This window comes from Streptomyces sp. NPDC005483 (genome assembly GCF_040606035.1).
GTDB lineage: Bacteria > Actinomycetota > Actinomycetes > Streptomycetales > Streptomycetaceae > Streptomyces.
Map to the genome: position 1 here is coordinate 1 of NZ_JBEXEA010000009.1, position 54,559 is coordinate 54,559.

62 protein-coding genes and 1 tRNA gene (1 of these 63 cut by a window edge) are annotated in these 54,559 nt (G+C 67.2%); 59 read left to right on the top strand and 4 right to left on the bottom strand.

The genetic code is table 11. From position 1 onward, the window contains the following. The first annotated feature begins 598 nt into the window (after window positions 1-598). Window positions 599-1,654: a UDP-N-acetylmuramate dehydrogenase gene (locus tag ABZT06_RS18495; protein ID WP_355741492.1), complete on the top strand. Its 1,056-nt coding sequence runs from the start codon at window positions 599-601 to the stop codon at window positions 1,652-1,654. Window positions 1,655-1,660: 6 nt separating this feature from the next. Here the strand turns inward: ABZT06_RS18495 and ABZT06_RS18500 are convergent, their stop codons facing one another. Then, window positions 1,661-2,701 carry an adenosine deaminase gene (locus ABZT06_RS18500; RefSeq protein ID WP_355741494.1) on the bottom strand — a complete coding sequence of 347 codons (1,041 nt, stop codon included), beginning with the start codon at window positions 2,699-2,701 and terminating at the stop codon, window positions 1,661-1,663. Window positions 2,702-2,819: 118 nt separating this feature from the next. Continuing rightward, on the bottom strand, window positions 2,820-4,046 hold the full coding sequence (locus ABZT06_RS18505) for a pyridoxal phosphate-dependent aminotransferase (protein ID WP_355741496.1): 1,227 nt from the start codon (window positions 4,044-4,046) through the stop codon (window positions 2,820-2,822). A gap of 248 nt (window positions 4,047-4,294) precedes the next feature. On the opposite strand from ABZT06_RS18505, the gene ABZT06_RS18510 reads away from it, so the two are divergent. From ABZT06_RS18510 to tuf, 18 genes are all read left to right on the top strand, one after another. Continuing rightward, window positions 4,295-4,367: transfer RNA gene (locus tag ABZT06_RS18510), tRNA-Trp, on the top strand. A 108-nt stretch (window positions 4,368-4,475) separates the two neighbouring features. Then, complete coding sequence (gene secE, locus ABZT06_RS18515; protein ID WP_057607929.1) at window positions 4,476-4,760, top strand: preprotein translocase subunit SecE; 285 nt, start codon at window positions 4,476-4,478, stop codon at window positions 4,758-4,760. Between the two features lie 80 nt (window positions 4,761-4,840). Continuing rightward, window positions 4,841-5,698, top strand: coding sequence for a transcription termination/antitermination protein NusG (nusG, locus tag ABZT06_RS18520; RefSeq protein WP_355741499.1), 858 nt, complete (start codon window positions 4,841-4,843; stop codon window positions 5,696-5,698). 166 nt (window positions 5,699-5,864) lie between these two features. Then, entirely contained in the window at window positions 5,865-6,299 is a 435-nt protein-coding gene (gene rplK, locus ABZT06_RS18525) for a 50S ribosomal protein L11 (RefSeq protein WP_355741501.1), read from the top strand. Between the two features lie 86 nt (window positions 6,300-6,385). Next, a complete protein-coding gene (rplA, locus tag ABZT06_RS18530; protein ID WP_007384045.1) occupies window positions 6,386-7,111 on the top strand; it encodes a 50S ribosomal protein L1 in 726 nt (241 codons plus the stop codon). 113 nt (window positions 7,112-7,224) lie between these two features. Next, a complete protein-coding gene (locus tag ABZT06_RS18535; RefSeq protein WP_355741503.1) occupies window positions 7,225-8,067 on the top strand; it encodes a hypothetical protein in 843 nt (280 codons plus the stop codon). 90 nt (window positions 8,068-8,157) lie between these two features. Then, window positions 8,158-9,009, top strand: a complete 852-nt coding sequence (locus ABZT06_RS18540) for an LppX_LprAFG lipoprotein (protein ID WP_355741505.1) — start codon at window positions 8,158-8,160, stop codon at window positions 9,007-9,009. A gap of 277 nt (window positions 9,010-9,286) precedes the next feature. Further along, on the top strand, window positions 9,287-9,817 hold the full coding sequence (rplJ, locus tag ABZT06_RS18545) for a 50S ribosomal protein L10 (protein ID WP_007384048.1): 531 nt from the start codon (window positions 9,287-9,289) through the stop codon (window positions 9,815-9,817). 126 nt (window positions 9,818-9,943) lie between these two features. Next, window positions 9,944-10,327, top strand: a complete 384-nt coding sequence (rplL, locus tag ABZT06_RS18550) for a 50S ribosomal protein L7/L12 (RefSeq protein WP_007384049.1) — start codon at window positions 9,944-9,946, stop codon at window positions 10,325-10,327. 559 nt (window positions 10,328-10,886) lie between these two features. After that, on the top strand, window positions 10,887-14,372 hold the full coding sequence (gene rpoB / locus ABZT06_RS18555) for a DNA-directed RNA polymerase subunit beta (protein WP_355741508.1): 3,486 nt from the start codon (window positions 10,887-10,889) through the stop codon (window positions 14,370-14,372). 100 nt (window positions 14,373-14,472) lie between these two features. After that, window positions 14,473-18,372, top strand: a complete 3,900-nt coding sequence (locus tag ABZT06_RS18560; RefSeq protein ID WP_355741510.1) for a DNA-directed RNA polymerase subunit beta' — start codon at window positions 14,473-14,475, stop codon at window positions 18,370-18,372. A gap of 288 nt (window positions 18,373-18,660) precedes the next feature. After that, on the top strand, window positions 18,661-19,260 hold the full coding sequence (locus ABZT06_RS18565) for a hypothetical protein (protein WP_355741513.1): 600 nt from the start codon (window positions 18,661-18,663) through the stop codon (window positions 19,258-19,260). An 8-nt stretch (window positions 19,261-19,268) separates the two neighbouring features. Further along, on the top strand, window positions 19,269-19,691 hold the full coding sequence (locus ABZT06_RS18570; protein ID WP_355741515.1) for a hypothetical protein: 423 nt from the start codon (window positions 19,269-19,271) through the stop codon (window positions 19,689-19,691). 299 nt (window positions 19,692-19,990) lie between these two features. Further along, window positions 19,991-20,455 carry a DUF1707 and DUF4190 domain-containing protein gene (locus ABZT06_RS18575; RefSeq protein ID WP_355742210.1) on the top strand — a complete coding sequence of 155 codons (465 nt, stop codon included), beginning with the start codon at window positions 19,991-19,993 and terminating at the stop codon, window positions 20,453-20,455. Window positions 20,456-20,800: 345 nt separating this feature from the next. Beyond that, complete coding sequence (gene rpsL / locus ABZT06_RS18580; RefSeq protein ID WP_003948652.1) at window positions 20,801-21,172, top strand: 30S ribosomal protein S12; 372 nt, start codon at window positions 20,801-20,803, stop codon at window positions 21,170-21,172. A 3-nt stretch (window positions 21,173-21,175) separates the two neighbouring features. Further along, complete coding sequence (gene rpsG / locus ABZT06_RS18585; protein WP_007384059.1) at window positions 21,176-21,646, top strand: 30S ribosomal protein S7; 471 nt, start codon at window positions 21,176-21,178, stop codon at window positions 21,644-21,646. A 39-nt stretch (window positions 21,647-21,685) separates the two neighbouring features. Further along, window positions 21,686-23,812: an elongation factor G gene (fusA, locus tag ABZT06_RS18590; protein ID WP_355741517.1), complete on the top strand. Its 2,127-nt coding sequence runs from the start codon at window positions 21,686-21,688 to the stop codon at window positions 23,810-23,812. Between the two features lie 154 nt (window positions 23,813-23,966). Further along, complete coding sequence (gene tuf, locus ABZT06_RS18595; RefSeq protein ID WP_355741519.1) at window positions 23,967-25,160, top strand: elongation factor Tu; 1,194 nt, start codon at window positions 23,967-23,969, stop codon at window positions 25,158-25,160. Here tuf and ABZT06_RS18600 read toward each other — a convergent pair. Beyond that, window positions 25,150-25,374 carry a hypothetical protein gene (locus tag ABZT06_RS18600; protein WP_355741521.1) on the bottom strand — a complete coding sequence of 75 codons (225 nt, stop codon included), beginning with the start codon at window positions 25,372-25,374 and terminating at the stop codon, window positions 25,150-25,152. The two genes, tuf and ABZT06_RS18600, sit on opposite strands and share 11 nt — an antisense overlap. A gap of 4 nt (window positions 25,375-25,378) precedes the next feature. Next, window positions 25,379-25,759 (bottom strand): hypothetical protein, encoded by a 381-nt coding sequence (locus tag ABZT06_RS18605; protein WP_355741523.1) that lies wholly within the window; start codon window positions 25,757-25,759, stop codon window positions 25,379-25,381. A 228-nt stretch (window positions 25,760-25,987) separates the two neighbouring features. Between ABZT06_RS18605 and ABZT06_RS18610 the strand changes: the two genes are divergently transcribed. From ABZT06_RS18610 to ABZT06_RS18805, 40 genes are all read left to right on the top strand, one after another. Continuing rightward, a complete protein-coding gene (locus ABZT06_RS18610) occupies window positions 25,988-27,190 on the top strand; it encodes an acyltransferase (protein WP_355742213.1) in 1,203 nt (400 codons plus the stop codon). Window positions 27,191-27,273: 83 nt separating this feature from the next. After that, window positions 27,274-27,627 carry a hypothetical protein gene (locus tag ABZT06_RS18615; RefSeq protein ID WP_355741525.1) on the top strand — a complete coding sequence of 118 codons (354 nt, stop codon included), beginning with the start codon at window positions 27,274-27,276 and terminating at the stop codon, window positions 27,625-27,627. 72 nt (window positions 27,628-27,699) lie between these two features. Next, window positions 27,700-28,530, top strand: coding sequence for a hypothetical protein (locus tag ABZT06_RS18620; protein ID WP_355741527.1), 831 nt, complete (start codon window positions 27,700-27,702; stop codon window positions 28,528-28,530). A gap of 508 nt (window positions 28,531-29,038) precedes the next feature. Then, window positions 29,039-29,347, top strand: coding sequence for a 30S ribosomal protein S10 (gene rpsJ, locus ABZT06_RS18625; RefSeq protein WP_003948644.1), 309 nt, complete (start codon window positions 29,039-29,041; stop codon window positions 29,345-29,347). A 17-nt stretch (window positions 29,348-29,364) separates the two neighbouring features. Next, window positions 29,365-30,009 carry a 50S ribosomal protein L3 gene (rplC, locus tag ABZT06_RS18630; protein WP_020118531.1) on the top strand — a complete coding sequence of 215 codons (645 nt, stop codon included), beginning with the start codon at window positions 29,365-29,367 and terminating at the stop codon, window positions 30,007-30,009. Window positions 30,010-30,014: 5 nt separating this feature from the next. Continuing rightward, window positions 30,015-30,671 (top strand): 50S ribosomal protein L4, encoded by a 657-nt coding sequence (gene rplD, locus ABZT06_RS18635; protein WP_057607914.1) that lies wholly within the window; start codon window positions 30,015-30,017, stop codon window positions 30,669-30,671. Beyond that, the gene (gene rplW, locus ABZT06_RS18640; RefSeq protein WP_007384067.1) at window positions 30,671-31,090 is read left to right on the top strand and encodes a 50S ribosomal protein L23; all 420 of its coding nucleotides are present in this window, start codon (window positions 30,671-30,673) and stop codon (window positions 31,088-31,090) included. Before rplD ends, rplW begins: the two co-directional genes overlap by 1 nt. 38 nt (window positions 31,091-31,128) lie before the next feature. After that, window positions 31,129-31,965, top strand: coding sequence for a 50S ribosomal protein L2 (rplB, locus tag ABZT06_RS18645; protein ID WP_007384068.1), 837 nt, complete (start codon window positions 31,129-31,131; stop codon window positions 31,963-31,965). Between the two features lie 12 nt (window positions 31,966-31,977). Continuing rightward, complete coding sequence (rpsS, locus tag ABZT06_RS18650; protein ID WP_007384069.1) at window positions 31,978-32,259, top strand: 30S ribosomal protein S19; 282 nt, start codon at window positions 31,978-31,980, stop codon at window positions 32,257-32,259. Window positions 32,260-32,303: 44 nt separating this feature from the next. After that, entirely contained in the window at window positions 32,304-32,651 is a 348-nt protein-coding gene (rplV, locus tag ABZT06_RS18655) for a 50S ribosomal protein L22 (protein ID WP_006604878.1), read from the top strand. Then, a complete protein-coding gene (rpsC, locus tag ABZT06_RS18660) occupies window positions 32,651-33,484 on the top strand; it encodes a 30S ribosomal protein S3 (protein ID WP_352389237.1) in 834 nt (277 codons plus the stop codon). The genes rplV and rpsC overlap by 1 nt, the downstream gene beginning before the upstream one ends. A gap of 5 nt (window positions 33,485-33,489) precedes the next feature. After that, complete coding sequence (gene rplP / locus ABZT06_RS18665; protein ID WP_004927269.1) at window positions 33,490-33,909, top strand: 50S ribosomal protein L16; 420 nt, start codon at window positions 33,490-33,492, stop codon at window positions 33,907-33,909. Next, complete coding sequence (gene rpmC / locus ABZT06_RS18670) at window positions 33,909-34,133, top strand: 50S ribosomal protein L29 (RefSeq protein ID WP_005481220.1); 225 nt, start codon at window positions 33,909-33,911, stop codon at window positions 34,131-34,133. Before rplP ends, rpmC begins: the two co-directional genes overlap by 1 nt. Beyond that, entirely contained in the window at window positions 34,133-34,420 is a 288-nt protein-coding gene (rpsQ, locus tag ABZT06_RS18675; protein WP_007384073.1) for a 30S ribosomal protein S17, read from the top strand. Before rpmC ends, rpsQ begins: the two co-directional genes overlap by 1 nt. A gap of 98 nt (window positions 34,421-34,518) precedes the next feature. Further along, window positions 34,519-34,887, top strand: coding sequence for a 50S ribosomal protein L14 (rplN, locus tag ABZT06_RS18680; RefSeq protein WP_003998823.1), 369 nt, complete (start codon window positions 34,519-34,521; stop codon window positions 34,885-34,887). Between the two features lie 2 nt (window positions 34,888-34,889). Continuing rightward, window positions 34,890-35,213 carry a 50S ribosomal protein L24 gene (gene rplX, locus ABZT06_RS18685; protein ID WP_052839850.1) on the top strand — a complete coding sequence of 108 codons (324 nt, stop codon included), beginning with the start codon at window positions 34,890-34,892 and terminating at the stop codon, window positions 35,211-35,213. Further along, a complete protein-coding gene (gene rplE, locus ABZT06_RS18690) occupies window positions 35,213-35,770 on the top strand; it encodes a 50S ribosomal protein L5 (RefSeq protein ID WP_007384074.1) in 558 nt (185 codons plus the stop codon). The genes rplX and rplE overlap by 1 nt, the downstream gene beginning before the upstream one ends. A gap of 5 nt (window positions 35,771-35,775) precedes the next feature. Beyond that, complete coding sequence (locus ABZT06_RS18695; RefSeq protein WP_003948630.1) at window positions 35,776-35,961, top strand: type Z 30S ribosomal protein S14; 186 nt, start codon at window positions 35,776-35,778, stop codon at window positions 35,959-35,961. Between the two features lie 210 nt (window positions 35,962-36,171). Next, on the top strand, window positions 36,172-36,570 hold the full coding sequence (gene rpsH / locus ABZT06_RS18700) for a 30S ribosomal protein S8 (RefSeq protein ID WP_007384075.1): 399 nt from the start codon (window positions 36,172-36,174) through the stop codon (window positions 36,568-36,570). A 24-nt stretch (window positions 36,571-36,594) separates the two neighbouring features. Continuing rightward, window positions 36,595-37,134, top strand: coding sequence for a 50S ribosomal protein L6 (gene rplF, locus ABZT06_RS18705; protein ID WP_020118535.1), 540 nt, complete (start codon window positions 36,595-36,597; stop codon window positions 37,132-37,134). 3 nt (window positions 37,135-37,137) lie between these two features. After that, window positions 37,138-37,521 (top strand): 50S ribosomal protein L18, encoded by a 384-nt coding sequence (gene rplR, locus ABZT06_RS18710; RefSeq protein ID WP_352389235.1) that lies wholly within the window; start codon window positions 37,138-37,140, stop codon window positions 37,519-37,521. A 39-nt stretch (window positions 37,522-37,560) separates the two neighbouring features. After that, on the top strand, window positions 37,561-38,169 hold the full coding sequence (gene rpsE / locus ABZT06_RS18715) for a 30S ribosomal protein S5 (RefSeq protein ID WP_013001409.1): 609 nt from the start codon (window positions 37,561-37,563) through the stop codon (window positions 38,167-38,169). Beyond that, complete coding sequence (gene rpmD / locus ABZT06_RS18720) at window positions 38,169-38,351, top strand: 50S ribosomal protein L30 (RefSeq protein WP_005481207.1); 183 nt, start codon at window positions 38,169-38,171, stop codon at window positions 38,349-38,351. The genes rpsE and rpmD overlap by 1 nt, the downstream gene beginning before the upstream one ends. Before the next feature lie 2 nt (window positions 38,352-38,353). Continuing rightward, window positions 38,354-38,809, top strand: a complete 456-nt coding sequence (rplO, locus tag ABZT06_RS18725; RefSeq protein ID WP_003974249.1) for a 50S ribosomal protein L15 — start codon at window positions 38,354-38,356, stop codon at window positions 38,807-38,809. A 176-nt stretch (window positions 38,810-38,985) separates the two neighbouring features. After that, entirely contained in the window at window positions 38,986-40,299 is a 1,314-nt protein-coding gene (gene secY, locus ABZT06_RS18730; RefSeq protein ID WP_355741537.1) for a preprotein translocase subunit SecY, read from the top strand. Further along, window positions 40,299-40,961 carry an adenylate kinase gene (locus ABZT06_RS18735; RefSeq protein ID WP_355741539.1) on the top strand — a complete coding sequence of 221 codons (663 nt, stop codon included), beginning with the start codon at window positions 40,299-40,301 and terminating at the stop codon, window positions 40,959-40,961. Before secY ends, ABZT06_RS18735 begins: the two co-directional genes overlap by 1 nt. Window positions 40,962-41,100: 139 nt before the next feature. Next, a complete protein-coding gene (map, locus tag ABZT06_RS18740) occupies window positions 41,101-41,937 on the top strand; it encodes a type I methionyl aminopeptidase (protein ID WP_355741541.1) in 837 nt (278 codons plus the stop codon). A 164-nt stretch (window positions 41,938-42,101) separates the two neighbouring features. Then, a complete protein-coding gene (gene infA / locus ABZT06_RS18745; protein WP_003948620.1) occupies window positions 42,102-42,323 on the top strand; it encodes a translation initiation factor IF-1 in 222 nt (73 codons plus the stop codon). A 59-nt stretch (window positions 42,324-42,382) separates the two neighbouring features. Beyond that, entirely contained in the window at window positions 42,383-42,496 is a 114-nt protein-coding gene (gene rpmJ / locus ABZT06_RS18750; protein ID WP_003998809.1) for a 50S ribosomal protein L36, read from the top strand. Window positions 42,497-42,683: 187 nt separating this feature from the next. Continuing rightward, a complete protein-coding gene (gene rpsM, locus ABZT06_RS18755; protein WP_352389232.1) occupies window positions 42,684-43,064 on the top strand; it encodes a 30S ribosomal protein S13 in 381 nt (126 codons plus the stop codon). 70 nt (window positions 43,065-43,134) lie between these two features. Beyond that, window positions 43,135-43,539, top strand: a complete 405-nt coding sequence (gene rpsK, locus ABZT06_RS18760) for a 30S ribosomal protein S11 (protein WP_003956432.1) — start codon at window positions 43,135-43,137, stop codon at window positions 43,537-43,539. Window positions 43,540-43,682: 143 nt separating this feature from the next. Further along, window positions 43,683-44,705, top strand: a complete 1,023-nt coding sequence (locus ABZT06_RS18765; RefSeq protein WP_003966937.1) for a DNA-directed RNA polymerase subunit alpha — start codon at window positions 43,683-43,685, stop codon at window positions 44,703-44,705. 162 nt (window positions 44,706-44,867) lie between these two features. Then, window positions 44,868-45,377: a 50S ribosomal protein L17 gene (gene rplQ, locus ABZT06_RS18770; RefSeq protein ID WP_355741544.1), complete on the top strand. Its 510-nt coding sequence runs from the start codon at window positions 44,868-44,870 to the stop codon at window positions 45,375-45,377. 143 nt (window positions 45,378-45,520) lie between these two features. Continuing rightward, on the top strand, window positions 45,521-46,378 hold the full coding sequence (truA, locus tag ABZT06_RS18775; protein WP_355741546.1) for a tRNA pseudouridine(38-40) synthase TruA: 858 nt from the start codon (window positions 45,521-45,523) through the stop codon (window positions 46,376-46,378). 274 nt (window positions 46,379-46,652) lie between these two features. Next, window positions 46,653-48,260 (top strand): glycosyltransferase family 2 protein, encoded by a 1,608-nt coding sequence (locus tag ABZT06_RS18780; protein ID WP_355741548.1) that lies wholly within the window; start codon window positions 46,653-46,655, stop codon window positions 48,258-48,260. Next, window positions 48,257-49,264: a glycosyl hydrolase gene (locus ABZT06_RS18785; RefSeq protein WP_355741550.1), complete on the top strand. Its 1,008-nt coding sequence runs from the start codon at window positions 48,257-48,259 to the stop codon at window positions 49,262-49,264. Before ABZT06_RS18780 ends, ABZT06_RS18785 begins: the two co-directional genes overlap by 4 nt. After that, window positions 49,261-50,934 (top strand): hypothetical protein, encoded by a 1,674-nt coding sequence (locus ABZT06_RS18790; protein WP_355741552.1) that lies wholly within the window; start codon window positions 49,261-49,263, stop codon window positions 50,932-50,934. The genes ABZT06_RS18785 and ABZT06_RS18790 overlap by 4 nt, the downstream gene beginning before the upstream one ends. Beyond that, on the top strand, window positions 50,931-52,469 hold the full coding sequence (locus ABZT06_RS18795; protein ID WP_355741554.1) for a glycosyltransferase family 39 protein: 1,539 nt from the start codon (window positions 50,931-50,933) through the stop codon (window positions 52,467-52,469). Before ABZT06_RS18790 ends, ABZT06_RS18795 begins: the two co-directional genes overlap by 4 nt. A 33-nt stretch (window positions 52,470-52,502) precedes the next feature. Then, complete coding sequence (locus ABZT06_RS18800) at window positions 52,503-53,846, top strand: UDP-glucose/GDP-mannose dehydrogenase family protein (RefSeq protein ID WP_355741556.1); 1,344 nt, start codon at window positions 52,503-52,505, stop codon at window positions 53,844-53,846. Continuing rightward, window positions 53,843-54,559 carry the 5' portion of a polyprenol monophosphomannose synthase gene (locus ABZT06_RS18805; protein ID WP_355741558.1) on the top strand. Its footprint extends 45 nt past the window's final position, so 717 of the gene's 762 nt are visible here — the first part of the coding sequence; its start codon is at window positions 53,843-53,845; the stop codon falls past the right edge of the window. Before ABZT06_RS18800 ends, ABZT06_RS18805 begins: the two co-directional genes overlap by 4 nt.

The window sequence follows — 54,559 nt, forward strand, 5'->3', positions numbered from 1 at the left end:
GATCTTCAAGATCCTCGAACGTGCCGAGGGAAGCCAACTCGTCGATGCCGAAGAACTCGCTCAAGCGGCTTGACACGACATAGCAGCCTCGGGGGGTTGCAGTCGCTCTGCGCCAAGACGGGCCCGTTCGCCCCCTCACCCTTCACGGTGGGCCGTTGTCCGGACCGCGCACTACGACGGGCCGTTCGCCATCCCTCGTGCACCGCGGCGGGCCGTTCGCCGCGTACGGCGGGAAGGGGACGGGGTGGGAGGTGTCCGCCCGCAGCGGCCGGCGTCCGTCATCCAGCACTGCTCAGAGGGACCGAGCCGCCGGACCGAGGACGGATACCCCCCACCCCGGCACCGACCAACCCACCGGACGAGCACGCGCTACACAAGCCCCCACCGGGCCCGCAGCTGCGCCGCAGGCACCAGGGGCGCGGGGAACTGCGCGACCAGCCCCCACCGGCCCGCAGACACACCACCACCGAACCCGCCCAGCCCGCCGCAGGCACGCGCAGGCATCAGGGGCGCGGGGAACTGCGCAACAACGCCCGCCCCCAACGAACCCGCACAGACAAACCGCTCAACCGCCGGAGGCCCCCGTAGGGTGTACCGCGTGCAGGTACGACACGACGCCCCCCTCGCCCCCCTGACCACCTTCCGCCTCGGCGGCCCCGCCACCCGGCTCGTCACCGCGACGACCGACGCCGAGGTGATCGAGGTCGTCCGCGAGGCGGATGCCACCGGTACCCCCCTCCTCGTCATCGGCGGTGGGTCCAACCTCGTCATCGGGGACAAGGGGTTCGACGGCACCGCGCTCGTCATCGCCACCCAGGGGTTCGAGCTCACCGGCACCCACCTCACGCTCGCCGCCGGCGAAGTGTGGACCGACGCGGTCGCCCGCACCGTGGACGCCGGACTCGCCGGTGTCGAGTGCCTCGCCGGCATCCCCGGCTCCGCGGGCGCGACCCCCATCCAGAACGTAGGCGCCTACGGCCAGGAGGTGTCCTCCACGATCACCGAGGTCATCGCCTACGACCGCCGCAGCGGCGAGACCGTCACCCTCACCAACGACGACTGCGCCTTCTCCTACCGCCACAGCCGCTTCAAGGAAGACCCGTCCCGCTACGTCGTCCTGCGCGTCCACTTCGACCTGGAGGACGCCGACGGCCTCTCCGCGCCGATCAAGTACGCCGAGACCGCCCGCACCCTGGGCGTGGAACCCGGCGACCGGGTCCCCCTCACCGACGCCCGCGAGACCGTCCTGAAGCTGCGCGCCGGAAAGGGCATGGTCCTGGACCCCGACGACCACGACACCTGGTCGGCAGGCTCCTTCTTCACCAACCCCATCCTCACGGCCGCCCAGTTCGCGGAGTTCCACGCGCGCGTGAAGCACCACCTCGGCGAGGACGCCGTACCCCCCGCCTACCCTGCGGGCGACGGCCACACCAAGACCTCCGCGGCCTGGCTCATCGACAAGGCCGGCTTCGCCAAGGGCTACGGCACCGGCCCCGCCCGCATCTCCACCAAGCACACCCTGGCCCTCACCAACCGGGGCGACGCCACCACGGAGGACCTTCTCGCCCTGGCCCGGGAGGTCGTGGCGGGCGTACGGGAGACCTTCGGGATCACCTTGGTCAACGAGCCGGTGACGGTGGGCGTCAGCCTGTAGCCGACGTCAGGCCCCCGGCCCGCTGAGCCAGTCGTCCACTCCCGACAGCAGCTTGGCCTTCACGTCCTCCGGGGCCGCCGAGGCCCGCACCGACTGCCTGGCCAGCTCCGCCAGTTCCGCGTCCGAGAAGTCGTGCCACCGTCGCGCGAACTCGTACTGCGCGGCCAGCCTGGACCCGAACAACAGCGGGTCGTCCGCGCCCAGCGCCATGGGCACTCCGGCCTCGAAGAGCTTCCGCAGGGGCACGTCCTCCGGCTTCTCGTACACCCCGAGCGCCACGTTCGACGCCGGGCACACCTCGCACGTGACCTGCCGGTCCGCCAGCCGCTTCAGCAGCCGGGGGTCGTCCGCCGCGCGCACCCCGTGCCCGATCCGGTTCGCGTCCAAGTCGTCGAGACAGTCGCGTACCGACGACGGACCGGCCAGCTCGCCGCCGTGCGGCGCCGACAGCAGGCCGCCCTCGCGCGCGATGTGGAACGCGCGGTCGAAGTCCCGCGCCATGCCCCGGCGTTCGTCGTTCGAGAGTCCGAAGCCGACCACGCCCTTGTCCGCGTACCGCACCGCCAGCCGGGCCAGCGTGCGCGCGTCCAGGGGGTGCTTCATCCGGTTCGCGGCGACCAGCACCCGCATCCCGAGCCCGGTCTCGCGCGAGGTCGTCTCCACCGCGTCCAGGATGATCTCCAGCGCCGGGATCAGCCCGCCGAGCAGGGGCGCGTAGGACGTCGGGTCGACCTGGATCTCCAGCCATCCCGAGCCGTCGCGCACGTCCTCCTCGGCGGCCTCCCGCACCAGCCGCCGGATGTCCTCGGGCTCCCTGAGGCACGAGCGCGCCGCGTCGTACAGCCGCTGGAACCGGAACCAGCCCCGCTCGTCCGTCGCCCGTAGTTTCGGCGGCTCCCCGCTGGTCAGTGCGTCGACCAGCGCCTCGGGCAGCCGCACGCCGTACTTGTCGGCCAGTTCCAGAACCGTCCCCGGCCGCATCGAGCCGGTGAAGTGCAGATGCAGATGGGCTTTCGGCAGCTCAGAGACATCACGTACACGCTCCATCCCAGGATCCTGCCGTACGTCATGGGCGCCCCGGTACCACTTTCCCCTTTAGTGGTCTTGCTCGCACAAAAAAGGGACCAGCTACTCACGTGAGTAGCTGGTCCCTTTCACAGCGACCTCAGCCCCGCGCCTCCGCCAGCAGCTTCTGGATCCGCGAGACACCCTCGACGAGATCCTCGTCACCCAGCGCGTACGACAGCCGCAGATAGCCCGGCGTCCCGAAGGCCTCGCCCGGGACGACCGCGACCTCGGCCTCCTCCAGGATCAGCGCGGCCAGCTCGACCGTGTCCTGCGGGCGCTTGCCGCGGATCTCCTTGCCGAGCAGGGCCTTGACCGAGGGGTAGGCGTAGAAGGCGCCCTCGGGCTCCGGGCAGAGCACGCCCTCGATCTCGTTCAGCATGCGGACGATCGTCTTGCGACGGCGGTCGAAGGCCGTGCGCATCTCCGCCACCGCGTCGAGGTTGCCGGAGACCGCGGCGAGGGCGGCGACCTGGGCGACGTTCGACACGTTGGACGTGGCGTGCGACTGGAGGTTGGTCGCGGCCTTGACGACGTCCTTCGGGCCGATGATCCAGCCCACCCGCCAACCCGTCATGGCGTACGTCTTCGCGACGCCGTTGACGACGACGCACTTGTCGCGCAGCTCGGGCAGGAGCGCGGGCAGCGAGGTGAACTTCGCGTCGCCGTAGACGAGGTGCTCGTAGATCTCGTCGGTCAGCACCCACAGGCCGTGCTCCACGGCCCAGCGGCCGATCGCCTCGGCGTCGGCCTGGCTGTAGACCGCGCCGGTCGGGTTGGAGGGGGAGACGAAGAGGACGACCTTCGTCTTCTCGGTGCGGGCCGCCTCCAGCTGCTCGACGGAGACCCGGTAGCCGGTCGTCTCGTCGGCGACCACCTCCACCGGGACACCGCCGGCCAGCCGGATCGACTCCGGGTAGGTCGTCCAGTACGGCGCCGGGACGATGACCTCGTCGCCCGGGTCGAGGATCGCGGCGAAGGCCTCGTAGATCGCCTGCTTGCCGCCGTTGGTCACCAGGATCTGGGACGCGTCGACCTCGTAGCCGGAGTCGCGCAGCGTCTTCGCGGCGATCGCGGCCTTCAGCTCGGGCAGACCGCCGGCCGGGGTGTAGCGGTGGTACTTCGGGTTCGAGCAGGCCTCGATCGCGGCCTGGACGATGTAGTCCGGGGTCGGGAAGTCCGGTTCACCGGCGCCGAAGCCGATCACCGGCCGCCCGGCGGCCTTGAGGGCCTTGGCCTTGGCGTCCACGGCGAGGGTGGCGGACTCGGAGATCGCGCCGACTCGGGCGGAGACCCGGCGCTCGGTGGGAGGGGTTGCAGCGCTCATGGGGCCCATCGTTCCAGACCGGAAACTCCCCCGGCACACGGGTTTCACAGACTGAACAACGGCTGAACAACCGTCCGGATCCGTCACGCACGCTGGGCGATCTTGCGTTCCCAAGGCCCGTACGGGCGCTTTCTGTTCGACGAGGGGCCGCGGACCACGTACACTCTCACCTCGTTGGCCTTCAGCAGCCGCCTGTCCAGGTGCACACCGAGCACCCGGTCGGATGCGGTACGTTGGGGGACGCACAAAGGGTCGTAGCTCAATTGGTAGAGCACCGGTCTCCAAAACCGGCGGTTGGGGGTTCAAGTCCCTCCGGCCCTGCTACACACACCGTCGCCAGGATGTGTGCGCATGTACGTACAGCAATGCACCGCCGTGCGGCTCCAACCGGGCGCGGCACGGCCACGACCCGGGAACAGGTGAGGACGAATGGCGGACGCCGTGGGCTCCATTGATACGCCTGATGCCCAGGATGAGGCGCCGGAGTCCAAGAAGACCCGTAAGGGCGGCAAGCGTGCCAAGAAGGGCCCGCTGAAGCGTCTCGCGCTCTTCTACCGGCAGATCGTCGCAGAGCTCCGCAAGGTCGTCTGGCCGTCGCGGAACCAGCTGACGACGTACACGACCGTGGTGATCGTCTTCGTCCTCGTCATGATCGGTCTGGTGACCGTGATTGACTATGGACTCAACCACGCCGCCAAGTACGTATTCGGCTGAGCACAGAGCGAAGGGCGCCGAGGTTACCGGCGCCCCTTTTCGCATGTTCCACCCCTTGTATCCAGGAAGAAGCAGCCACCGTGTCTGACCAGAACCTGAACGACGCCATCGAGCCCGACGAGTCTGTCGACGACGAGCTCGACATCGTCGAGGGCGCGGACGAGGACCTGGACGAGGTCGAGGCTGCCGACGCCGAGGCGGGCGAGCCCGCCGAGGAAGCCGCGCTCCACGCCGAGGACGAGGCCGAGGACGAGTCCGGCGGCGACGTCGAGGCCGTCGAGGACGAGGAAGAGCTCGTCGAGGAAGAGCCGGCCGAGCCGGTCGACCCCGTCGCCGCCCTGCGCGAGGAACTGCGGACCCTTCCCGGCGAGTGGTACGTCATCCACACGTACGCCGGTTACGAGAACCGCGTGAAGACCAACCTCGAGCAGCGCGCCGTCTCGCTGAACGTCGAGGACTACATCTTCCAGGCCGAGGTGCCGCAGGAAGAGGTCGTCCAGATCAAGAACGGCGACCGCAAGACGATCCGCCAGAACAAGCTCCCCGGCTACGTCCTCGTCCGCATGGACCTGACGAACGAGTCCTGGGGCGTCGTCCGCAATACCCCCGGCGTCACCGGCTTCGTGGGCAACGCCTACGACCCGTACCCGCTGACCCTGGACGAGATCGTCAAGATGCTCGCCCCGGAGGCCGAGGAGAAGGCCGCCCGCGAGGCCGCCGAGGCCGAGGGCAAGCCGGCTCCGGCCCGCAAGGTCGAGGTCCAGGTCCTGGACTTCGAGGTCGGCGACTCGGTCACCGTCACCGACGGTCCCTTCGCCACCCTGCAGGCCACGATCAACGAGATCAACGCCGACTCGAAGAAGGTCAAGGGCCTCGTCGAGATCTTCGGCCGAGAGACCCCGGTCGAGCTGAGCTTCGACCAGATCCAGAAGAACTGACGTCTTCCGGACAGAGCTTCCGACCAGGTCAGGCGGGCTGTCACAGCCCGTCTGACCTGCTCGGTTTTTGGCCGCGCATCTATACCCGTTATCGTTGTGCGGTATGCCTGCGTTCGGGTGGTCCCCGCACGCAGGCAGGACCCGAATCGAAAGGACCCGGAGAGCTATGCCTCCCAAGAAGAAGAAGGTCACGGGGCTCATCAAGCTCCAGATCCAGGCCGGTGCCGCCAACCCGGCTCCGCCGGTCGGCCCCGCGCTGGGTCAGCACGGCGTCAACATCATGGAGTTCTGCAAGGCGTACAACGCCGCGACCGAGTCGCAGCGTGGCTGGGTGATCCCGGTGGAGATCACGGTCTACGAGGACCGTTCCTTCACCTTCATCACCAAGACGCCGCCGGCCGCCAGGATGATCCTCAAGGCCGCGGGCATCGAGAAGGGCTCCGGCGAGCCGCACAAGACCAAGGTCGCCAAGATCACCCAGGCGCAGGTCCGCGAGATCGCCACCACCAAGCTCCCCGACCTCAACGCCAACGACCTGGACGCCGCCGCGAAGATCATCGCCGGCACCGCGCGTTCCATGGGCGTCACGGTCGAGGGCTGAGCCCCAACCCCCGTACACCACAAGCAGAAGTGGCAGGGCCTGCTCGGCCCGTACCACGACTCCTTTCAGAACACACAGGAGCAGTTGTGAGCAAGCGCAGCAAGGCCCTTCGCGCTGCGGACGAGAAGATCGACCGGGAGAAGCTGTACGCCCCGCTCGAGGCCGTCCGTCTTGCCAAGGAGACCTCCACGTCCAAGTTCGACGGCACCGTCGAGGTCGCCTTCCGTCTGGGTGTAGACCCGCGCAAGGCCGACCAGATGGTCCGTGGCACCGTGAACCTCCCGCACGGCACCGGTAAGACCGCCCGGGTCCTGGTCTTCGCGACCGGTGACCGTGCCGAGGCCGCTCGTGCCGCGGGCGCCGACATCGTCGGCGCCGACGAGCTCATCGACGAGGTGTCGAAGGGCCGTCTGGACTTCGACGCCGTCGTCGCCACCCCGGACCTCATGGGCAAGGTCGGCCGCCTCGGCCGCGTGCTCGGTCCCCGTGGTCTCATGCCGAACCCCAAGACCGGCACCGTCACCCCCGATGTCACCAAGGCTGTCAACGACATCAAGGGCGGCAAGATCGAGTTCCGCGTCGACAAGCACTCGAACCTGCACTTCATCATCGGCAAGACGTCGTTCGACGACACCAAGCTGGTGGAGAACTACGGCGCGGCGCTGGAGGAGATCCTCCGTCTGAAGCCGTCCGCCGCCAAGGGTCGCTACATCAAGAAGGCCGCCATCAGCACCACGATGGGCCCCGGCATTCCGCTGGACTCCAACCGCACCCGCAACCTCCTCGTCGAGGAGGACCCGGCCGCGGTCTGAGACACCGGCAGGTTCCCGGGCCCCGCACCTTTCGAGGTGCGGGGCCCGTTCCCATGTGCGGGCGCTGTGCTCTGAGTTAGCGTGCGAGCAGGGCACTTGCAGCTGGGGGACGTATGAAGAGGACGACGGTCTGGCTCACGACGGCCGCCGCGCTGGCGGGACTCGCCGCCTGTACGTCCTCCGGCTCCTCCGACCGGCCGGCGCAGGACAAGCGCACGGCGTCGGCCCCCGCCTCCCTCGCGGCCCTGCGCACCGCGGAGCGCACGACCGAGCGGGCCCGGACCGCCCGGGTGAGATCCACCACCGTGATGGGCACCCAGCTGTCCCTCACCGCCGACGGCGTCCTCGCCTGGGCCGGCGGCCTCTCCGGCTCCCTCACCATCGACTACACCGGCGGCACCGCGGCCGAGACGATGCGCGGCCTCGGCGTCACCTCCATGGAGGCCCGCTACCTCTCCGACGCCTACTACGCGCGCATGGGCGACGCCTTCGCCGCGAAGACGGACGGCAAGCACTGGCTCAGGTACGGCTACGACGACCTGAAGACCCTCGGCGGCGGGGCCGCCCTCGCCGACCAGATGCGCTCCACCACCCCGGGCCAGGCCGTGAGGCTGCTGCTGGACTCCGACGACGTGCGCGAGCTCGGCCGGGAGACCGTGGACGGCCGGACGACCACGCACTACGCCGGCACCGTGGACGTCGAGGACGTCACCGACACCGGGCTCCGGCAGCGCCTCCAGGACGCCGACGTCACCGCCGAGACCGTCGACATCTGGATCAGCGAGAAGAACCTGCTGGTCAAGAAGGTCGAGAAGACCAGCACGGCGAACGGCAGGGTGACCCAGACCGCCCACTACAGCGACTTCGGCGTCCGGGTCGCCGTACAGCGGCCGCCGGCCTCCGACACGGCGGACTTCAAGGCCCTCCTGTCACAGTCGAGCACCAACCCCTCCTGAGCGGCAGGGAATTCACGGACCCCTCGCGCCCCTCTCGGATAGGCTCGCGGTCTTGCTGTGAATCGACCATGTGTTCCTTGGGGGGAATCAATGACCACTTCTGTACGACCTTCCGCGCGCCGCCGGACCATCGGTGCCGGGCTCGTCGCCGCGGCTCTCGCCGCGGGTGCGGTGAGCTGTTCCAAGGGCGGCGACGAGTCGCCCGAGATGACGCCCGCGGCGGCGGTCGCCAAGGCGGCGAAGAACACGGAGGACATCACCTCCTTCCACTACCGCATGAAGGGCGAGATGCCCGAGCAGGGCCAGGTCACCGCCGAGGCCGCCATGCGGACCAAGCCCGACATCGCGATGAGCATGAAGATGACCGCGCCCAAGGAGGGCACGGTGGAGATCCGCCTCGTCGACAAGGCCATGTACATCGGCGGCAACGCCGATCTGGCCAAGGAGATGGACGGCAAGAAGTGGATGAAGTTCGACCTGTCCTCGCTGGGCAAGGACGGTGGCCTCGGCGCCACGGCGCCCGGCGCCGGCCAGGCCGACCAGAACCCGGCCTCCATGTCCTCCTTCCTCAACGGCGCCAAGAACGTGAAGAAGGTCGGCACCGAGACCGTGGAGGGCGTCAAGACCACGCACTACGCGGGCGACGTCACCATGGCCGAGCTCAAGGCATCCTTCAAGGACGCCGACAAGTCGGTCCGTGAGCAGCGCGAGAAGAGCACCGAGCAGCTCGAGAAGCTGGGCCTCGACAAGTTCACGATGGACATGTGGGTCGACGGCGAGAACCACGCCAAGCAGTTCCGCATGCAGGGCGACGCCACCAAGGGCAAGTTCGACATGACCTTCACCTTCCTCGACTACAACAAGCCGGTGACCGTCGCGGCGCCGCCCGCCAAGGAGACCGCGGACCTGGCCGAGATGATGAAGGAACTCCAGAACAGCTGAGCGCCGTAGGACCGGATTTGCTTGACAGGGATCCGGTCCCGTACGCTCCTACAGAAGCCAAAGACCGCTGGTCGTTGCCGTGTCCTCGGAAGAGGGGGCGGTGGCCGAAGGATCCGCTGAAAACTGCGGACGACCCGCGCAGGTGACCGTGGAAGTGCTCCCAGGATCGCGTAAGTGATTCCGGTCGAGCTACGCCCCGTGCGCCTGCGCCGGGGCGTTTCGTTGTGTGCAGCCCCTTCTGAGCGGTCCTCATCACCCGGAAGGAGGCCGACGCTCTATGGCAAGGCCCGACAAGGCTGCCGCGGTGGCCGAGCTGACGGAGCAGTTCCGCAGCTCGAACGCCGCCGTGCTGACCGAGTACCGGGGTCTCACCGTGGCGCAGCTCAAGACGCTGCGTCGTTCGCTCGGTGAAGACGCCCAGTACGCCGTGGTGAAGAACACGCTGACCAAGATCGCGGCCAACGAGGCCGGGATCTCGACGCTCGACGACCTGTTCAACGGTCCGACGGCGGTTGCCTTCATCACCGGTGACCCGGTGACGTCGGCGAAGGGTCTTCGTGACTTCGCCAAGGACAACCCGAACCTCGTCATCAAGGGCGGTGTCCTTGACGGCAAGGCGCTGTCCGCCGACGAGATCAAGAAGCTTGCGGACCTCGAGTCCCGCGAGGTTCTGCTCGCCAAGCTGGCGGGTGCCTTCAAGGGCAAGCAGACTCAGGCTGCTCAGGTCTTCCAGGCGCTCCCGTCGAAGCTCGTCCGCACCGTGGACGCGCTCCGTGCCAAGCAGGACGAGCAGGGCGGTGCCGAGTAACTCGGCTCGCTTCATGACCGCCGCCTGAGGCAGCCCGCCCCAGGAAGTGGTCGTAGCGGGCCGAACGTACGCCCGCCAGACATGTACATACCGGCACCAGCCGAAATAGTGGAAGGATCGCCCATCATGGCGAAGCTCAGCCAGGAAGACCTGCTCGCGCAGTTCGAGGAGATGACCCTCATCGAGCTCTCCGAGTTCGTGAAGGCGTTCGAGGAGAAGTTCGACGTCACCGCCGCCGCGGCCGTCGCTGTCGCCGGTCCGGCCGGTCCGGCCGCCGCCGCCGAGGTTGCCGAGGAGCAGGACGAGTTCGACGTCATCCTCACCGGTGCCGGCGACAAGAAGATCCAGGTCATCAAGGTCGTGCGTGAGCTGACCTCCCTGGGTCTGAAGGAGGCCAAGGACCTCGTGGACGGCGCCCCGAAGCCCGTTCTCGAGAAGGTCGCCAAGGAGGCCGCCGAGAAGGCTGCCGAGTCCCTCAAGGGCGCCGGCGCCTCGGTCGAGGTCAAGTAACACCTCACAGGTTCCGCTGGACCTGTAACGCGCAAGCACCGAAGAGCGATCATCCATCTGGGTGGTCGCTCTTCGGCGTTCCTGGAGGCGCGGTCACGGTTACCGTGCGGCCTTGAGGGCGAGGGGTATGGTGATCTTCGTCGTGTCTCCCGCAACCCATCGTTCGGGCAGGGGGGCCTTGACGAACCGCACGCAGCGCGCAATTCTCAGGACGCGTCGCCAGAACGGTCCGAATCCGAGGCATGGATCGGCGGCGAAGAGGGCAGTATCAACGTGCGTTGAGGGCACCATGTCGAGGACGTTGAGGGCAGCGAGAGTTTTTGAAGACTGGGCAGAAAAGCAGGGCTGGACATCAGTGCGCCAAGTGGCTACACTGACCCTTTGCGCTGCCTGTTAGCTGTCCCCTGCCCGTCACCAGGGGTCTGCCCTCGCCTCAGCATCGACGACCGGATCATCTTCGACCTGGCCTTTTGGCCAAATCGGAGAGACCTGTCCTCTGTGCCGCGGAGGAGGGCCCGGGGAGCGCGTAGTGAGTCCGAGCCCTCGGAAGGACCCCCTCTTGGCCGCCTCGCGCACTGCCTCGACCGCGAATACGAACAACGCCGCCAGCACCGCCCCGCTGCGCATCTCTTTTGCAAAGATCAAGGAGCCTCTCGAGGTTCCCAACCTGCTCGCGCTGCAGACCGAGAGCTTTGACTGGCTGCTCGGGAACACCGCCTGGCAGAGTCGGGTCGAGGAGGCTCTGGAGTCCGGTCAGGACGTCCCCACCAAGTCCGGTCTGGAGGAGATCTTCGAGGAGATCTCCCCGATCGAGGACTTCTCCGGGTCGATGTCGCTGACGTTCCGCGACCACCGTTTCGAGCCGCCGAAGAACAGCATCGACGAGTGCAAGGACCGCGACTTCACGTACGCGGCCCCGCTCTTCGTGACGGCCGAGTTCACCAACAACGAGACCGGCGAGATCAAGTCCCAGACGGTCTTCATGGGCGACTTCCCGCTCATGACCCACAAGGGCACCTTCGTCATCAACGGCACCGAGCGTGTCGTGGTGTCGCAGCTGGTCCGCTCGCCGGGTGTCTACTTCGACTCCTCCATCGACAAGACGTCCGACAAGGACATCTTCTCGGCCAAGATCATCCCGTCCCGGGGTGCCTGGCTGGAGATGGAGATCGACAAGCGCGACATGGTCGGTGTCCGCATCGACCGCAAGCGCAAGCAGTCCGTCACCGTTCTCCTGAAGGCTCTCGGCTGGACCACCGAGCAGATCCTCGAGGAGTTCGGCGAGTACGAGTCGATGCGCGCCACCCTGGAGAAGGACCACACCCAGGGCCAGGACGACGCGCTGCTCGACATCTACCGCAAGCTGCGTCCGGGCGAGCCCCCCACGCGTGAGGCCGCCCAGACGCTTCTGGAGAACCTCTACTTCAACCCGAAGCGTTACGACCTCGCCAAGGTCGGCCGCTACAAGGTCAACAAGAAGCTGGGTGCGGAGGCTCCGCTGGACGCGGGCATCCTGACCGTCGAGGACATCATCTCGACGATCAAGTACCTGGTGAAGCTGCACGCGGGCGAGACCGAGACGGTCGGCGACAGCGGCACGAACATCGTCGTCGAGACCGACGACATCGACCACTTCGGCAACCGTCGTCTGCGCAGCGTCGGCGAGCTCATCCAGAACCAGGTCCGCACGGGTCTGGCTCGTATGGAGCGCGTCGTCCGCGAACGCATGACGACCCAGGACGTCGAGGCGATCACGCCGCAGACCCTGATCAACATCCGGCCGGTCGTCGCCTCCATCAAGGAGTTCTTCGGCACCAGCCAGCTGTCGCAGTTCATGGACCAGAACAACCCGCTGTCGGGTCTCACCCACAAGCGCCGTCTGTCGGCTCTTGGCCCGGGTGGTCTCTCCCGTGAGCGGGCCGGCTTCGAGGTCCGTGACGTGCACCCGTCCCACTACGGACGCATGTGCCCGATCGAGACGCCTGAAGGCCCGAACATCGGTCTGATCGGTTCGCTCGCCTCCTACGGCCGCGTCAACGCGTTCGGTTTCGTGGAGACGCCGTACCGCAAGGTCACCGGCGGTGTCGTCACCGACGAGGTCGACTACCTGACGGCCGACGAGGAGGACCGCTTCGTCATCGCGCAGGCCAACGCCACGCTCAACGAGGACATGCGGTTCGAGGAGTCCCGGGTCCTGGTCCGCCGTCGTGGCGGCGAGGTCGACTACGTCCCCGGTGACGACGTCGACTACATGGACGTCTCGCCGCGCCAGATGGTGTCGGTCGCGACCGCCATGATCCCGTTCCTCGAGCACGACGACGCCAACCGTGCCCTCATGGGCGCGAACATGATGCGTCAGGCCGTGCCCCTCATCAAGAGCGAGTCCCCGCTCGTCGGCACCGGCATGGAGTACCGCTCCGCCGTCGACGCCGGCGACGTGGTCAAGGCCGAGAAGGCGGGTGTGGTCCAGGAGGTCTCCGCGGACTACATCACCACCGCCAACGACGACGGCACGTACATCACGTACCGCCTGGCCAAGTTCGCCCGCTCCAACCAGGGCACCTCGGTCAACCAGAAGGTCATCGTCGACGAGGGCGACCGGATCATCGAGGGCCAGGTCCTGGCCGACGGTCCGGCCACCGAGAACGGCGAGATGGCGCTGGGCAAGAACCTGCTCGTGGCGTTCATGCCGTGGGAGGGTCACAACTACGAGGACGCGATCATCCTGTCGCAGCGCCTCGTGCAGGACGACGTCCTCTCCTCGATCCACATCGAGGAGCACGAGGTCGACGCCCGTGACACCAAGCTCGGCCCCGAGGAGATCACCCGGGACATCCCGAACGTCTCCGAGGAGGTCCTCGCGGACCTCGACGAGCGCGGCATCATCCGTATTGGTGCCGAGGTCGTCGCCGGTGACATCCTCGTCGGCAAGGTCACGCCCAAGGGTGAGACCGAGCTGACGCCGGAGGAGCGCCTGCTGCGCGCGATCTTCGGTGAGAAGGCCCGTGAGGTCCGTGACACCTCGCTGAAGGTGCCGCACGGCGAGATCGGCAAGGTCATCGGCGTCCGCGTCTTCGACCGTGAAGAGGGCGACGAGCTGCCGCCGGGCGTGAACCAGCTGGTTCGCGTCTACGTGGCGCAGAAGCGCAAGATCACGGACGGTGACAAGCTCGCCGGCCGCCACGGCAACAAGGGTGTCATCTCCAAGATCCTGCCCATCGAGGACATGCCGTTCCTCGAGGACGGGACCCCGGTCGACATCATCCTCAACCCGCTGGGTGTGCCGTCCCGAATGAACCCGGGACAGGTCCTGGAGATCCACCTCGGCTGGCTCGCCAGCCGCGGCTGGGACGTCTCCGGCCTCGCCGAGGACTGGGCGCAGCGCCTGCAGGTGATCGGCGCCGACGCCGTCGCCCCGGGCACCAACGTCGCGACCCCGGTCTTCGACGGTGCCCGTGAGGACGAGCTGGCGGGTCTGCTCCAGCACACCATCCCGAACCGCGACGGCGAGCGCATGGTGCAGCCGACCGGTAAGGCGAGGCTGTTCGACGGCCGCTCCGGCGAGCCGTTCCCGGAGCCGATCTCGGTCGGCTACATGTACATCCTCAAGCTCCACCACCTGGTCGACGACAAGCTCCACGCCCGTTCGACCGGTCCGTACTCGATGATCACCCAGCAGCCGCTGGGTGGTAAGGCCCAGTTCGGTGGCCAGCGCTTCGGTGAGATGGAGGTGTGGGCGCTGGAGGCATACGGCGCCGCGTACGCCCTCCAGGAGCTGCTGACCATCAAGTCCGACGACGTCACCGGCCGCGTGAAGGTCTACGAGGCCATCGTCAAGGGCGAGAACATCCCCGAGCCCGGCATCCCCGAGTCCTTCAAGGTGCTCATCAAGGAGATGCAGTCCCTGTGCCTCAACGTGGAGGTGCTGTCCTCGGACGGCATGTCCATCGAGATGCGCGACACCGACGAGGACGTCTTCCGCGCGGCGGAAGAGCTCGGCATCGACCTGTCCCGGCGCGAGCCGAGCAGCGTCGAAGAGGTCTGACGGGAGTCCGGCCGGAGGACCTGGTGAGGAACCTCCGGCCGGCCCCTGGACCCCCGTTTCAGACCCCAAGACTTACAACCCTGAGAGGGATTGACGCATAGTGCTCGACGTCAACTTCTTCGATGAGCTCCGGATCGGTCTGGCCACCGCTGACGACATCCGTCAGTGGAGCCACGGCGAGGTCAAGAAGCCCGAGACCATCAACTACCGCACCCTCAAGCCCGAAAAGGACGGACTCTTCTGCGAGAAGATCTTCGGTCCGACCCGGGACTGGGAGTGCTACTGCGGCAAGTACAAGCGTGTCCGGTTCAAGGGCATCATCTGTGAGCGCTGCGGCGTCGAGGTCACTCGCGCCAAGGTGCGTCGTGAGCGGATGGGCCACATCGAACTGGCCGCCCCCGTCACGCACATCTGGTACTTCAAGGGTGTCCCGTCGCGTCTGGGCTACCTGCTCGACCTGGCCCCCAAGGACCTCGAGAAGGTCATCTACTTCGCGGCGTACATGATCACGTACGTCGACGAGGAGCGCCGCACGCGTGACCTGCCCTCCCTGGAGGCGCACGTCTCCGTGGAGCGTCAGCAGGTCGAGAACCGTCGCGACGCCGACCTCGAGGCCCGCGCCAAGAAGCTGGAAAGCGACCTGGCCGAGCTGGAGGCCGAGGGCGCCAAGGCCGACGTGCGCCGCAAGGTGCGCGAGGGTGCCGAGCGTGAGATGAAGCAGCTGCGCGACCGTGCGCAGCGCGAGATCGACCGTCTCGACGAGGTGTGGACCCGCTTCAAGAACCTCAAGGTCCAGGACCTCGAAGGTGACGAGCTGCTCTACCGCGAGCTGCGTGACCGCTTCGGCACGTACTTCGACGGTTCGATGGGTGCCGCGGCGCTGCAGAAGCGCCTGGAGTCCTTCGACCTCGACGAGGAGGCCGAGCGTCTCCGCGAGATCATCCGTACCGGCAAGGGCCAGAAGAAGACCCGTGCGCTGAAGCGGCTGAAGGTCGTGTCTGCCTTCCTGCAGACCTCCAACAGCCCCAAGGGCATGGTTCTCGACTGCGTCCCGGTCATCCCGCCGGACCTTCGCCCGATGGTGCAGCTGGACGGTGGCCGCTTCGCGACCTCCGACCTGAACGACCTGTACCGCCGTGTGATCAACCGCAACAACCGTCTGAAGAGGCTCCTCGACCTCGGCGCGCCCGAGATCATCGTCAACAACGAGAAGCGCATGCTTCAAGAGGCTGTTGACGCCCTCTTCGACAACGGTCGTCGTGGTCGTCCGGTCACCGGCCCGGGTAACCGCCCGCTGAAGTCCCTCAGCGACATGCTGAAGGGCAAGCAGGGTCGATTCCGTCAGAACCTGCTCGGCAAGCGTGTGGACTACTCCGCGCGTTCCGTGATCGTCGTCGGTCCGCAGCTGAAGCTGCACCAGTGCGGTCTGCCGAAGGCGATGGCGCTGGAGCTGTTCAAGCCGTTCGTGATGAAGCGCCTGGTCGACCTGAACCACGCGCAGAACATCAAGAGCGCCAAGCGCATGGTGGAGCGCGGCCGCACGGTCGTGTACGACGTCCTCGAAGAGGTCATCGCCGAGCACCCGGTTCTGCTGAACCGTGCTCCCACCCTGCACCGCCTCGGCATCCAGGCCTTCGAGCCGCAGCTGGTCGAGGGCAAGGCCATCCAGATCCACCCGCTCGTCTGCACCGCGTTCAACGCGGACTTCGACGGCGACCAGATGGCCGTACACCTTCCGCTGTCCGCGGAGGCGCAGGCCGAGGCACGCATCCTGATGCTGTCCTCGAACAACATCCTCAAGCCCGCCGACGGCCGTCCGGTGACGATGCCGACCCAGGACATGGTCCTCGGTCTGTTCTTCCTCACCACCGACGGCGAACTGCGTGACACCAAGGGCGAGGGCCGCGCGTTCGGCTCCACGGCCGAGGCGATCATGGCGTTCGACGCCGGCGAGCTGGCGCTGCAGTCGCCGATCGACATCCGCTTCCCGGTGGGCACCATCCCGCCGCGTGGCTGGACGCCGCCGGCCGTCGAGGAGGGCGAGCCGGAGTACCAGGCCGGTGACACCTTCCGGCTGCGCACCACCCTGGGCCGCGCGCTCTTCAACGAGCTGCTGCCCGAGGACTACCCGTTCGTCGACTACTCGGTGGGCAAGAAGCAGCTCTCCGAGATCGTCAACGACCTGGCCGAGCGCTACCCCAAGGTCATCGTGGCGGCGACGCTCGACAACCTGAAGGCGGCCGGCTTCTTCTGGGCGACCCGTTCCGGTGTCACCGTGGCCATCTCCGACGTCGTCGTTCCCGAGGCGAAGAAGGAGATCGTCAAGGGCTACGAGGCGCAGGACGAGAAGGTCCAGAAGCAGTACGAGCGCGGTCTGATCACGAAGGAAGAGCGCACTCAGGAGCTCATCGCGATCTGGACCAAGGCGACCAACGAGGTCGCCGAGGCGATGAACGCGAACTTCCCCAAGACGAACCCCATCTTCATGATGGTTGACTCGGGTGCCCGAGGAAACATGATGCAGATGCGGCAGATCGCCGGTATGCGTGGTCTGGTGTCGAACGCCAAGAACGAGACGATCCCGCGTCCGATCAAGGCGTCCTTCCGTGAGGGCCTGTCCGTGCTGGAGTACTTCATCTCCACGCACGGTGCCCGTAAGGGTCTGGCGGACACCGCCCTGCGTACCGCCGACTCGGGTTACCTCACCCGTCGTCTGGTGGACGTCTCGCAGGACGTCATCATCCGCGAGGAGGACTGCGGCACCGACCGTGGCCTCAAGCTCAACATCGCGGAGGTCGGCGCGGACGGCGTGCTGCGCAAGGCGGACGACGTCGAGACCAGCGTGTACGCACGTGCGCTGGCCGAGGACATCACCGTCGACGGCAAGGTGCTGGCCCCGGCCAACACCGACCTCGGCGACGTCCTCATCGACGAGCTCGTCAGGCACGGCGTCTCCCAGGTCAAGACCCGCTCGGTCCTGACCTGCGAGTCCGCCGTCGGCACCTGCGCCATGTGCTACGGCCGCTCGCTGGCCACCGGCAAGCTGGTCGACATCGGTGAGGCGGTCGGCATCATCGCCGCCCAGTCCATCGGTGAGCCCGGTACCCAGCTGACGATGCGTACCTTCCACACCGGTGGTGTGGCCGGTGACGACATCACCCAGGGTCTGCCGCGTGTCGTCGAGCTCTTCGAGGCCCGTACCCCGAAGGGTGTCGCCCCGATCTCCGAGGCCCAGGGCCGCGTGCGGATCGAGGAGACCGAGAAGACCAAGAAGATCGTCATCACGCCGGACGACGGCAGCGACGAGACGGCGTTCCCGATCTCGAAGCGTGCCCGTCTCCTGGTCAGCGAGGGCGAGCACGTCGAGGTGGGCCAGAAGCTCACCGTGGGTGCCACCAACCCGCACGACGTGCTGCGCATCCTGGGTCAGCGTGCCGTCCAGGTCCACCTGGTCGGTGAGGTCCAGAAGGTCTACAACTCGCAGGGTGTGTCGATCCACGACAAGCACATCGAGATCATCATCCGGCAGATGCTGCGCCGCGTGACGATCATCGAGTCCGGCGACGCCGAGCTGCTGCCCGGCGAGCTGGTCGAGCGCTCGAAGTTCGAGACCGAGAACCGTCGTGTGGTCCAAGAGGGCGGTCACCCGGCCTCCGGTCGTCCGCAGCTGATGGGTATCACCAAGGCCTCGCTGGCGACGGAATCCTGGCTGTCGGCCGCCTCCTTCCAGGAGACGACCCGAGTCCTGACGGACGCGGCGATCAACGCCAAGTCCGACAGCCTCATCGGCCTCAAGGAGAACGTCATCATCGGTAAGCTCATCCCGGCCGGTACGGGCCTGTCCCGCTACCGCAACATCCGGGTCGAGCCGACCGAGGAGGCCAAGGCCGCGATGTACTCGGCCGTCGGCTACGACGACATCGACTACTCGCCGTTCGGCACGGGTTCCGGCCAGGCCGTTCCGCTGGAGGACTACGACTACGGTCCGTACAACCAGTAAGTCGGGTTGCTCGATCCGGAGGGCGGTCACCTTTTGGGGTGGCCGCCCTTCGGCGTGCGTGCACGTTATGATCCGCCGGGATCGTCGGTGAACTGCCTTGCAGGCAGCAGGTGTTGGGGGGGCGGGCGAGTGGAGGCAGCCCGGCTGGGGTTCGGTCTTGCGGCTGCCGTGGTGGTTCCCTGGGGCCTGGGCTGGCAGCGCTCCCGCCCAGGACTCCTGGCTCTCTTCGCGCTTGCCTTTGGTGCTTACGCGATCGCTCCGTACCGGGCTCAGGAGAGGCCGTGGATCGTGCTTGGCGCCACGCTGCTGGTGGCCGTTGGATCGATTCTCTGGCACCACGCGACGGGTAGCGCAGGCCTGGGCCTCTCCATCACGCTCCCCATGCCCACAGGGGCTCCAGCGGCATCCAGGCGCCTTGGCCTGGCAGCCTTCGGTACTGCCGCGCTCGTGTCCGTCTGGGCGGCGGGAGCGACCACGGCTTCGCTCGGCGTGGATCTGCTCCTGAGCGATCGAGTGGCGGTCGTCTCCTCGGCCCTGCTCATCTCAGTGTTCGGCGGGGGAGTCCTCGCCAGATCAGCCACAGTCCCCGTCCGTCGGGAGATCGACGCCCTTGAGGACGGGCCGGCCAGAGATGCCGCCATGGAGTTCATGAACGGCGGGCCGATCATCGGCCTTCTGGAGCGTGGGCTGCTCTTCGCTTTTCTCGTGGCAGGGCGACCCGAGGCCGCGGCACTGGTCCTGGCGGCCAAGTCCCTCGCCCGGGTGCCTACGGCGGAGCACGGCAAGCACGCGTCGGAGTACTTCCTCATCGGTACGCTGGCGAGTGTCATCGCGGCTTTGACGATGAGTATGGCTGCTCGTTCGGCGATTGGGCTGCCTGTCCTCTAGGAGACCTCTTGGAGTTGAGCGGGCACCCCCTGATCCGGAAGTTGTTGTCGCTCAAGCTGCCGCCTACGGAATACGTGGTGGCGGGAAGTGGACCGCTGCTTGCCCGCGGTCTTCGCAACGTGATCGGCGACCTGGACCTGGTCGCCAGGGGCGCAGCATGGAAGATCGCCCTGGAGCTGGCGGATCCGGTGATTGCGCCCTCGGGCTGCGGCCGCTTGGTGTCGCTTTTCCAAGGGGACATCGAGGTCTTCGACCGCTGGCTGCCGGGGGCGCCTGAACCGGACGCGATGATCGACGGTGCCGAGTGGATCCAGGGCATTCCGTTCTGCTCGCTTTCTGAGGTGCTGGCCTGGAAGGAAAGGCTTCATCGCGAAAAGGATCAGGAGGACATCAAGCTGATCCGACAGCATCTGCGGAGCTCGCAGGACTGAGCGGGCGGTACCTCGTGAAGCCGACCGACGCTCACCCGGCCAGGTGTTTCCCGTTGGAGATGCAGGAACCTGTCCCGGTATCGGAGCGTTGGAGCATCATGGAGGCATTCGACCGCCCAGGGGGTGCTCCTGTGTCGCAACCGTCGTGGCAACCGTGGCAGGGCAAGGACGAGTCGCCGTCAGGGCCGGGCAGGGACGGCCCGGCGGCGGGGTCCTGGTCCGGTGCGGGCGCCCCCGTGGCCCGGCCCTGGCCCGGATATGTCGCCCCGCAGCCCGTCGCCCACCCCAGTGCCTCCGCCATGCTCGCCTCGCATGCCGACCGTGAGCGTGCCGTCGACGTGCTGCGGGCCGGGTACGGGGAGGGGCGGCTGGAGAAGGGGGAGTTCGACAAGCGGGTGGAGCGGGCGTACGGCGCGCGTACCGTCGGGGAGCTGGCGCTGCTCGTCGCCGACCTGCCGCTCGGGCCCGTGCCGCAGCCGGCGCCCTTCACCGCCGTACCGCGGACGTTTCTGCCCGCCCCACGGCCGCGGGCGAACGGGAAGGCGGTCGGAGCCGCGGTGTGCGGGCTGCTGTGTGTGCCGACCTTCGGGTTCACCGGGATTCCCGCGGTGATCCTCGGGCACGCGGCGCGGGCGGAGATCGAGCGAACGGGCGAGAGCGGCGACGGGCTCGCGATGACCGGGCTCGTGTTCGGCTGGCTGTCGATCGCCGCGTGGTCGGTGGTGATGACGCTGCTGATCGCGGTGGGGCTCGCCTCCGGGTGAGCGCTCCGAGGAACCGCGGGAAGACGCTTCACGCGCGTGTGCACCATGTGAAATCGAAGATCGTCCACGGCGTAGGGGCTTGACATCGACCGCCCCGCGATGGTGTCGCCGTCCATCTGTTTTGACCGCAGCGAATGAGCTGGGTACGCTCAGACCTTGTGCCTGGGGTGTGCCCTGGCTTCCGTGCGTGCCTTGAACCGCACTAGGGGGCCTTGAGCGGCCACCGTAATCTGCGCCCTTTTCGCCTTGCGGCGGGAGTCCGCCGGATTCGACACACCCGACCGCGTGGGTCGGCGACTGTTTCAGGTTAGCTTCACCATTCGGCACACAGAAACCGGAGAAGTAGTGCCTACGATCCAGCAGCTGGTCCGCAAGGGCCGGCAGGACAAGGTCGAGAAGAACAAGACGCCCGCACTCGAGGGTTCCCCTCAGCGTCGGGGCGTCTGCACGCGTGTGTTCACGACCACCCCGAAGAAGCCGAACTCGGCCCTGCGTAAGGTCGCGCGTGTGCGTCTGACCAGCGGGATCGAGGTCACTGCTTACATTCCGGGTGAGGGACACAACCTGCAGGAGCACTCCATCGTGCTCGTGCGTGGCGGTCGTGTGAAGGACCTGCCCGGTGTTCGCTACAAGATCATCCGCGGTTCGCTCGACACCCAGGGTGTCAAGAACCGCAAGCAGGCCCGCAGCCGCTACGGCGCCAAGAAGGAGAAGTAGAAAATGCCTCGTAAGGGCCCCGCCCCGAAGCGCCCGGTCATCATCGACCCGGTCTACGGTTCTCCTCTTGTCACCTCCCTGATCAACAAGGTGCTGCTGAACGGCAAGCGCTCCACCGCCGAGCGCATCGTGTACGGCGCCATGGAGGGCCTGCGCGAGAAGACCAGCAACGACCCGGTCATCACGCTCAAGCGCGCGCTCGAGAACATCAAGCCCACCCTTGAGGTCAAGTCCCGCCGTGTCGGTGGCGCCACCTACCAGGTGCCGGTCGAGGTCAAGCCCGGCCGCGCCAACACGCTGGCGCTGCGCTGGCTGGTCGGTTACTCCCGCGCCCGTCGCGAGAAGACCATGACCGAGCGCCTGCTCAACGAGCTTCTCGACGCCTCGAACGGCCTCGGTGCGGCCGTCAAGAAGCGCGAGGACACGCACAAGATGGCCGAGTCCAACAAGGCCTTCGCGCACTACCGCTGGTAGTCGCAGACCCCATCGAGACCGAGAGAAGACTGAAGCCTTATGGCTACCACTTCGCTTGACCTGGCCAGGGTCCGCAACATTGGGATCATGGCCCACATCGACGCGGGCAAGACGACCACCACCGAGCGGATCCTGTTCTACACCGGCGTTTCGTACAAGATCGGTGAGGTCCACGACGGCGCCGCCACCATGGACTGGATGGAGCAGGAGCAGGAGCGTGGCATCACGATCACCTCTGCTGCCACCACCTGTCACTGGCCGCTTGAGGGCGTCGACCACACCATCAACATCATCGACACCCCGGGTCACGTCGACTTCACCGTCGAGGTGGAGCGTTCGCTCCGCGTTCTCGACGGTGCCGTGACGGTGTTCGACGGCGTTGCCGGCGTGGAGCCGCAGTCCGAGACGGTGTGGCGTCAGGCCGACCGTTACGGCGTGCCCCGCATCTGCTTCGTCAACAAGCTGGACCGTACCGGCGCCGAGTTCCACCGCTGCGTGGACATGATCTCGGACCGTCTGGGCGCCCAGCCGCTCGTCATGCAGCTGCCGATCGGCGCCGAGGCTGACTTCAAGGGTGTCATCGACCTCGTCACCATGAAGGCGCTCGTGTGGTCCGCCGAGGCGGCCAAGGGCGAGATGTACGACACCGTCGACATCCCGGCCACGCACACCGAGGCTGCCGAGGAGTACCGCGGCAAGCTCATCGAGGCCGTCGCGGAGAACGACGAAGAGATCATGGAGCTGTACCTGGAGGGCGAGGAGCCTTCCGTGGAGCAGCTGTACGCCGCGATCCGTCGTATCACCATCGCGTCCGGCAAGTCCAAGGACACCACGGTCACCCCGGTGTTCTGCGGCACCGCGTTCAAGAACAAGGGCGTCCAGCCCCTGCTCGACGCGGTCGTGCGCTACCTCCCGACCCCGCTTGACGTCGAGGCCATCGAAGGCCACGACGTGAAGGACCCCGAGGTCGTGATCAAGCGCAAGCCGTCCGACGAGGAGCCGCTGTCGGCGCTCGCGTTCAAGATCATGAGCGACCCGCACCTCGGCAAGCTCACCTTCGTCCGGATCTACTCCGGTCGCCTGGAGTCCGGCACCGCGGTGCTGAACTCCGTCAAGGGCAAGAAGGAGCGCATCGGCAAGATCTACCGCATGCACGCGAACAAGCGTGAGGAGATCGAGTCGGTGGGCGCCGGCGACATCGTCGCCGTCATGGGCCTGAAGCAGACCACCACCGGTGAGACGCTGTCCGACGACAAGCAGCCGGTGATCCTGGAGTCCATGGACTTCCCGGCGCCGGTCATCCAGGTCGCCATCGAGCCCAAGTCCAAGGGTGACCAGGAGAAGCTGGGTGTCGCCATCCAGCGTCTCGCGGAGGAGGACCCCTCCTTCCAGGTTCACTCGGACGAGGAGACCGGCCAGACCATCATCGGTGGTATGGGCGAGCTGCACCTCGAGGTGCTGGTCGACCGTATGCGCCGTGAGTTCAAGGTCGAGGCCAACGTCGGCAAGCCGCAGGTCGCCTACCGTGAGACGATCCGCAAGGCCGTCGAGCGCGTGGACTACACCCACAAGAAGCAGACCGGTGGTACCGGTCAGTTCGCCAAGGTGCAGATCGCGATCGAGCCCATCGAGGGCGGCGACGCCTCGTACGAGTTCGTGAACAAGGTCACCGGTGGCCGTATCCCGAAGGAGTACATCCCTTCGGTGGACGCCGGTGCGCAGGAGGCCATGCAGTTCGGCATCCTCGCGGGCTACGAGATGACGGGCGTCCGCGTCACGCTCATCGACGGTGGCTACCACGAGGTCGACTCCTCCGAGCTCGCCTTCAAGATCGCCGGTTCGCAGGCCTTCAAGGAGGCCGCGCGCAAGGCCAGCCCCGTGCTCCTCGAGCCGATGATGGCCGTCGAGGTCACCACGCCCGAGGACTACATGGGTGAGGTCATCGGCGACATCAACTCCCGTCGTGGCCAGATCCAGGCCATGGAGGAGCGGGCCGGTGCCCGCATCGTGAAGGGCCTCGTGCCCCTCTCGGAGATGTTCGGCTACGTCGGAGACCTCCGCAGCAAGACGTCGGGTCGCGCAAGCTACTCGATGCAGTTCGACTCCTACGCCGAGGTTCCGCGGAACGTCGCCGAGGAGATCATCGCGAAGGCCAAGGGCGAGTAACGCACCGCGTTCGCACGCTTTAGGCTTGACTCCGGAGCCCGGAGGGGCATTCACCCGCGTTTGTGGGGGAGTGCCCCCGGGCCGAGGCTTTCCAGCAAAGATCACCTGGCGCCGATGAAGCAAGGCGTTCAGAACCACTCCACAGGAGGACCCCGTGGCGAAGGCGAAGTTCGAGCGGACTAAGCCCCACGTCAACATCGGCACCATCGGTCACATCGACCACGGTAAGACGACCCTTACGGCCGCCATTACCAAGGTGCTGCACGACGCGTACCCCGACCTGAACGAGGCCTCGGCGTTCGACCAGATCGACAAGGCTCCCGAGGAGCGCCAGCGCGGTATCACCATCTCCATCGCGCACGTCGAGTACCAGACCGAGACGCGTCACTACGCCCACGTCGACTGCCCCGGTCACGCGGACTACATCAAGAACATGATCACGGGTGCGGCGCAGATGGACGGCGCCATCCTCGTGGTCGCCGCCACCGACGGCCCGATGCCGCAGACCAAGGAGCACGTGCTCCTGGCCCGCCAGGTCGGCGTCCCCTACATCGTCGTCGCCCTGAACAAGGCCGACATGGTGGACGACGAGGAGATCCTGGAGCTCGTCGAGCTCGAGGTGCGTGAGCTCCTCTCCGAGTACGAGTTCCCGGGCGACGACGTTCCGGTCGTCAAGGTCTCGGCGCTCAAGGCGCTCGAGGGCGACAAGGAGTGGGGCCAGTCGGTCCTGGACCTGATGGCCGCCGTCGACGAGGCGATCCCGCAGCCCGAGCGTGACGTCGACAAGCCGTTCCTGATGCCGATCGAGGACGTCTTCACGATCACCGGTCGTGGCACCGTCGTCACCGGTCGTATCGAGCGTGGTGTCCTCAAGGTCAACGAGACCGTCGACATCATCGGCATCAAGACCGAGAAGACCACCACCACGGTCACCGGCATCGAGATGTTCCGCAAGCTGCTCGACGAGGGCCAGGCCGGTGAGAACGTCGGTCTGCTCCTCCGTGGCATCAAGCGCGAGGACGTCGAGCGCGGCCAGGTCATCATCAAGCCGGGTTCGGTCACGCCGCACACCCAGTTCGAGGCCCAGGCCTACATCCTGTCCAAGGACGAGGGTGGCCGCCACACGCCGTTCTTCAACAACTACCGTCCGCAGTTCTACTTCCGTACGACGGACGTGACCGGCGTCGTGACCCTCCCCGAGGGCACCGAGATGGTCATGCCGGGTGACAACACCGAGATGAAGGTGGAGCTCATCCAGCCCATCGCCATGGAAGAGGGCCTGAAGTTCGCCATCCGTGAGGGTGGCCGGACGGTCGGCGCCGGCCAGGTCACCAAGATCACCGCCTGATCTTGACCCGGTAGGTCTCCGAGACCCCGTAGGTCTCTGAAGGGGCCCGTACGACTTCGGTCGTACGGGCCCTTTCGCATGCCTGGCTGGGATCCGCGCCAGGATCGGCCGCACCGGATGCCCGCTGGCTTCTTCCACGGCGGCGCTCTCCGGCGGCGCGGTCGGGTTGCCGGCGCGGGGCGGTCGGGATGACCGAGTACACGGTCTCGCTCATGGCCTCATCCTGGCTGCGCTTCCGGCGTGGGCTGCGGGCCGGCGGCCATGAGGGCGAGGGTCAGGCAGCGGACGATCGCGCCGGCCAGCAGGGCCGTGACGAAGGAGTCGACGTGCATGCCGTAGTCCAGCCGGGAGCTGATCCAGGAGACGAGGAGCCAGACCAGGGCGTCCTGGAGGGTGCCGATCGCGGCGAAGAGGAGCCAGGGGGAGGTCCTGATCGCGCTCGGGTAGCAGTGGATGAGCTGGCCCACGACGAGGAGGACCGAGCCGCTGAGGAGGAAGTCCCAGGGCGGGGTGTCGCCCACGGGGGAGACACCGGGGAGGAGACCCGCGGCGAGCGCGGCTCCGGCGTAGGTGCCTGTGACGCGCCTTCGTTTGTACATGGCCGAGATCATCGGGACGGCTGTCGCGTTTCCGCAAGACGTCAAGTGAAGTCTGCGGGAACTCTGTGAAGCGGCTCGGCGAGGTTTGCGGCAACTCCCCGGCGACCGTGGGGGGAATGTTCTTGTCTGGCCGCTGTGGGGTGGTTGTGAGGGTCGTAGCCTGAGGCGTCCGGTGGCCACTCCCGGCCCGGGATTCCCTCGCGAGGACGGACGGACACGCAGGTGTCGATGCAGGACGCGGAGCGCAGAAGGCCGATACCGCGACGGGTCGTCAGCGGCCTGCAGCAGCCACTTCCGCCCCTCGCCGTGCCCGCCCGGCCGGGACAGCCCGCCTCCGCCGCCCGGCACGCCGCCGTACGCGACCGCGCCGGCCGCCGGCTGTACGCCATCGACGGCATCCGGTTCCTCGCCGCCCTGATGGTCGCCGTACACCACTACGCCGGCACCCACCGCGTCGACCAGCCCGGCAACCGCATCTGGGACCGCCCGGTCTCCGACATCATGCCGACGGTGTTCCGGTTCGCCTCCTACGGCTGGATCGGCGTCGAGATCTTCTTCGTGATCAGCGGCTTCGTGATCTGCATGTCCTGCTGGGGCCGTACCCCCCGGCAGTTCTTCACCTCACGGGTGATCCGGCTGTACCCGGCGTACTGGTTCGCCATCGTCTTCACCACGGCCGTCCTGATCGCCCTGCCGGGCGTGTGGGACCGCCTGCGCACCCGCGACATCCTCCTCAACTTCACGATGCTCCAGTCCGGTTCGGGCGTCATGAACGTCGACGGCGTCTACTGGACCCTGTGGTCGGAGCTCCGCTTCTACCTCCTCTTCCTGATCGTCGTGTGGAGCGGCCTGACCTACCGCAAGGTCGTCGTCTTCTGCTGTGTGTGGGGCGCCGCGGCCATGCTCGCCCCGATCTCCGAGCTCCCCCTGCTGGAACTGGTCGCCAACCCGGAGGGCGCCTGGTACTTCATCGCTGGCCTCTCCCTGTACCTGATGCACCGCTTCGGCCAGGACCTGCTGCTGTGGGGCATCCTCGCGATGGCCTGGCTGATGGGCCAGCGCGAACTGGGCATCCGGATCGACGAGGTCGAGCACGTGTCAGGATGGCGGGGGAGCGTGACGATCTTCACCGTGTTCCTGCTCGCCATGGTCGCCATCGCCCTCGGCGCCACCGACCGCATCCGCTGGAAGTGGCTGGTGACGGCCGGCGCGCTGACGTATCCGCTGTACCTGATGCACTACGCGGCGGGTACGGTCCTCATCAACCGCCTGCGCGACACCATGGACGCCCGTCTCCTGATCGCCTCCGTCATCGCCGGCTTCATGCTGCTGAGTTGGCTGGTGCACCGGTTCGTGGAGCGGCCGGTGGCGCGGTTGCTGAAGCGGGGGTTGGACACGTCGTTCGCGCGATTGCGGAACGCGGGCGCCTGAAGCGCCTGGTTCAGTACGGCGACCGCGTGTTCTGAGTACGAACGCTCATGCGGCCTGGGGTGTCGGCGCGCTGTGATGGACCCATGCCGGACCTCACGCTCGACGACGACCGCGCGACCGGAGCCTGGGTCGCCCCGCTGGTCTCGACCCTGCTCACGCTTCCCGCGTGCCTGGCCGCCTGGTTCTTCGGCGGTTTCTCCGCGATGGCCTGCGACGCCTGCGACGGCACTGAGGCCGACCGCTTCGACTCCAGCTTCGCCGTCGCCTTTCCGGTGCTGCTCGGGGGCCTGGGGATCGCTCTGCTGCTGGCGGCGGCGAGTTGGGCGCTGCCGTGGGAGCGCCGGAACGCGGCCGGCCGGGTGGGCCTCGCGCTGGCCGCGCCCGTGCTGGTGCCGTGCGTGTGCGTCGTGTTCGCGGCGCTGGTCGACTGGCCGTAGACCAAGCACTCGTCATGATCAGGTCATGGGATAGTCTGCCTCCTCCTTTTCCGCGCCACGAAAGAGGTGGTAATGACCACTGGCAGACGAACGGCCACCGGGGTCGCGCTCGTGGGGGCCCTCGCTCTCACCCTCCTGAACGCCCCGGCGGCCCACGCCCAGGACACCGGGATCAAGGTGACCGACATCGTGATCAACAAGGGCAAGCCGATCGTCGTCGGCACCTCGAAGGTGGTGGAGCCGTCCCTCACCTTCACGATCACCCTGCCGTCCGGGTACAGCACGAGCGACCCGTTCCGGTACGACGCCACCCCCTTCCTGTACCGGGGACGCCTGACGCAGGACCTGGACGCCAACTTCGAGAACTACATAGGCCCCGGTGGCTACACCTGCTACGAGCAGAGCGACAAGAAGGCCAATTGCGAGGGGTCCCTCTACGTCGACCCCGACCGGAGTCACGACGAGGTCGACTCCAACGCCGACGCCACCACCTGGAAGACCGGCGTCTCCCTGCTCCTGTTCAAGGCCAACGGCAACCTCGCGGCCCACGAACGTGAGACCCGGTCCCTGACCGTCCGGCTCAAGCGGGCGGCCAAGGTCACCGTGAACGCCGCGCCGGAGCCGGTCGTCAAGGGCAAGAAGATCACCGTCACCGGCAAGCTCACCCGCGCCGACTGGGCGACCAAGAAGTACGGGGCCTACGGCGGCCGTTCGGTCACCCTCCAGTTCCGCGCGACGGGCACCAGCTCCTTCGTCACGGTCAAGAAGGTCACGACGAGCAGCACCGGCGCCCTGAAGACCACGGTCACCGCCGCGAAGGGCGGCACCTGGCGCTGGTCGTACGGCGGCAACGACACGACGGGCGCCACGACGAGCGGCGGGGACCACGTCGACGTGCGCTGACCAGGGACTCCGGGTCGGTTGTGGTCTCCCCGCCGAGCGGTGGGGAGACCGGTGCCCGGACGGACCCGGCGCCCACCAGGAGGGAAAGGAAGGCCCCGAGGGCCTCCGCCGCGTCGGTCAAAGCGGCAATGTGTTTGACCTGCGTCACTCCCGGGGTATTGTCTCCGGCTCGATTGGCCAGGCCCGTGCCCCGTATGGCAGACTAGCGGGGTTGCTCGGTCGAGTGTTGATGCTGTGCGCCTCCCGCCGGGAGGACCGGAAGCGAGTCCCACAGTACTCGTCGTCCCAACTGCCGTAAGGCAGCGCTGGGACGGACGTACGGGAATCTTTCGGGAAGCGGAGTGCGGCACTGGCCAGGCGCCCGGTGGACCTCTTTCCCAGACAAGGGATGTTCGAACAAGGGACATCTGTGTCGGTGAGAGTGCGACACACCCGACCGCGTGGGTCGGCGGAAGTCAAAGGAACACCGGGTTCCAGAGCGGTAAATAGACAGGACTACGGAGTAGCCATGGCGGGACAGAAGATCCGCATCCGGCTCAAGGCCTACGACCACGAGGTCATCGACTCCTCGGCGAAGAAGATCGTCGAGACGGTGACTCGCACTGGTGCGTCGGTCGCGGGCCCGGTGCCGCTGCCCACTGAGAAGAACGTGTACTGCGTCATCAAGTCGCCGCACAAGTACAAGGACTCGCGCGAGCACTTCGAGATGCGCACGCACAAGCGCCTGATCGACATCCTCGACCCGACGCCCAAGACCGTTGACTCTCTGATGCGACTCGACCTCCCGGCCGGTGTCGACATCGAGATCAAGCTCTGAAGGCCGGTGATCTGAGAATGGCTAAGCAGATCAAGGGCATCCTGGGCGAGAAGCTCGGCATGACGCAGGTGTGGGACGAGAACAACCGTGTTGTTCCGGTCACCGTCGTCAAGGCCAGCCCCAACGTCGTGACCCAGGTGCGTACGAACGATGTCGACGGCTACGAGTCGGTCCAGATCGCCTTCGGCGAGATCGACCCTCGCAAGGTGAACAAGCCCCTCAAGGGTCACTTCGCCAAGGCCGACGTCACGCCCCGCCGCCACCTCGTCGAGATCCGCACCGCGGACGCCTCCGAGTACACGCTGGGCCAGGAGATCTCCGCGGAGGTCTTCGAGGCCGGCGTCAAGGTGGACGTGACCGGCAAGAGCAAGGGCAAGGGCTTCGCCGGTGTCATGAAGCGTCACAACTTCAAGGGCCTCGGCGCCGGTCACGGCACCCAGCGCAAGCACCGCTCTCCCGGTTCCATCGGTGGCTGCGCCACCCCGGGCCGTGTGTTCAAGGGCCTCCGCATGGCGGGTCGCATGGGCAACGAGCGGGTCACCACCCAGAACCTGACCGTTCACGCCGTTGACGCGGAGAAGGGCCTGCTCCTCATCAAGGGCGCGGTTCCTGGTCCGAACGGCGGCCTCGTCCTGGTCCGCACCGCGGCCAAGGGGGCCTGAGGACTATGAGCACCATTGACATTCTGTCGCCCTCCGGCGACACCGCCGGGACCGTTGAGCTCCCGGCCGAGATCTTCGACGTAGAGAAGATCAGCATCCCGCTGCTTCACCAGGTCGTCGTCGCGCAGCTGGCCGCCGCCCGTCAGGGCACGCACAAGGTCAAGCGTCGTGGCGAGGTCCGTGGTGGCGGTAAGAAGCCGTACCGCCAGAAGGGCACCGGCCGCGCCCGTCAGGGTTCGACCCGTGCGCCGCAGTTCGCGGGCGGTGGCGTCGTTCACGGCCCCACCCCGCGTGACTACTCGCAGCGGACCCCCAAGAAGATGAAGGCCGCGGCCCTGCGCCACGCCCTCACCGACCGGGCTCGCAACAACCGCATCCACGTCGTCTCCGGCGTCATCGAGGGCGAGTCGCCTTCGACGAAGGCCGCCAAGACGCTCTTCGGCAAGATCAGCGAGCGCAAGAACCTGCTGCTCGTGATCGACCGTGCCGACGAGGCCGCGTGGCTGTCCGCCCGCAACCTGCCCCAGGTCCACATCCTGGAGCCGGGCCAGCTGAACACGTACGACGTTCTCGTCTCGGACGACGTGGTCTTCACCCAGGCCGCTTTCGAGTCCTTCGTGTCTGGCCCCAAGGCCGCTGACACCGAAGGGAGCGAAGCCTGATGGCTACGCGTCACCCGAGCATCGCCTCGAAGGCCGCCAAGGCAGCCAAGGCCGCGCGCGTCGCCAAGGCGCGCCGCCACGAGGCCGAGGGCAAGAACACCGTCGTCACCGCGCCCAGCAAGGCGTTCACGGACCCCCGTGACGTCCTGCTGAAGCCGGTCGTGTCCGAGAAGAGCTACGCGCTTCTCGACGAGGGCAAGTACACGTTCATCGTGGCGCCCGGCGCCAACAAGACCCAGATCAAGCAGGCCGTCCAGGCGGTCTTCTCGGTCAAGGTCACCGGGGTGAACACGATCAACCGCCAGGGCAAGCGCAAGCGGACCCGCACCGGCTTCGGCAAGCGTGCCGACAGCAAGCGCGCGATCGTGACCCTTGCCGAGGGCGACCGTATCGACATCTTCGGCGGTCCGTCCGCGTAAGCGGGTCGGATCGTCCGATATCGGACGAGGACTGAGAAATGGGAATCCGCAAGTACAAGCCGACTACGCCGGGCCGTCGTGGCTCCAGCGTCGCCGACTTCGTCGAGGTCACGCGGTCCACGCCGGAGAAGTCGCTGGTCCGCCCGCTGCACAGCAAGGGCGGCCGTAACAACGCCGGTCGTGTGACCGTTCGCCACCAGGGTGGCGGACACAAGCGCGCCTACCGAGTGATCGACTTCCGTCGTCACGACAAGGACGGCGTGCCGGCGAAGGTCGCGCACATCGAGTACGACCCCAACCGCACCGCGCGCATCGCGCTGCTGCACTACGCGGACGGCGAGAAGCGCTACATCCTCGCCCCGCGCAACCTGCAGCAGGGTGACCGCGTCGAGAACGGTCCCGGGGCCGACATCAAGCCGGGCAACAACCTGGCGCTCCGCAACATCCCGGTCGGTACCACGATCCACGCGATCGAGCTCCGTCCCGGTGGCGGCGCCAAGTTCGCCCGCTCCGCTGGTGCCTCCGTGCAGCTGCTGGCGAAGGAGGGCACGATGGCCCACCTTCGTATGCCCTCCGGTGAGATCCGCCTGGTCGACCAGCGCTGCCGCGCCACGGTCGGCGAGGTCGGCAACGCCGAGCAGAGCAACATCAACTGGGGTAAGGCCGGCCGCAAGCGCTGGCTGGGCGTCCGCCCGACCGTTCGCGGTGTGGCGATGAACCCGGTTGACCACCCCCACGGTGGTGGTGAGGGCAAGACCTCCGGTGGTCGCCACCCGGTCAGCCCCTGGGGTCAGAAGGAGGGTCGTACTCGTTCGCCGAAGAAGGCTTCGAACAAGTACATCGTCCGCCGCCGCAAGACGAACAAGAAGCGCTAGGAGCGGGTTTAGATGCCGCGGAGTCTCAAGAAGGGGCCCTTCGTCGACGACCACCTGATCAAGAAGGTGGACGCCCAGAACGAAGCCGGTTCCAAGAACGTCATCAAGACCTGGTCCCGTCGCTCCATGATCGTCCCGGCCATGCTCGGCCACACGATCGCGGTGCACAACGGCAAGACCCACATCCCGGTGTTCGTCACCGAGTCGATGGTCGGCCACAAGCTCGGCGAGTTCTCGCCGACGCGCACCTTCCGGGGTCACGTCAAGGACGACCGGAAGTCGAAGCGCCGCTAAACGCGGATCGCATTCAGACACGTAAGTAACTGAGAGGGACAACCATGGAAGCCAGGGCCCAGGCGCGGTACATCCGCGTTACGCCCATGAAGGCCCGCCGCGTGGTGGACCTTATCCGTGGCATGGACGCCACGGAGGCTCAGGCTGTTCTGCGATTCGCTCCGCAGGCAGCCTCAGTGCCCGTCGGCAAGGTGCTCGACAGCGCCATCGCCAACGCCGCGCACAACTACGACCACACCGACGCCGGCAGCCTCGTCATCTCCGAGGCGTACGTCGACGAGGGCCCGACCCTGAAGCGGTTCCGGCCGCGCGCCCAGGGCCGTGCCTACCGGATCCGCAAGCGGACCAGCCACATCACCGTGGTCGTCAGCAGCAAGGAAGGAACCCGGTAATGGGCCAGAAGGTAAACCCGCACGGGTTCCGGCTCGGCATCACCACGGACTTCAAGTCCCGTTGGTACGCCGACAAGCTGTACAAGGACTACGTCAAGGAAGACGTCGCCATCCGTCGGATGATGACGTCCGGCATGGAGCGCGCCGGTATCTCGAAGGTGGAGATCGAGCGCACCCGTGACCGTGTGCGTGTGGACATCCACACCGCTCGTCCGGGCATCGTCATCGGCCGCCGTGGCGCCGAGGCCGACCGCATCCGCGGTGACCTCGAGAAGCTCACGGGCAAGCAGGTCCAGCTGAACATCCTCGAGGTCAAGAACCCCGAGACCGACGCTCAGCTGGTTGCCCAGGCCGTCGCCGAGCAGCTCTCCTCCCGCGTCTCCTTCCGCCGCGCCATGCGTAAGAGCATGCAGTCGGCGATGAAGGCCGGCGCCAAGGGCATCAAGATCCAGTGCGGTGGCCGCCTCGGCGGCGCCGAGATGTCCCGCTCGGAGTTCTACCGCGAGGGCCGCGTGCCCCTGCACACGCTCCGCGCGAACGTGGACTACGGCTTCTTCGAGGCCAAGACGACCTTCGGCCGCATCGGTGTGAAGGTCTGGATCTACAAGGGCGATGTCAAGAACATCGCCGAGGTCCGCGCCGAGAACGCTGCTGCCCGCGCCGGCAACCGCCCGGCCCGTGGTGGCGGCGGCGCCGACCGCCCGGCCCGTGGTGGCCGTGGCGGCGAGCGCGGCGGTCGCGGTCGTAAGCCGCAGACGGCTCCCGCTGCCGAGGCCCCCAAGGCCGAGGCTCCGGCTGCCGCTCCGGCTGAGAGCACCGGAACGGAGGCCTGACCGACATGCTGATCCCCCGTAGGGTCAAGCACCGCAAGCAGCACCACCCGAAGCGCCGCGGTCAGGCCAAGGGCGGTACGACGGTCGCGTTCGGCGAGTACGGCATTCAGGCCCTCACGCCGGCGTACGTGACCAACCGCCAGATCGAGGCGGCCCGTATCGCCATGACCCGCCACATCAAGCGTGGCGGCAAGGTCTGGATCAACATCTACCCGGACCGCCCGCTCACGAAGAAGCCTGCCGAGACCCGCATGGGTTCCGGTAAGGGTTCGCCGGAGTGGTGGATCGCGAACGTGCACCCGGGCCGGGTCATGTTCGAGCTGTCCTACCCCAACGAGAAGATCGCCCGTGAGGCGCTTACTCGCGCAGCCCACAAGCTGCCGATGAAGTGCCGGATCGTCAAGCGCGAGGCAGGTGAAGCGTGATGTCGGCCGGTACCAAGGCGTCCGAGCTGCGCGAACTGGGTGACGAGGAGCTGCTGAACAAGCTCCGCGAAGCCAAGGAAGAGCTGTTCAACCTCCGCTTCCAGGCGGCGACCGGTCAGCTCGAGAACCACGGTCGGCTCAAGGCCGTCCGTAAGGACATCGCGCGGATCTACACCCTGATGCGTGAGCGCGAGCTGGGCATCGAGACGGTGGAGAGCGCCTGATGAGTGAGAGCAACGTGACTGAGCAGACTGCAGAGGCCCGCGGCTTCCGCAAGACCCGTGAGGGTCTCGTCGTCAGCGACAAGATGGACAAGACCGTCGTCGTCGCCGTCGAGGACCGCGTCAAGCACGCGCTGTACGGCAAGGTCATCCGCCGTACCAACAAGCTCAAGGCGCACGACGAGCAGAACGCTGCCGGCGTCGGCGACCGGGTCCTCCTCGCGGAGACCCGCCCGCTGTCCGCCACGAAGCGCTGGCGCGTCGTCGAGATCCTCGAGAAGGCCAAGTAATTCCTGCGGCCAACCCCGCAGGTCAGTTCCGCCAGGCTCGGCAGGGGCGCTCGTACTGAGGCCCCTGCCGGGAACCGGCAGACAAACAGGAGATAGACGTGATCCAGCAGGAGTCGCGACTGCGTGTCGCCGACAACACTGGTGCGAAGGAGATCCTTTGCATCCGTGTGCTCGGTGGCTCCGGTCGCCGCTACGCGGGCATCGGTGACGTCATCGTCGCCACCGTCAAGGACGCGATCCCCGGTGGCAACGTGAAGAAGGGTGACGTCGTCAAGGCGGTCATCGTTCGCACCGTGAAGGAGCGCCGCCGTCCGGACGGCTCGTACATCCGCTTCGACGAGAACGCCGCCGTCATTCTGAAGAACGACGGCGACCCTCGCGGCACCCGTATCTTCGGCCCCGTCGGCCGTGAGCTGCGCGAGAAGAAGTTCATGAAGATCATCTCGCTCGCGCCGGAGGTGCTGTAAGCATGAAGATCAAGAAGGGCGACCTGGTCCAGGTCATCACCGGTAAGGACAAGGGCAAGCAGGGCAAGGTCATCGCGGCCTTCCCCCGCGAGGACCGCGTCCTGGTCGAGGGTGTCAACCGGGTCAAGAAGCACACCAAGGCCGGCCCGACCGCTCGCGGTTCGCAGGCCGGCGGCATCGTCACGACCGAGGCGCCCGTCCACGTCTCCAACGTCCAGCTGGTCGTTGAGAAGGACGGCAACAAGGTCGTCACGCGTGTCGGTTACCGCTTCGACGACGAGGGCAACAAGATCCGCGTTGCCAAGCGGACGGGTGAGGACATCTGATGGCTACCACCACGACTCCGCGTCTCAAGACGAAGTACCGCGAGGAGATCGCGGGCAAGCTGCGTGACGAGTTCAAGTACGAGAACGTCATGCAGATCCCCGGCCTCGTCAAGATCGTGGTCAACATGGGTGTGGGCGACGCCGCCCGCGACTCCAAGCTGATCGACGGCGCGATTCGCGACCTCACCACGATCACCGGTCAGAAGCCGGCCGTCACCAAGGCCCGTAAGTCCATCGCGCAGTTCAAGCTGCGTGAGGGCCAGCCGATCGGTGCCCACGTCACGCTTCGTGGCGACCGCATGTGGGAGTTCCTGGACCGCACCCTGTCGCTCGCGCTGCCGCGCATCCGCGACTTCCGTGGTCTTTCCCCCAAGCAGTTCGACGGCCGTGGCAACTACACCTTCGGTCTCACCGAGCAGGTCATGTTCCACGAGATCGACCAGGACAAGATCGACCGTACCCGGGGCATGGACATCACCGTGGTGACCACGGCGACCAACGACGCTGAGGGCCGCGCGCTCCTTCGTCACCTCGGCTTCCCCTTCAAGGAGGCGTGAGCGAGATGGCGAAGAAGGCTCTGATTGCCAAGGCTGCTCGCAAGCCCAAGTTCGGTGTACGTGGCTACACGCGCTGCCAGCGCTGCGGCCGTCCGCACTCCGTGTACCGCAAGTTCGGCCTGTGCCGCGTGTGCCTTCGTGAGATGGCTCACCGTGGCGAGCTGCCGGGCGTGACCAAGAGCTCCTGGTAGTCCCGTCTTTTAGGGACTCCCGAAGCTCTCGGTAAGTAAAGGGATTGGTCAGGGGCCCATCCTCCATGGCTTAGGCTAGGAGGGTTGGGCGCCCTGACGCCCATACGACTTACTACGCCGTAGGTCCACCGCACCGCACCCGCCTCGTCTCGGATCGAGGAGAGGGATGGGCACCTGGAAACCCCGGCGAGAGAGGCCGAAGGCCAATTCATGACCATGACTGATCCGATCGCAGACATGCTTACGCGTCTGCGGAACGCGAACTCGGCGTACCACGATTCCGTGACGATGCCGGCGTCCAAGATCAAGTCTCACATCGCGGAGATCCTCCAGCAGGAGGGCTTCATCACGGGCTGGAAGGTCGAGGACGCCGAGGTCGGCAAGAACCTCGTTCTCGAGCTGAAGTTCGGCCCGAACCGTGAGCGCTCCATCGCGGGCATCAAGCGGATCTCCAAGCCCGGTCTCCGGGTGTACGCGAAGTCCACCAACCTGCCGAAGGTGCTCGGCGGCCTGGGCGTGGCGATCATCTCCACGTCGCACGGGCTCCTCACCGACAAGCAGGCCGGCAAGAAGGGCGTGGGTGGGGAAGTCCTCGCCTACGTCTGGTAGCGGAAGGGAACGGAGGAAACAGCTATGTCGCGTATTGGCAAGCTCCCCATCACGGTTCCCGCCGGCGTGGACGTCACCATCGACGGCCGTACGGTCTCGGTCAAGGGCCCCAAGGGTTCCTTGAGCCACACCGTCGCTGCGCCGATCGACATCGCCAAGGGTGAGGACGGCGTTCTCAACGTCACCCGCCCCAACGACGAGCGTCAGAACAAGGCCCTGCACGGCCTGTCCCGCACGCTGGTGGCGAACATGATCACCGGCGTGACCCAGGGTTACGTGAAGAAGCTCGAGATCAGCGGTGTCGGTTACCGCGTGCAGGCCAAGGGTTCGAACCTCGAGTTCGCTCTCGGCTACAGCCACCCGATCACCGTCGAGGCCCCCGAGGGCATCACCTTCAAGGTGGAGGCCCCCACCCGGTTCTCGGTCGAGGGCATCGACAAGCAGAAGGTCGGCGAGGTTGCGGCCAACATCCGCAAGCTGCGCAAGCCTGACCCGTACAAGGCCAAGGGCGTCAAGTACGAGGGCGAAGTCATCCGCCGCAAGGTCGGAAAGGCGGGTAAGTAAGCCATGGCATACGGACAGAAGATCCTGAAGGGCGACGCCTACAAGCGCGCCGCGATCAAGCGCCGTCACATCCGGATCCGCAAGCGGCTCTCCGGTACGGCGGAGCGTCCCCGTCTGGTCGTTACCCGCTCCAACCGCCACATCGTGGCCCAGGTGATCGACGACATCAAGGGTCACACCCTGGCGTCGGCGTCCACCCTGGACACCACGGTGCGCGGTGGCGAGGGCGACAAGTCGGCGCAGGCCAAGCAGGTCGGCGCCCTGGTCGCCGAGCGCGCCAAGGCCGCCGGTGTCGAGGCTGTCGTGTTCGACCGTGGTGGCAACCAGTACGCCGGGCGCATCGCCGCCCTGGCGGACGCCGCCCGCGAAGCCGGCTTGAAGTTCTGAGCCGTTCGTAGCTAGCGGAAAAAGAGAGAGGTAATTCCAATGGCTGGACCCCAGCGCCGCGGTGGCGGTGCCGGTGGCGGCGAGCGGCGGGACCGGAAGGGCCGTGACGGCGGCGCTGCTGCCGCCGAGAAGACCGCGTACGTTGAGCGCGTTGTCGCGATCAACCGCGTCGCCAAGGTTGTGAAGGGTGGTCGTCGCTTCAGCTTCACTGCGCTCGTCGTAGTGGGCGATGGCGATGGCACCGTCGGTGTCGGTTACGGCAAGGCCAAGGAGGTGCCGGCCGCCATCGCCAAGGGTGTTGAGGAGGCCAAGAAGCACTTCTTCAAGGTCCCCCGTATCCAGGGCACCATCCCGCACCCGATCACGGGTGAGAAGGCGGCGGGCGTCGTCCTGCTCAAGCCGGCGTCCCCCGGTACCGGCGTTATCGCCGGTGGCCCGGTGCGTGCCGTGCTCGAGTGCGCCGGCGTTCACGACATCCTGTCGAAGTCGCTCGGCTCGTCGAACGCGATCAACATCGTGCACGCGACCGTGGAGGCCCTGAAGGGCCTGCAGCGTCCCGAGGAGATCGCGGCCCGCCGCGGTCTGCCCCTCGAGGACGTCGCTCCCGCGGCTCTGCTGCGTGCGCGTGCCGGGGCTGGTGCTGCGTAATGGCTCAGCTCAAGATCACGCAGACGAAGTCGTACATCGGCAGCAAGCAGAACCACCGTGACACCCTGCGCTCCCTTGGTCTCAAGGGCATCAACACGCAGGTCGTCAAGGAGGACCGCCCCGAGTTCCGCGGCATGGTGCACACCGTCCGCCACCTCGTGACGGTCGAGGAGGTCGACTGATCATGGCGGAGAACAACCCGCTCAAGATCCACAACCTCCGTCCCGCCCCGGGCGCCAAGACCGCCAAGACCCGTGTGGGTCGTGGTGAGGCGTCGAAGGGTAAGACGGCCGGTCGTGGTACCAAGGGTACGAAGGCCCGTTACCAGGTTCCGGAGCGCTTCGAGGGTGGCCAGATGCCCCTCCACATGCGTCTTCCGAAGCTGAAGGGCTTCAAGAACCCGTTCAAGACCGAGTTCCAGGTCGTGAACCTCGACAAGCTGGCCGCGCTCTACCCCGAGGGTGGCGAGGTCACCGTCGAGGGTCTGGTGGCCAAGGGTGCCGTTCGCAAGAACAGCCTCGTCAAGGTCCTCGGCCAGGGCGAGATCTCGGTGGCGCTGCAGGTGACGGTCGACGCCGTCTCCGGCTCCGCCAAGGAGAAGATCACCGCCGCCGGCGGCACGGTCACCGAGCTCGTCTGAGCACGATGACCTGAAGCAGTACCCACCGGGGATACCTCACAACGAGGTATCCCCGGTTGGTCGTTCCACGGCAGGCGGCGGCCCGGGTAAGGTGGCCTGCACTGCTTTCCCACATATTCGTCGAACCTCAAGACCGTCACCCTTGACGCAGTAGCGCGGGGGTCGCAGGAGGCACCGTGCTCACCGCGTTCGCCCGGGCGTTCAAGACGCCCGACCTGCGCAAGAAGCTGCTCTTCACGCTTGCCATCATTGTGGTGTACCGCGTGGGTACCCACATTCCGATCCCGGGCGTCGACTACACGTCCGTTCAGCAGTGTGTGGACGAGGCATCCGCCAACCAGGGCCCCCTCGGTCTGGTCAACATGTTCAGTGGTGGCGCGCTGCTGCAGATCACCATCTTCGCGCTGGGCATCATGCCGTACATCACGGCGAGCATCATTCTCCAGCTGCTGACCGTGGTCATCCCGCGACTGGAGGCCCTCAAGAAGGAGGGCCAGGCCGGCACCGCGAAGATCACGCAGTACACCCGCTACCTGACCGTGGCGCTCGCCATCCTGCAGGGCACCGGCCTCGTCGCCACCGCCCGCAGCGGTGCGCTCTTCTCCGGCTGCTCGGCCGCGTCGGCCATCATCCCGGACCGCGCGATCTTCACCACCATCGTCATGGTCATCACCATGACCGCCGGTACGGCCGTCGTCATGTGGCTCGGTGAGCTCATCACCGACCGCGGTATCGGCAACGGCATGTCGATCCTGATGTTCATCTCGATCGCCGCGACCTTCCCGTCCGCGCTGTGGGCCATCAAGCAGCAGGGCACGCTGGCCGACGGCTGGATCGAGTTCGGCACCGTCGTCCTCATCGGCCTGGTCATGGTCGGCCTGGTGGTCTTCGTCGAGCAGGCGCAGCGTCGTATCCCCGTGCAGTACGCGAAGCGGATGATCGGCCGCCGTTCCTACGGTGGTACGTCCACGTACATCCCGCTGAAGGTGAACCAGGCGGGTGTGATTCCCGTCATCTTCGCGTCGTCGCTGCTCTACATCCCGGCTCTGGTCTCGCAGTTCTCGGGTGGTAACTCCGGCTGGAAAACCTGGATCGAGCAGAACCTCACCAAGGGCGACCACCCGATCTACATCACTTTGTACTTCCTGCTGATCGTGTTCTTCGCCTTCTTCTACGTGGCTATCTCGTTCAACCCCGAGGAAGTCGCCGACAACATGAAGAAGTATGGTGGCTTCATCCCGGGCATCCGGGCTGGCCGACCGACCGCTGAGTACCTCTCCTACGTGCTCAACCGGATCACCTGGCCGGGGTCGCTGTACTTGGGTCTGATTGCTCTCGTCCCGACGATGGCGTTGGTTGGTTTCCAGGCAAACCAGAACTTCCCGTTCGGTGGTACCAGCATCCTGATCATCGTGGGTGTGGGGCTTGAGACGGTGAAGCAGATCGAGAGCCAGCTCCAGCAGCGCAATTACGAAGGGTTCCTCCGCTGATGCGTATCGTCCTCGTCGGGCCGCCGGGTGCCGGTAAGGGAACGCAGGCCGCGTTCCTCGCCTCGAACCTGTCGATCCCGCACATCTCCACGGGCGACCTGTTCCGCGCCAACATCAGCCAGCAGACGGACCTCGGCAAACTCGCGAAGTCCTACATGGACGCGGGCAACCTGGTGCCGGACGAGGTCACCATCGGGATGGCCAAGGACCGCATGGAGCAGCCCGACGCCGTGAACGGCTTCCTGCTCGACGGCTTCCCGCGGAACGTCTCGCAGGCCGAGTCGCTCGACGAGATGCTGCAGCACGAGGGCATGAAGCTGGACGCGGTGCTGGACCTCGAGGTACCCGAGGAGGAGGTCGTCAAGCGCATCGCCGGCCGCCGCATCTGCCGCAACGACTCGGCGCACGTCTTCCACGTCTCGTACAAGGCGCCGAAGCAGGAAAGCGTCTGTGACGTCTGCGGCGGCGAGCTGTACCAGCGCGACGACGACTCCGAGGACACGGTCCGCACGCGGCTGGAGGTCTACCACACCCAGACCGAGCCGATCATCGACTACTACAAGTCCCAGGGCCTGGTGGTCACGATCTCCGCGCTCGGCAAGGTGGAGGACGTCACGGCTCGCGCCATGGAGGCGCTTCAGCACGAGGGCGACGCCGCGTAGCGGTTTTTCCGAGCACGACAGAGCCGCGGTTCCCTTCCGAGGGGGCCGCGGCTGCTGTGTGGGTGCACGTATCGTTGAAGGCGCCTTGTCGAAGGCGCCCACCGCCAGGTTTCCCCGGTTCCAGAAAGGCTTCCGCCGCATGGTGCAGATCAAGACCCCCGAGCAGATCGCCAAGATGCGCGAGGCGGGGCTGGTCGTCGCCGCCATCCACGCGGCGACCCGAGAGGCCGCGGTGCCCGGGGCCACGACCCGGGATCTCGACCAGGTCGCGCGCAAGGTCCTCGCCGAGCACAACGCGAAGCCGAACTTCCTGGGATACGGCGGTTTCCCGGCGACGATCTGCACCTCCGTGAACGAGGTCGTGGTCCACGGCATCCCGTCCGACGAGGTCGTCCTCAAGGACGGCGACATCATCTCCATCGACTGCGGCGCCATCATCGACGGCTGGCACGGGGACGCGGCCTACACGGTGTTCGTGGGCTCGGGCCACGCTCCCGAGTTGCTCGAGCTCTCGCGGGTGACCGAGGAGTCCATGTGGGCCGGCATCGCGGCGATGAAGCAGGGCAACCGGCTCGTCGACGTCTCCCGGGCCATCGAGACGTACATCCGCCGCCAGCCGAAGCCGGGCGGCGGCCGTTACGGGATCATCGAGGACTACGGCGGTCACGGCATCGGCACCGAGATGCACATGGACCCGCACCTGCTGAACTACGTCGACCGGCGCCGGGGGAAGGGGCCGAAGCTGGTCACCGGGTTCTGCCTGGCGATCGAGCCGATGGTGTCCCTGGGCACTCCGAAGACGGAGGTCCTCTCCGACGACTGGACGGTCATCACGACGGACGGTACGTGGTCGTCCCACTGGGAGCACTCGGTGGCGCTGACGGATGAGGGCCCGCTGGTCCTCACGTCTCCCGACGGGGGCAAGGCGAAGCTCGCGGAGCACGGCGTCGTCGCGGCTCCGGATCCGCTTGCCTAGCCGCGCGCTTAAGGATCTCCTTCCTGGGGCATGAATCCTCGATTCGTCTTTCAGGAGCCCCTGACGTAGACTGACTCGTCGGCTCTCGTGCACCCGCATGTCCGCATGCGCCCTGAGGGGAACGCAGGGGAGTCGATCAAGGTAGTCGATTCGAAGGGCGAAGCGTGGCCAAGAAGCAAGGTGCCATCGAGATCGAGGGCACTGTCGTCGAGTCTCTTCCGAACGCCATGTTCAAGGTCGAGCTCCAGAACGGCCACCAGGTCCTGGCTCACATCAGCGGCAAGATGCGTATGCACTACATCCGTATCCTCCCTGACGACCGGGTCGTGGTGGAGTTGTCTCCGTACGACCTGACACGTGGCCGGATCGTCTACCGGTACAAGTAGATCTTGCCCGCATCCCGCTGCGGCGGGGTGGTGGCACTGACCCGGAGAACCTCAATCCCATGAAGGTCAAGCCGAGCGTCAAGAAGATCTGCGACAAGTGCAGGGTGATCCGCCGTCACGGTCGGGTCATGGTCATCTGCGAGAACCCGCGCCACAAGCAGCGCCAGGGCTGACGCAGGACCGAACCCTCTGCTCTCGCAGGGATTCGCGCGACGCAAGCTGAATTTGTTCATACGCAGGGCCCAGACGTACTCCGTCTGACACCCCCGGTTCGGAGGCCGGGGACCCAGTTCGTACCTGGTACGGCGGCTGGGAACCGGCTCTGCGGAAGACCTCCGAAGATCACCAGGAGCCATTGAAGTGGCACGCGTTTCCGGTGTTGACATCCCGCGCGAAAAGCGCGTGGAGGTCGCCCTGACCTACGTGTTCGGCATCGGCCGGACCCTTTCGCAGAAGACGCTGGCCGAGACCGGCGTCAACCCGAACACCCGCGTTCGCGACCTCTCCGAGGAGGAGCTCGTCGCGATTCGTGAGTACGTCGACAACAACCTCAAGACCGAGGGTGACCTCCGTCGCGAGGTCCAGGCCGACATCCGCCGCAAGGTCGAGATCGGCTGCTACCAGGGTCTGCGCCACCGCCGTGGACTGCCCGTCCGTGGTCAGCGCACCAGCACGAACGCTCGTACCCGCAAGGGCCCGCGTCGCGCCATCGCCGGCAAGAAGAAGCCGGGCAAGAAGTAGTCCTCAGCGGACAACGCTTCATCAGCGGTCTTCGCTGTAGGACCGACCACCTCCCCGTAGGAGTTTGTAGATGCCCCCCAAGGGTCGTCAGGGCGCTGCCAAGAAGGTGCGCCGCAAGGAAAAGAAGAACGTCGCTCACGGGCACGCCCACATCAAGAGCACGTTCAACAACACGATCGTCTCGATCACGGACCCCTCGGGCAACGTGATCTCCTGGGCCTCCGCCGGCCACGTCGGCTTCAAGGGCTCGCGCAAGTCCACCCCCTTCGCCGCGCAGATGGCCGCCGAGTCGGCCGCCCGCCGCGCGCAGGAGCACGGCATGCGCAAGGTGGACGTGTTCGTCAAGGGTCCCGGCTCCGGCCGTGAGACCGCGATCCGCTCCCTCCAGGCCACCGGCCTCGAGGTCGGCTCGATCCAGGACGTCACGCCCACGCCGCACAACGGCTGCCGTCCGCCCAAGCGCCGCCGCGTCTGAGGCTCGGTTGTCTTGAGGTTGCGGGCGGTACGGCTCTTCGGGGCGGTGCCGCCCGTACCCTTGCAGTACCCCGCACTTTCGCCGGTGCGGGTCCGTCGGGCGTCAAATAGCGGGCGTCCACGAAAGAAGGATCTGATCCACACATGCTGATCGCTCAGCGTCCCTCGTTGACCGAAGAGGTCGTCGACGAGTTCCGCTCCCGGTTCGTGATCGAGCCGCTGGAGCCGGGCTTCGGTTACACCCTCGGCAACTCCCTGCGTCGTACGCTCCTCTCCTCGATCCCGGGTGCGGCGGTCACGTCCATCCGCATCGACGGCGTTCTGCACGAGTTCACCACCGTGCCGGGCGTCAAGGAGGACGTCACCGACCTGATCCTCAACATCAAGCAGCTGGTCGTCTCCTCGGAGCACGACGAGCCGGTCGTGATGTACCTGCGCAAGCAGGGCCCGGGTCTGGTCACCGCCGCCGACATCGCGCCCCCGGCCGGTGTCGAGGTGCACAACCCCGACCTCGTCCTCGCCACGCTCAACGGCAAGGGCAAGCTGGAGATGGAGCTCACGGTCGAGCGTGGCCGCGGTTACGTCTCCGCCGTGCAGAACAAGCAGGTGGGCCAGGAGATCGGCCGTATCCCGGTCGACTCCATCTACAGCCCCGTGCTCAAGGTCACGTACAAGGTCGAGGCGACCCGTGTCGAGCAGCGCACCGACTTCGACAAGCTGATCGTCGACGTCGAGACCAAGCAGGCGATGCGTCCCCGTGACGCCATGGCCTCCGCCGGTAAGACCCTGGTCGAGCTGTTCGGTCTCGCCCGCGAGCTGAACATCGACGCCGAGGGCATCGACATGGGCCCGTCCCCCACGGACGCCGCCCTTGCCGCCGACCTGGCGCTGCCGATCGAGGAGCTGGAGCTCACGGTCCGCTCCTACAACTGCCTCAAGCGTGAGGGCATCCACTCCGTGGGTGAGCTCGTGGCGCGCTCCGAGGCCGACCTCCTGGACATCCGCAACTTCGGTGCGAAGTCCATCGACGAGGTCAAGGCGAAGCTGGCCGGCATGGGCCTGGCCCTCAAGGACAGCCCGCCCGGATTCGACCCGACCGCCGCCGCGGATGCCTTCGGCGCGGACGACGATGCAGACGCCGGGTTCGTCGAGACCGAGCAGTACTAAGAGCTCGGGACCGACTGCCGGTCCTTGGCTGCGGGGCCGTTGTGGCTGGTCGCGCAGTTCCCCGCGCCCCTTTGGGGCGCGGGTCTCCGACGAGCAACCCGCTCGCTCGGATACTGACCTCGGTACCTGATACGGCCGGGGCAGACATCTAGGAGAGACACCATGCCGAAGCCCACCAAGGGTGCCCGTATGGGCGGCAGCGCCGCGCACGAGAAGCTCCTCCTCGCGAACCTTGCGAAGAGCCTCTTCGAGCACGGCCGTATCACCACCACCGAGGCGAAGGCGCGCAAGCTGCGTCCGTACGCCGAGCGTCTGATCACCAAGGGCAAGAAGGGCGACCTTCACAACCGCCGCCAGGTGCTTCAGGTGATCACGGACAAGAGCATCGTGCACACGCTCTTCACCGAGATCGGCCCGCGCTACGAGAACCGTCCCGGTGGCTACACCCGCATCACCAAGATCGGTAACCGCCGTGGCGACAACGCGCCCATGGCTGTCATCGAGCTGGTCGAGGCGCTGACGGTCGCGCAGCAGGCGACGGGTGAGGCCGAGGCCGCCACCAAGCGTTCCGCCAAGGACGCCGAGGCTGCTCCGGCCGCCGAGGAGACCAAGGTCGACACGGCCAAGGCCGACGAGGCCGAGGCTCCCGCCGAGGAGGCCAAGGACGCGTAAGCGTCTGCGGGGTGCTGTTCGGTTGGCGGCTGCGGGTTCGTCGTGGCTGATCGCGCAGTTCCCCGCGCCCCTTACGGGGCGCTCAGCGGGCCCGTTCCTTTTCAGGAGCGGGCCCGCTTTTGTGTTCCTGAGAGGATCCCTGTGTGAGTGACGAAGCAGAACCCGGTTATGTACGTGTCCGTCTCGACCTGTCGTACGACGGGAGCGAGTTCTCCGGCTGGGCCAAGCAGGCCGGGGGGCGGCGGACCGTGCAGGGGGAGATCGAGGATGCCCTGCGGACGGTGACGCGGTCCGGGGGGACGACGTACGAACTGACCGTGGCCGGGCGGACCGATGCCGGGGTGCATGCGCGGGGGCAGGTGGCGCATGTGGACCTGCCCGCCGGGCTCTGGGAGGAGCACCGGGAGAAGCTGCTGAAGCGGCTTGCGGGGCGGCTGGCGAAGGATGTGCGGGTGTGGTCGGTGGAGGAGGCCCCCGCCGGGTTCAACGCTCGGTTCTCCGCGATCTGGCGACGGTACGCCTATCGCGTGACCGACAACCCCGGGGGCGTCGACCCGCTCCTGCGCGGGCACGTCCTCTGGCACGACTGGCCGCTGGACGTCGACGCCATGAACAAGGCGGCCGCGCGGCTGCTGGGGGAGCACGACTTCGCCGCGTACTGCAAGCGGCGCGAGGGCGCGACGACCATCCGCACGCTCCAGGAGCTGAGCCTGGTGCGGGGTGACGACGGGATCGTCACCGCCACCGTGCGGGCCGACGCCTTCTGCCACAACATGGTGCGCTCACTGATCGGGGCGCTGCTTTTCGTGGGGGACGGACACCGGGGGCCTGACTGGCCGGGCAAGGTGCTGGCCGCCGGCGTACGGGACTCGGCCGTCCATGTCGTACGGCCGCACGGGCTGACGCTGGAGGAGGTCGGGTATCCGGCCGACGAGCTGCTGGCGGCGCGGAACCAGGAGGCGCGGAACCGGCGGGTGTTGCCGGGGGCGGGGTGCTGCTGAACGGCCCACCGAGGTGTGACAAGAAGCGCACAATCAGAGGTGATTGCCCGGGTGATCCTGATGTGAAACCTGTTGGTTACCTCACGCTTCAACAAAAGCGAGGTGCATAACCGGACTTGTCGGACTTACGTCTCCACAGTGCCCTTACGTCATTCACATCCCTCGGATAGCCTTTCCCATCTGGCCCCTTTGTTCGAAAGGGGTTCTTTGGGGTGGGGAACACATCGGGCCCATGGCCCGGAGGGTAGGAATGTCATCCATTGACTCTGCCCGCATGTCCGGAGCGACCGGTGCCGGGGGGCACCGATCCACGCGGCGTGGAGGAAAGCGTGGCGCCGAACAGGCGCCGACGGGGCTTCTGCCCGCGCCGCCCTCGCATGCGGAGAAGTATTCGTACGTCAAGAGGCGCCTGTGGGTGCTGACGCTCGCCTCGATCGTCAGCTTCGGGTGCCTGACCGTCAGTCAAGTGGCGCTGGCCAAGGCCAGTCCGCTGATGTGGATCTTCGCGCCGCCGCTGTTCTTCACGGTCGTCTACTACCTCGTGTCGCTGAAGGTGAACGGCTTCACGCGCGATTTCGACTTCGAGTACCACCAGCAGCTCGTGCGCGGCTGGCGGCCCCAGGTCTATCCCAGCGTCGACGTCTTCCTGCCGGTGTGCGGCGAGCCCATCGAGGTGCTGCACAACACCTGGACCCATGTGCGGCACCTGGCCGACCGGTATCCGGGTGTGTGCGTGCCCTTCGTCCTCGACGACGGAGCGAGCCCCGAACTCGCCGCCATGGCCCGGGACTTCGGCTTCCGCTACGGCACCCGGGAGAACCGCGGCTGGTTCAAGAAGGCCGGCAACCTGCACTTCGGTTTCGGGCAGTCCGACGGCAAGTACGTCCTGATCCTCGACGCCGACTTCACGCCGCGCTCCGACCTCCTGGAGGAGCTGCTGCCGTACATGGAGACCGACGAGCGCATCGGGATCGTGCAGTCCCCGCAGTACTTCCGCGTGCTGGACTCGCAGAACTGGATCGAGCGCGGTGCCGGCGCCGTACAGGAGCTCTTCTACCGCTCCGTGCAGGTGTCCCGGCAGAACAGCGACGGCGCCATCTGTGTCGGCTCCTGTGCCATCTACCGGCGGGCCGCACTGGAGACCAACGGCGGTACGACCCTCATCGAGCACTCCGAGGACGTGCATACGGGCTTTGACCTGCGTGGGCTCGGCTGGGACCTCAAGTACGTGCCGGTCGCGCTCTCCACGGGGGTGTGTCCGGACACCGCCGGGGCCTTCTTCAACCAGCAGTACCGCTGGTGCTCCGGCTCGATGTCGCTGCTCGGCAGCAAGAAGTTCTGGGACGCGCCGATTCGTTTCTCCAGTCGGCTTTGCTACATGTCCGGCTTCTTCTACTACATCCATACGGCGCTGTTCACCTTCTTCGCGCCACTCGTGCCCGTCATGCTGCTGCTCACCAGCCCCGAGATGCTCCAGGTCAAGCACTTGGTCTGGGTGCTGCCCAGCATCGCTTACACCACCCTGGTCTTCCCGATGTGGCACAAGTCGCCGTACCGGCTGGAGGCCTGGTCGGCGCGGATGATGTACGGCTGGGCGCATGTCTTCGCCATCTGGGACATCCTGCGCAAGCAGCGCATGGGCTGGCAGCCGACCGGCTCCAAGGGGGCGAAGAAGAACAAGACCCGCCGGTTCTGGCTGGGCATGTGGATCTGGAGCGGCGGCACCGCCGTGGTCTGGGTCGGGGCGGCCGTGTACCGCCTGTTCACCGGCTATCCGCCGGACTTCGCCCTCGTTCTGTCCTCGGGGCTCTTCTACGCCTTGGTCGTCGCGCGAGCGCTCATCCAGCCCAAGGAACACCATTCGGCAGGTGAACCCGCATGATGCGCAAGCGCTTCCTCCCCTTGTGTGTGGCGCTGATGTCCCTGACGGGGGCCGCAGGCTGCGGTGTGCTCGGCGGTGACGACCCCGCCGCCCGGGCCGCGAAGGAACCGGACGCCGGCTCGTCCTCCAAAGCCCCTGGGGCTCAGCTGCCCTATGACGTGAAGCCCCTGCTGCACCCCGACAAGGAGTACTTCGGGGTGGCCCTGGACGGTGCGCCCAGTTCTCTGAAGCCGGTGGACACCTTCGCGAAGACCGTCGGCAAGAAGCCCAACCTGGTCGGCTCCTACTCGTCGTGGGGCGACGGCTTCAACGCTGAGGGCGCCCAGAACGTCTTCGGCGACGGCGGCTTGATGTACGTGTCGTGGGAACCGTTCAAGCCCGGCCTCGACAAGATCGCCGACGGCTCGCAGGACGCGTACATCAAGAAGTACGCGGACAGCGTGCGCAAGACGGACGTGCCGGTGGCGATCAGCTTCGGGCACGAGATGAACGGCGGGTGGTACCCGTGGGGCACCAAGCACACCACCCCCGCGACCTTCGTGAAGGCGTGGCGGCACATCCACGACGTCTTCCAGGAGGTCGGCGCCACCAACGTCATCTGGGTGTGGAGCCCGAACGTCATCAACCCGGTCCCCTCCGTGAAGCTGAAGCCGTACTGGCCCGGTGACGCCTACGTCGACTGGGTCGGCATCGTCGGCTACTGGACGCAGACCGGTGCCCACACCTTCGCCACCCTGTACGGCCCGACGCGCAGCCAGATCGACGCGTTCACCGACAAGCCGGTGCTGATCAGCGAGACCTCGTCCGAGCCCGGGGAGCGCCGGCGCGCCGATGTGCGCGCGCTGCTCGCGGGGGTGCAGGAGGACAAGGACGTCATCGGCTTCCTGTGGTTCAACATCCCGAAGCGGGCCGACTGGCGTATCCAGAGCAGCCCGCTCGCTCTGGCCGAGTTCAAGCGCCTCATCGCCGACGACGACTTCGGATTCGAGGTGCCGCGTTCATGACGACGCAGCAGCAGGACGGCGGCTGGTCCGAGCCCGGGCAGCAGCAGGACTGGCAGCAGCACTACCCGCCCCACGCCGAGCAGCAGCAACAGGTCTACGGCGACCAGCAGGCCTACGGACAGCAGCAGACCTACGGTGATCAGCAGGATTACGGCTATCAGCAGCCGTATGCCGGGCAGCCGCACATCCCGCAGCAGCCGAACCCCGCGCAGCAGCACTACACGCGCCCCTACACGGGCGGCTCCGACGCCGAGTACTACGTCCCGGAGTACACCGTCGTCGAACCCGAGCCGGAGCCCGAGCCGGGCTATGTGCTGCCCGAGGTTCCGGTGTCGGCCTGGTCGGTCGACAACAGCCGCTCGGCGTGGATCAGCCGGGGCGTCCTGATCCTGATCCTGCTCGTGCAGGCCGGGCTGTCCTTCCGGCTCGACGGCAGCGCCTTCCCCCAGGAGGCGAAGTTCCTCGTCTCCGACGGCGAGCTGTCGGGGCTGGTCTCCCAGCTCGGCCTCGGCGGGGCCCGTGCGCTGAGCCTGGCGTGGGCGCTGGGGGCCACGGCACTGCTGTTCGGCGCCACCCGGCTGCTGTTCAACTCTCGCGCCGGTCTCGCGGCCGCCGCCATGTACTCCGTGCTGGAGTCGACCGCCTTCACCGGCCGGTACGCCTCCCTGCACTCGCTGTCGCTGTTCCTGCTCGCCGCCGCCCTGTGGCTGCTGGCCCGGACTCGGCAGTCGAGCCCCGCGGCCGTGCTGCTCGCGGCGCCCTTCGCGGCCCTCGCGCCGTTCGCCGCGTACGCGGCCGCCCTGTACCTGCCCACGCTGACCGTGCTCGCCGTGCTGACCGCCTACCGCTTCCGTGGTGCGGGCGCCTTCGTGCGGGGCGCGCTGTTCGCGGCGGTCACCGGCGCGCTGTGCTTCGTCGGCGTCCAGATCGCCGGTACGCCGAGCGGTTGGAACGTTCAAAGCACCGACAGTGCCTTCCATCTGCTGAAGGAGAGCGCGCAGTGGGGCGGGGTCGTCCTGCTCGTCGCGGTGATCGGCGCCGTCGGCTTCATCCGGCGGGCCCGGATGGGCGAGATGCCATGGGCCGAAGGCTCGGCGCCGGGTGCGGTCCGACGCTCCCTGCTCGGCCTGACCATGTGCGCCACCGCCCTGCTCGCGCCGCTCTACCAGGCATGGCTGGGCAACGGCAGCTCGCTGTACGTTCACGTCGGCTTCGGACTGCTCTTCGCGGTGCCGATGGCGGGCCTCGGGGTCTCACGGATGATGGGTGCCCACTTCCGGTACCCGCAGATCGGCATCATGATCTACGTCGCCACCCTGGTCATCGGCATGGCGCAGACCCGCGAGCTGTACCGGCCGCCGGACTCGGCCGCCATGATCGGCGCCCTGCGCGAGGTGGTGGACACCAAGGGCGAGTACCTGACGGACGACCCGGAGATCTCCGCCTACTACCTGCGGAAGCACACCAAGCCCGCCCAGTGGCACCAGGCCGAGCGCGGCCCGGCCCTGGCGGCCGCGGTGAAGAAGGGCTCCTACGACGCGATCGTGCTGCGGGCCGCCACCGTGCCCGAGGCGCTGCGCGGCGACGCGAACTACCGGTTGCTGGCCGTGCTGCGGCCCTCCGACAAGGACGGCGGACAGGAGCCGTACCGGATCTGGGTGAAGCGATGACGGCGTACACACCATCGGTCGACGAGACGGCCGCCCCGGAGCCCGAGGAGGGCGCGTCCTCCGCACACCGCTCAGCCGACGGCGCCGGCCGAGGCTCGGCGTGGCTCGCCTTTGTGCTGCCCGCGCTGATCGCGGCCGCCTGCGTGGTGCCGGGGCTGGGCGGACGCCAGCTGTGGCGCGACGAGCACGCCACCTGGTGGGCGTCCACGATCTCCTGGCACGACCTCGGGCGGCTGATCGGCAGCATCGACGTCGTGATCGCGCCGTTCTACGCGGTGATGCATGTGTGGATCGACGTCGCCGGGGACTCGGCGGCGATGCTCCGGCTGCCGGAGGCGCTCGCCATGGCGGTCTCGGCCGGTCTGGTCGGGCTCCTGGGGCGCCGGATGTTCGCGGTGCGCACCGGGGTGCTGGCCGGACTGCTGTTCGCGGTGGTGCCGATGATCACCCGGTACGGTCAGGAGGCCCGCCCTTACGCCTTCGCGACGATGTTCGCCCTGCTGGCCACCCTGTGGCTGATCCGGGCACTGGACCGGCCGAGCCTGCGCAACTGGACGCTCTACGGACTCGCCGTCGCGGCCACGGGGTTCAGCCACCTGGTGGCGATGGCCGTGCTCGCCGGACATGTATGGCTCGTCTTCCTGGCCAAGAAGCGCGGCGACCGCATCGCCCACTACGCCTTCGCCGGCGCGGCCATGCTGGGGCTGTCCATCACCTTCCCGATGGTGGCGCAGGGCACAGGGCAGAGTGGCCAGATCGCCTGGAACGTCACCACCACCAAGGACCTGACCCAGTTCCCGGACACCCTGTTCGGGTCGTGGATCACCGGCGGTGCGGTGATGGCCGTCGGCGTGGTCGGTCTCCTGGTGGCCGGGCGGTACTCGGTACTGCTCGCCGCCTGGGCCGTACTGCCGCCGGTGCTCACCTTCGTGACCGCCAACCAGCTGCACCTCTTCCTGCCGCGGTATCTGCTGTTCACCATCCCGGCCTGGACGCTGCTGGTCGCCGCCGCGCTCACCCGGCTCGTGGGCCGACTCGACCCCGAAGCGCGGCGGGGAACAGGCATGCAGGTGCTGAGCGGACTGCTGGTCGCCGCGGTGGCGGCCGGGTACGCGTTCGTGGCGTGGCCGGCGATCGGTGACGCCAAGAAGGACCTGCCGATGGAACCGGACTTCCGGGGCGCGGCGAACGTCGTCGCCGCGGGCGAGAAGTCCGGCGACGGGATGATCTTCAACGGCGGGATGTCCGAGCGCCGGGCCATGGCGTACGAACTGCGGGACCGCAAGGCTCCGAAGGACGTGCTCATGGAGTACACCCCGCAGGAGAACGGTTCGTACGGCGCCACCGAGTGCCGCAAGCCGGCGAGCTGTCTCAAGGGCACCGACCGGCTGTGGCTGGTCTCCACCGTCAGCGACGGGCGGCCGCTGCTCACCGGCATGAACGAGAAGACCGCGGCGGCGATCAAGAAGTCCTTCAAGGCCGGCCGCACGGTGAAGCTGAACCACGTCGTGGTGCAGGTTCTCGAGCGCAAGTAGCGGCCGACACGGAGTAGTGAAGGAGGTCGCTGGATGCGGCTCACAGTCATCGGCACCGGCTATCTCGGTGCCACCCACGCCGCCTGCATGGCGGAACTCGGACACGAGGTTCTCGGGGTCGACGTCGATCCCGAGAAGGTCGCCGCGCTGCAGGGCGGACACGTGCCGTTCCACGAGCCCGGGCTGCCCGAGCTGATCCGGAAGCACACGGCGAGCGGGCGGCTCCGCTTCACCACCGACTACGCGGAGGCCGGGGCGTTCGGCGAGGTGCACTTCGTGTGCGTCGGCACCCCGCAGCGCAAGGGGTCCGAGGGCGCCGACCTGACCTATGTCGACGCGGCCTTCGCGGCGATCGCCGGGCACGCCGCCGAGGGCTCGCTGCTGGTCGGCAAGTCGACCGTGCCGGTGGGCACGGCCGAGCGGCTGGCAGCCCTTTGCGAAGGGGTGGAGGTCGCCTGGAACCCGGAGTTCCTGCGGGAGGGTTTCGCCGTCCAGGACACGCTGCGCCCGGACCGGCTGGTGTTCGGCGTGCGGTCTTCACATGCGGAAACGATCCTCCGCACGGTGTACGCGCCGGTTCTCGACGCGGGCACCCCCGTCGTCACCGCCGACTTCCCGACCGCCGAACTGGTCAAGACGGCTGCCAACGCCTTCCTGGCCACCAAGATCTCCTTCATCAACGCGATGGCCGAGGTCTGCGAGGCCGCGGGCGGCGACGTCGGCGTCCTCGCCGAGGCGATCGGGCACGACGACCGGATCGGGAAGAAGTTCCTGCGTGCCGGTGTCGGCTTCGGCGGCGGCTGTCTGCCCAAGGACATCCGCGCCTTCGCCCACCGCGCCGACGAACTCGGGGTCTCGCTGGCGTTCCTGCGCGAGGTCGACACGATCAACATGCGCCGCCGTGACAAGGTTGTCGACCTGGCGCGCGAGCTGTGCGGGGGGACGGTCCTGGGGGCCCGTATCGCCGTACTCGGAGCGGCCTTCAAGCCCGACTCCGACGACATCCGTGACTCGCCCGCGCTCAACGTGGCCGCCCGGCTGCGACTCGACGGCGCCGACGTCACGGTGTACGACCCCGAGGCGCTGGACAACGCCCGCAAGGCGTATCCGCTCCTCGGTTACGCCCTGTCGGCCGAGGAAGCGCTCGTGGGCGCCGATCTCGTGCTGCATCTGACCGAGTGGCCGCAGTTCCGGGAGATCGACCCGGAGCGGGCCGCACAGCTGGTGTCCCGTCCGCGGATCGTGGACGGCAGGGGGACGCTCGATGCCGGTCGCTGGACCGCGGCGGGCTGGCACTTCCGGGCGCTGGGCAGACCCGCGCCCGTTGGGGAGGGGACCCTTCGGGGCCTTCAGGGGAGGGAAAAAGAAGGAAAATGACGGCCTACGACAGACACCCCGGCGTACCGGTCACCATCGTGATGCCGACGTACAACGAGGCGCCGAACCTGCCTCGCATGGCCGAGCTGGTCCTCGGCCTGCCGATCGACGGGCTCCATCTGAAGATCGTCGACGACTCCAGCCCGGACGGCACCGGGCGGATCGCCGAGGAGCTCGCCGAGAAGTACAACTGGGACGGACGGCAGCGGATGAGCGTGCTGCACCGGACCGAGAAGGACGGGCTCGGGCGCGCCTACGTCGCCGGCATGAGCGCCGCGCTGGAGGAGGGCGCCGCGTACGTCGTCCAGATGGACGCCGACGGCAGCCACCCCGTGGAAGCGGTCCCACGCATGCTCGGTACGGCCGTGGCGTCCGGGGTGGGCCTGGTCGTCGGAAGCCGGTACGTGGAGGGCGGCTCGCTGGACGAGGAGTGGGGCAGGCACCGTGTGCTGCTGTCCCGTTTCGCCAACCGATACGCCCGGACCGTGCTCGGCACCAAGATCCGGGACATCACCGCCGGCTTCAACCTGTGGTCGGCCACCGCTCTGCGTGACGTGGACCTCACGACCCTCGACAGTGCCGGCTACAGCTTCCAGGTCGAGCTGAAGTTCAAGGCCGTCCGGGCCGGGCACAGTGCCGTCGAGATCCCGATCCGCTTCGAGGAGCGGACCGAGGGCGTCTCCAAGATGAACCTCGCGACGCAGATCGAGTCA

Excerpts from the sequence above, each read along its gene's own strand:
- ABZT06_RS18500 (WP_355741494.1), bottom strand. The coding sequence starts at position 2,701 with ATGGAGCGTGTACGTGATGTCTCTGAGCTGCCGAAAGCCCATCTGCAT.
- ABZT06_RS18505 (WP_355741496.1), bottom strand. The coding sequence starts at position 4,046 with ATGAGCGCTGCAACCCCTCCCACCGAGCGCCGGGTCTCCGCCCGAGTC.
- secE (WP_057607929.1), top strand. The coding sequence starts at position 4,476 with ATGGCGGACGCCGTGGGCTCCATTGATACGCCTGATGCCCAGGATGAG.
- rplK (WP_355741501.1), top strand. The coding sequence starts at position 5,865 with ATGCCTCCCAAGAAGAAGAAGGTCACGGGGCTCATCAAGCTCCAGATC.
- ABZT06_RS18535 (WP_355741503.1), top strand. The coding sequence starts at position 7,225 with ATGAAGAGGACGACGGTCTGGCTCACGACGGCCGCCGCGCTGGCGGGA.
- ABZT06_RS18540 (WP_355741505.1), top strand. The coding sequence starts at position 8,158 with ATGACCACTTCTGTACGACCTTCCGCGCGCCGCCGGACCATCGGTGCC.
- rplJ (WP_007384048.1), top strand. The coding sequence starts at position 9,287 with ATGGCAAGGCCCGACAAGGCTGCCGCGGTGGCCGAGCTGACGGAGCAG.
- rplL (WP_007384049.1), top strand. The coding sequence starts at position 9,944 with ATGGCGAAGCTCAGCCAGGAAGACCTGCTCGCGCAGTTCGAGGAGATG.
- ABZT06_RS18575 (WP_355742210.1), top strand. The coding sequence starts at position 19,991 with ATGCTCGCCTCGCATGCCGACCGTGAGCGTGCCGTCGACGTGCTGCGG.
- rpsG (WP_007384059.1), top strand. The coding sequence starts at position 21,176 with ATGCCTCGTAAGGGCCCCGCCCCGAAGCGCCCGGTCATCATCGACCCG.
- fusA (WP_355741517.1), top strand. The coding sequence starts at position 21,686 with ATGGCTACCACTTCGCTTGACCTGGCCAGGGTCCGCAACATTGGGATC.
- ABZT06_RS18600 (WP_355741521.1), bottom strand. The coding sequence starts at position 25,374 with ATGAGCGAGACCGTGTACTCGGTCATCCCGACCGCCCCGCGCCGGCAA.
- ABZT06_RS18605 (WP_355741523.1), bottom strand. The coding sequence starts at position 25,759 with ATGTACAAACGAAGGCGCGTCACAGGCACCTACGCCGGAGCCGCGCTC.
- ABZT06_RS18610 (WP_355742213.1), top strand. The coding sequence starts at position 25,988 with ATGCAGGACGCGGAGCGCAGAAGGCCGATACCGCGACGGGTCGTCAGC.
- ABZT06_RS18615 (WP_355741525.1), top strand. The coding sequence starts at position 27,274 with ATGCCGGACCTCACGCTCGACGACGACCGCGCGACCGGAGCCTGGGTC.
- ABZT06_RS18620 (WP_355741527.1), top strand. The coding sequence starts at position 27,700 with ATGACCACTGGCAGACGAACGGCCACCGGGGTCGCGCTCGTGGGGGCC.
- rpsJ (WP_003948644.1), top strand. The coding sequence starts at position 29,039 with ATGGCGGGACAGAAGATCCGCATCCGGCTCAAGGCCTACGACCACGAG.
- rplC (WP_020118531.1), top strand. The coding sequence starts at position 29,365 with ATGGCTAAGCAGATCAAGGGCATCCTGGGCGAGAAGCTCGGCATGACG.
- rplD (WP_057607914.1), top strand. The coding sequence starts at position 30,015 with ATGAGCACCATTGACATTCTGTCGCCCTCCGGCGACACCGCCGGGACC.
- rplW (WP_007384067.1), top strand. The coding sequence starts at position 30,671 with ATGGCTACGCGTCACCCGAGCATCGCCTCGAAGGCCGCCAAGGCAGCC.
- rplB (WP_007384068.1), top strand. The coding sequence starts at position 31,129 with ATGGGAATCCGCAAGTACAAGCCGACTACGCCGGGCCGTCGTGGCTCC.
- rpsS (WP_007384069.1), top strand. The coding sequence starts at position 31,978 with ATGCCGCGGAGTCTCAAGAAGGGGCCCTTCGTCGACGACCACCTGATC.
- rplV (WP_006604878.1), top strand. The coding sequence starts at position 32,304 with ATGGAAGCCAGGGCCCAGGCGCGGTACATCCGCGTTACGCCCATGAAG.
- rpsC (WP_352389237.1), top strand. The coding sequence starts at position 32,651 with ATGGGCCAGAAGGTAAACCCGCACGGGTTCCGGCTCGGCATCACCACG.
- rplP (WP_004927269.1), top strand. The coding sequence starts at position 33,490 with ATGCTGATCCCCCGTAGGGTCAAGCACCGCAAGCAGCACCACCCGAAG.
- rpmC (WP_005481220.1), top strand. The coding sequence starts at position 33,909 with ATGTCGGCCGGTACCAAGGCGTCCGAGCTGCGCGAACTGGGTGACGAG.
- rpsQ (WP_007384073.1), top strand. The coding sequence starts at position 34,133 with ATGAGTGAGAGCAACGTGACTGAGCAGACTGCAGAGGCCCGCGGCTTC.
- rplX (WP_052839850.1), top strand. The coding sequence starts at position 34,890 with ATGAAGATCAAGAAGGGCGACCTGGTCCAGGTCATCACCGGTAAGGAC.
- rplE (WP_007384074.1), top strand. The coding sequence starts at position 35,213 with ATGGCTACCACCACGACTCCGCGTCTCAAGACGAAGTACCGCGAGGAG.
- ABZT06_RS18695 (WP_003948630.1), top strand. The coding sequence starts at position 35,776 with ATGGCGAAGAAGGCTCTGATTGCCAAGGCTGCTCGCAAGCCCAAGTTC.
- rpsH (WP_007384075.1), top strand. The coding sequence starts at position 36,172 with ATGACCATGACTGATCCGATCGCAGACATGCTTACGCGTCTGCGGAAC.
- rplF (WP_020118535.1), top strand. The coding sequence starts at position 36,595 with ATGTCGCGTATTGGCAAGCTCCCCATCACGGTTCCCGCCGGCGTGGAC.
- rplR (WP_352389235.1), top strand. The coding sequence starts at position 37,138 with ATGGCATACGGACAGAAGATCCTGAAGGGCGACGCCTACAAGCGCGCC.
- rpsE (WP_013001409.1), top strand. The coding sequence starts at position 37,561 with ATGGCTGGACCCCAGCGCCGCGGTGGCGGTGCCGGTGGCGGCGAGCGG.
- rpmD (WP_005481207.1), top strand. The coding sequence starts at position 38,169 with ATGGCTCAGCTCAAGATCACGCAGACGAAGTCGTACATCGGCAGCAAG.
- rplO (WP_003974249.1), top strand. The coding sequence starts at position 38,354 with ATGGCGGAGAACAACCCGCTCAAGATCCACAACCTCCGTCCCGCCCCG.
- ABZT06_RS18735 (WP_355741539.1), top strand. The coding sequence starts at position 40,299 with ATGCGTATCGTCCTCGTCGGGCCGCCGGGTGCCGGTAAGGGAACGCAG.
- map (WP_355741541.1), top strand. The coding sequence starts at position 41,101 with ATGGTGCAGATCAAGACCCCCGAGCAGATCGCCAAGATGCGCGAGGCG.
- rpmJ (WP_003998809.1), top strand. The coding sequence starts at position 42,383 with ATGAAGGTCAAGCCGAGCGTCAAGAAGATCTGCGACAAGTGCAGGGTG.
- rpsK (WP_003956432.1), top strand. The coding sequence starts at position 43,135 with ATGCCCCCCAAGGGTCGTCAGGGCGCTGCCAAGAAGGTGCGCCGCAAG.
- ABZT06_RS18765 (WP_003966937.1), top strand. The coding sequence starts at position 43,683 with ATGCTGATCGCTCAGCGTCCCTCGTTGACCGAAGAGGTCGTCGACGAG.
- rplQ (WP_355741544.1), top strand. The coding sequence starts at position 44,868 with ATGCCGAAGCCCACCAAGGGTGCCCGTATGGGCGGCAGCGCCGCGCAC.
- ABZT06_RS18780 (WP_355741548.1), top strand. The coding sequence starts at position 46,653 with ATGTCCGGAGCGACCGGTGCCGGGGGGCACCGATCCACGCGGCGTGGA.
- ABZT06_RS18785 (WP_355741550.1), top strand. The coding sequence starts at position 48,257 with ATGATGCGCAAGCGCTTCCTCCCCTTGTGTGTGGCGCTGATGTCCCTG.
- ABZT06_RS18790 (WP_355741552.1), top strand. The coding sequence starts at position 49,261 with ATGACGACGCAGCAGCAGGACGGCGGCTGGTCCGAGCCCGGGCAGCAG.
- ABZT06_RS18795 (WP_355741554.1), top strand. The coding sequence starts at position 50,931 with ATGACGGCGTACACACCATCGGTCGACGAGACGGCCGCCCCGGAGCCC.
- ABZT06_RS18800 (WP_355741556.1), top strand. The coding sequence starts at position 52,503 with ATGCGGCTCACAGTCATCGGCACCGGCTATCTCGGTGCCACCCACGCC.